Below are 54,402 nucleotides of genomic sequence, written 5' to 3'. Positions count from 1 at the left end.
CCTTCCGTCCACGTCCCCCAGCTTTCCGGTTTCGACCAGCCGCCGGTCAGTTGTCGGTTGCGATAGTTGAAGGTGAGCGTCTGTCCTGGACGAGTGAGGGGCGTGAGCAATATCTGCTGCCCTTCATCAGGCACCTGCAGGCATTCTCTGCAGCGCTTCCAGCCAGGCGCCAGAACCGCTACCCCGTCCACGCGCGTCAACAGATCGGTTTCACTGTTGATGTTTTTTGCAGCTTCGACCAGCGCATCGTCGTCCAGCAGGTACAACGAGTCTGGGTCGTACTGCCCGGATTCGAGCATCGCCTGTGCTTTCTGCTGTGCCAACAGCAGCGCCGAAGTGCTCATACGCCCCAGATACACCGCATCGGTTTTCAGCCCGTGGGTCGCTGCGAAACCGGCGATCAGCTGCCAGCGTTCGCCCTGGTTCTGCGGCATCAGACTGCGCACATTGCTATAACGCGCAGCAGCACTGGCCCAGAAGGGATCAACCATCGGGCTGCTCCACACCGATGATGGCGCCAACATTTTTCCCTGGCTGATAGCCATCCATCCGCCGCGGGTGTCGGCAACCTGGATTAACAACACGACGGCAAGCAGAGCGATGGCGATGCGTGGCCGGTAACCGCGTATCACCAGAAAAATCATGGTCAGGACGCAGGCATACAACACCGGCCAGAACATCCGCCCCGAGGCCCGAAAAATACTGGCCAGGGCAATGACGCCATCCGGCAGCGGGTACTCGAACGTCAACGCGCCAATGCCTATTCGGTTCGACAGCGCGAACAGCCATAAACCGAGCATGGCCAGCAACAGCCATGGACGAGCACGTACTTCATCCTTCAAGGAATGCCGGTTACGCAGCCAGGCCAAAAAAGCCGGCGGCACCAGCAACAGAACGCCCAGGCCGAAGTAGTTGAAACCTTCGTAATCTCCTTCTCCTTTTGGCAGACCAGACAGAATCAGGGACCAGCCGGCCGGATCGACAGGCGACAGCAGATTCATCCGGTACAAACCGAACCCACCGGAGGCCGCGCCATCGGCAATGCTGAAGTACCCGGCCTGCCAGCAACACACGCTCACCAGGGCGAAAAGCATGCCGCCCTCGATCAAACCCTGACGCCGGGCCAGTGACTGATTGAATGTCTTGCCCAGCAAATCCGCCACCCAGATCAGCGCAACCATGGCCAGCAGATAGGCGTGCACCCATGCCGTCACCGCCAGCAAGGTGCCCCAGGCCAAGCGCCGTCGGCGCAGGTTCGGCAGCAGCGCGAGGTATAACGCAGCCAGGATCAGGAAATGGCCGGCCAGTGAAAGATGCCCGCCCATGCGCAAGAACATCGCTGGCGAGAACACCAGCAGCCCGGCACCCAGCAGTCGAATCAAGGGATTGGCCGTCATCAGCCCCATCAGTTTCCAGCCGAACCAGGCTTGCAGGACACAACAGGTCAGCAGCCACAATCCGAAATACTGAAAGGTGTCCGGCAACCAGGCATTGAATGGTTTGAACAGCAGCGCCAGTAGTGGATTGGAGTCGGAAAAAATGATCGCGCTACCCAGTTCCAATCCGTATGACGGATTGAGCCCGAGCGGGAAAGTCCACGGCGAATGTCGGAAAAACGCCCAGCCCAGATAATGCGTGGCCGGATCGCCCTGCTCCAGCCAGGCAATGTTCTGCGGGTTCAGCGCTTGCGGTCCGACCACCAGAAAAAACACCAGAGCACCCAAAAACAATGGCAACAGGGAAAGTGCCGGGTGCTCCTGTGAGTCCTTCATCGATACGTCCAGAAGTTATGCAGTACGAAGGTGAATGCCGGAATCGTCAGCGCCACGGCACCGATTCCGGCGAGATAGTGCAGCCCTGCCATCTGTGCCGCCCAGGCCACGAACATCGCCAACAGGAAACCGCCCGCCGAAACCAGCATGAAACGCAGCAGGGTTTTACCGTGCAGGCGGGCCGAAAAACTCCAGGTGGTGTTGATCACGTAGGACACCAACGTCGCCACAATAAAAGCCACACCGTTGGCCAACGGAGGCAGGGGGCTGACGAAGTTGATGAACAGCACCGCCACCAGCGCGTGCAGCGCCGTGACAAACAGACCGGTCACGGCGAAGCGCAAGCCGCGCTGGATCAAGGCGGATCTTTCGGTGGGTGTCACGGCTTGCGCGCCAGCACGAACACACTCAGACCGCCCGCACGGTTGATACCCATCAACGGCAGCTCAAGACTGCACAGGGTTTTCAGCAGCATATTGACCAACGGATAGTGTTTTTTCAGCTGCGAGCGCGGGGCCGAACCCCGAATGCCACCGGGTATCAGGCGCGACGCCAGCGCAAGCGGGAAGACCGCGCCGAAGTAATAGGCGCCCCGCTCCACCGTCAATCCGGCATCCGCGGTCAGGGCTTCGAATTGTCCCAGGGTGTAGCGACGCTTGTGTTCGAGGAAATCATCGTGCCCGCTCCACATGAACTGGAACGCCGGCACGGTCATCAGAAAGCGACTGCCGGACGGCACTTTGTCGACGTAGGATTTGAGCAGGCCGAGGTCGTCATCAACGTGCTCCAACACATCCATCAGCAGCACCAGATCAGCGTCGACTTTGTCGATCGAGCGACGGTAATGCACCGGTTTGCCGGCGGTGGTGGCGCTCGAATCGGCCGGGTAGCTGATGTCCACGCACCACGCTTCGCGCGCCGCCGTGTGGGTCAACAAATGATGGGAGAAGAATCCTGAACCGGCGCCGACGTCGAGAATTCGTTTGATCGGCGCTTCACCCAGCAAGCGGCGGGTGGCGGCCGCTTTGGAGCAGTAATACCAATGCTCGCCGATGCTGTCGCCGAGGATGTCGGTTTCCTTGAGATCCATGCTTCAGTCCTTGGATTCGTAAATGCGGCGCACCAGGAAAACCGGCCGGCGCTTCGCTTCGATATAAGTGCGGCCCAGGTACTCGCCAAGCACGCCGATGCCGATCAACTGCAAACCGCCGAGAAACGTCACGGCCACCATCAGCGAGGCGTAACCGGGCAAGTCAACGCCATGAATGAGCGTGCGCAGCACAATGAACATCGCAAAGGCGAACGACACCAGAGAGACCAGCGCCCCCAGATACGTCCAGATCCGCAACGGTTCGGTGCTGAAACTGGTGATGCCTTCGAGCGCGAAATTCCACAGTCGCCAGCCATTGAACTTGCTCTGCCCCGCCGCCCGCTCCGGGCGTTCGTACTCGACCTGGGTGGTGCGGAATCCGACCCAGGCGAACAGGCCTTTCATGAAGCGCCGGGACTCGGGCAAGGTCAGCAGCGCATCGACCACACAGCGATCCATCAGCCGGAAATCACCGACGTTTTCCGGCAATGACTGCTCCGCAATCCTGTTATGCAGACGATAAAACCAACTGGCGGAAGTTTGCTTGGCCCAAGTGTCGTTGCGCCGGCTAAGGCGATGGCCGAGCACAACCTCGAATCCTTCACGCCAACGCTCGATCATTTGCAAAATGACCTCGGGCGGATCCTGCAAATCTACATCGATCGGCACCACGATCTGCCCAGTGCAGATCTGCAGACCGGCGGAAAGCGCCGCCTCCTTGCCGAAGTTACGGCTCAGATCGACGATACGGATGCGCGAGTCGCTCTGCTGGCAGTGCAGCAAACGCTCCAGCGTCGCGTCGGTACTGCCGTCGTTGACGAACACCAGCTCCAGTTCGACCAACGCCTCTCGCTCGAATACTTGCCGAATGCGCAGGAGAAAACCGTCGAGGCTGTCCTCTTCGTTGAATACGGGGATCGCCAGCGACAACTTCACGGGGCCCACGTGTTGTGTTCCGTGCGGATGGGTCAATGGAGTGCTCTTTTCTTATAGTGTTGGTGGGTCGCCGAAACGGATTCGACGCCATGAGCCTCGCCGTATTAAGCAGCACCCAACCAGGTCATGCAAGGGCGCCGCGAGGACGTACCTGCCAATCCAAAGGTCGATCCCGACGCTCTGCCCCGCACATGACGGAAACATTCTCCAACGATTGGAAACAAATCCTCGATAGCCAAAAAACCGCGCTCCGCTAGGCTTGCGTCGAAGCGACAGGTTGTCGCACAAACGCATCGCATGGAGCGAATTGAATGTATTTCGAGATTTACAGGCAATCCAAAGGCACCCCGAGCACCGGTAAAGGCCAATGGCGCTGGAGATTAAGGGCGGGGAATCACGAGACGGTCGCCAGTGGCGAATCGTACGTGAACAAGGCGGATTGTCTGCATGTGATCGAGTTGATCAAAGGTGTGAAGGGTGAGACACCGGTCAAGGAGATCTGAGGAAAACCCAAGACGCCGGGCTGCCTGTATTGGCAGCTCCGGCGACTGAACGAATGCGGTTTCAGAACCTCTCGGGAATGTGCCTGAACGGATAATCCGACTCTTTATAACCGCCCGGTTTCTGCCGTTTGGGCAAGGTCACCTTCTCTCGCGGCACCTCTTTATAGGGGATGCGACTGAGCAGGTCAGAGATGATATTGAGCCGCGCCCGACGTTTGTCGTTCGAGTTGGCCACCAGCCATGGAGCGTAATCGGTGTCGGTCGCTTCGATCATGTCGTCCCGCGCCCGGGAGTAGTCATACCAGCGGCTGTAGGACTTGAGGTCCATCGGCGACAGCTTCCAGATCTTGCGACCGTCGACAATGCGCGCCTCCAGGCGCCGGGTCTGTTCTTCCTGACTGACATTCAGCCAGTACTTGAGCAGGATCACCCCCGAACCGACAACTGCGCGCTCCACCAGCGGCACGGTCTTGAGAAACTTGTCGACCTGTTTGTCCGTGCAAAAGCCCATCACCCGCTCGACGCCGGCGCGGTTGTACCAACTGCGATCGAAGATCACCACTTCGCCGGCCGCCGGTAAATGCGGCAGATAGCGCTGCAGGTACATCTGACTCTTCTCGCGATCGGTCGGGGCCGGCAACGCGATGACGCGAAAGACTCGCGGGCTGACCCGCTCGGTCAGCGCCTTGATGGTGCCGCCCTTGCCTGCACCGTCGCGGCCTTCGAAGATGATGCAGATCTTGATGCCTTCGGCCTTCACCCACTCCTGCATTTTCACCAGTTCGACATGCAGGCGGCGCAACTCGGCAAGGTAGTCCTTGTTCGACAGTTTTATATGTTCGTCAGGTTTTTCTCGGGGCGAGTCTTTCTTCTTTCCCTTTGCCATGACCAGACCTCTCGGGTTGGAACGACAGCCAGGCTCGTCGGCAATGCATGACCTGGAACCGGAAAGTTTAGTCATTTATCGCAAAACGCAAGCAAACGGGCGGTAACGCTCAGGCAACGTGCTTATTGCGAAAAAGCCTGTGCAGTTTTTGACGGAACGCCAATCGCCAACCATTCTCCATCACGGCGCAGCTTCCGATGTCGGCCGTTGATGCCTCGCGTGTTGCAAACCTGCCATCTGGATGTGGGGAAGAGGTCATGCACAGTTCGCTCTTGCGTGCCGCGTCGCTCATGCTCGCCTTGAGCGCTGCACCGGTCCTGGTGCAGGCCGCGGATGCGCCTGCGGCCCAAGCGGCGGCTACCGTTCCGGCCAAAGATGCCGTGTTTACCACGGAGCAGCTCGACCAGATGCTCGCGTCGATTGCGCTGTATCCCGATCCACTGCTCGCTCAAGTGCTGATGGCCGCCACCTATCCGGGAGAAGTCGCCGAAGCCGTGACCTGGTCCAAGGCCCATCCGGATGCCAAGGGCGATGACGCGGTCAAGCAAGTGGCCAGTCAGACGTGGGACCCGAGCGTGCAGGCCTTGGTGGCGTTTCCGCAGGTCCTGGCGACACTGGGGCAGGATCCGGTCTGGGTGCAGCGTCTGGGGGATGCCTTCCTGGCCCAGCCTGACGAACTCATGGCCGGCGTTCAGCGCTTGCGGCGTCAGGCCCAGACGGCGGGCAATCTACATAGCAATCAATATCAGAATGTGACGGTGCAGAACATAACGCCGCCCATCTCTTCCGGGTCAACCAAGCCGGCCGACAACACGACCATCATCATTCAGCCCGCCGATCCGCAGGTGGTCTACGTCCCGACCTATAACCCGACCACCACTTACGGCACCTGGCCTTATCCGGCCTCGCCGCCGGTGTATTACCCGCCGCCGCCCGCGTACTACCCGGGTCAGGCACTGGTGGCCGGGCTGGCCTTCGGCACGGGCGTGGCGGTCGTCGCGTCGTTGTGGGGTGACTGCGACTGGGGCAATAACGACATCGACATCGATGTGAACCGTTACAACAATATCAACGGCAATAACCGCATCACCAACAACCAGAACAAGTGGCAGCACAACAACGTGCATCGCGATGGCGTGCCTTATCGTGACAACCGCAGCCGCGCGCAGTATGGCCGGCAGCTGGACGGTGCGGCTCAGCGTGATGCCTATCGCGGGGACAACGCGCAGCGGGCGCAGGCTCGGGAACGGGCGCGCAGTTCGATGGACAGGGCCGGTATCGAGCGCCCTGCCACCAGCAATCGCGAAGCCCGCAATCAAGTCCGCGAAGCGCAATCCGCCAATGTCGGCAATCGCATGCAAGGCGGCGCGGACAGACCCAGAGCCGCCGACCGCGCTCAAGCCAACACGCGGGAGGCGCGCCAGCCGGGCGCCAATCAACGTGACAACCGTGCGTCGCAGGCCCGACCCGCCGCGGGCAGTGCGCGAAACAACGCCTTTGCCGGCGCGCGCTCTCCGTCACAGACCCGAGTCCAGGCCGATCGCGGCCGGGCCAGCCAGATTTCTGCGCAACGTCCCAATACCTCCCGCGCCGCCGGACATCAGATCAGCCGGCCATCCGGCGGGGGCATGCGTCAGAGAGGAGGTGGCCGTCGATGAACATCCATTCTCTGGTCAAAAACTGCCTGACCCTCGCGGCCGGCCTCGCTTTGTCGAGCTTCGCCTCGGCCCAGCAGGTATTTCCAACCCCGGAAAAAGCCGCGGACGCCTTCGTCGAAGCCCTCGGCACGCAACACGCCGACCAAAAACGCCTGACCGAACTGCTGGGCGAGGAATGGCACAGTTTCATCCCCCGTGAAGGCGTGCAGCGCAGTGATGTCGATGCCTTTTTGCAGCAATACCGCGAGCAGCACACCCTGGAAAAGACCGGCGACAACAAGGCCGTACTCTCCGTCGGGCCCGATCACTGGACGCTGCCCATCCCGCTCATCAAAGACAAAACCGGCTGGCGCTTCGACACGAAAGCCGCCCAGGTCGAAATCCGCGCCCGCCGCATCGGCCGTAACGAACTGGCGGCGGTGCAATCGGCGCTGGCCTATCACGACGCGCAAATGGACTACGCCTCGGAAGACCGCGACGGCGACGGCGCCCTCGAATACGCACAGAAAATCTTCAGTTCCCCCGGCAAACACGACGGCCTCTATTGGCCAGAAGACGACAGCGGCCAGATCAGCCCCCTCGGCCCCGCCTTCGGCCAGGCCATCAACGACGAAGACTGGCACGGCTACCACTTCCGCATCCTCGACGCCCAAGGCCCGTCAGCCCCGGGCGGCGCTTACAGCTATCTGATTGGAGACAAGATGAGCCGCGGGTTCGCCTTGATCGCCTGGCCAGCGAAGTATGCCGACACCGGGGTGATGAGCTTCATGATCAGCCATGAAGGACAGGTGTTTCAGAAGGACCTCGGGCCGGATGGGGAGAAGGTGGCGAAGGCGATGAAGCGGTTTGATCCGGATGATAGTTGGGAGGTGGTGGATTTGGGGCAGAAGTAGTTGGGTGTCGAATTGCGCCGGATCAGAAACGAAAAAACCCCGCAGCTTCTCAGCTACGGGGTTTTTCTATGTATGGCGGAGAGATAGGGATTCGAACCCTAGGTACCGGTGAAGGTACAACGGATTTCGAATCCGTCCCATTCGGCCACTCTGGCATCTCTCCAACGGCGCGCATCATAACAACACTTTCGCTGAATGGGAAACCCCCAGACGAAATTTTTTCCGTGCTATCAGATGCTTGCGTCGATTAAAGCGGTACGCCCAGACGGTTGGCGACTTCTTCGTAGGCTTCGATGACGTCACCGAGGCCCTGACGGAAGCGGTCCTTGTCCATCTTCTTCTTGGTGTCCTTGTCCCACAGACGGCAGCCGTCCGGGCTGAACTCGTCGCCCAGGACGATGGAGCCGTCGCTGAACACGCCGAATTCAAGCTTGAAGTCCACCAGCAGCAGGCCTGCGTCGTCGAACAGTTTGCTCAGGACTTCGTTGACCTTGAGCGACAGTTCTTTCATGCGCGCCAGTTGCTCGGCGGTGCCCCATCCGAAGGCCACGACGTGGGATTCGTTGATGAACGGGTCGCCCTTGGCGTCGTCCTTCAGGAACAGTTCGAAGGTGTACGGGTTGAGCTTCATGCCCTCCTCGACGCCCAAACGCTTGACCAGGCTGCCGGCGGCGTAGTTACGCACGACGCACTCGACCGGGATCATGTCGAGTTTTTTCACCAGCACTTCGTTGTCGGCCAGAAGCTTGTCGAACTGGGTCGGAATGCCGGCCGCTTCGAGTTTCTGCATGATGAAGGCGTTGAACTTGTTGTTCACCATGCCTTTGCGGTCGAGCTGCTCGATGCGCTTGCCGTCGAACGCCGAAGTGTCGTTGCGAAACAGCAGGATCAAGCGGTCAGCGTCGTCGGTCTTGTAAACCGATTTGGCTTTGCCGCGGTAGAGTTCTTCACGTTTTTCCATGATGGGCTCCGCTTGCTAAGTAGATGGGCTAGGCGATGTGGCGCCAGTCGAGCCCTGAATCTTGATCGGCCAGTTGCAGCCAGTCCGGGTCGCACCCGAGGGTGTCGACAAAACATTGCCGGGCCAGCTGCGGCAGGTTGTTCTTGCTGCTCAGATGGGCCAGGACCAGGTGTTGCAGGCCTTGCCAGCCCAACTCGGCCACCAGGAATGCCGCCTGATGGTTGTTCAAATGTCCCAGCTCGCCACCCACCCGCTGCTTGAGAAAGTACGGGTAATGACCACGGGCCAGCATGTCGCGACAATGGTTGGACTCGATCATCAACGCATCGAGATCCCGATAACCGTCCAACACCCGCTCGCAGTATGAACCCAGGTCGGTCAGCAGGCCGAAGCGCCGCTGCTCTTGATCGCTGAATACGTACTGGGTCGGTTCCTGTGCATCATGAGCCACGGCAATGACCCCGATGTTCAGAGCACCGATCTGCAACTGCTCGCCACCGGTCACGAAACCGGCAGGTTCAATCGGTTTGCGCATCCCGCGCAGTGTGCCGCGACTGAGGTACACAGGCAGATTGTAGCGCCGAGACAGCAAACCCACGCCATGCACGTGGTCGGCATGTTCGTGGGTTACGAGTATCGCGCTCAGTTGCGCCGGGTTCACACCCAGGCGCAACAGGCGTTTTTCGGTTTCCCGCAGGGAAAAACCACAATCCACCAGCACATACGTATCAGCACTGGCGATCAGCGTGCCGTTCCCTTGGCTACCGCTGCCGAGAACGGCAAAACGCATTGGATCAGCCCAGGTTGTCCTGAATCACGCTCAACACTTTACGGGCCACATCGGCCGGCGCAACGGTGTTGATGTTTTTCTCGACGGTCACCTGAACGTTCTCGCCGACCTTGCTCAGGCGAACCTGATAACGCTCGGCGCGGGCTTCAACTTCTTCCTTGGTCGGCGCGCTGCCGAACAGGCTGCTGAAGAAACCAGGCTTCTCGTCTTTCTTCTCGGCCTTCTCGGACAAGTTGATGTAGTAGAGACCCAGGCTGCGGTTGATGTCTTCAACGCGCCACTCACCCTGCTCCAGCGCACGACCGACGCTCGACCAGGCACGATCCAGGTCGGTACCGACGTTGAGCACCGGGTTGCCGCTGCCGTCTTCGCTCAGGCTGACACGGCTCGGGGTATCGAAATCACGCGAAGCCAGCATCGACACCGAACCACCCTTCTCGGAGGTACGGCTCATGCTCGCGAGCATGTCGTCGACCAGCGCAGCGTCGAGACCGGTGTTGACCGAACGGTTGGTGAAATCGACATTGGCGGTGCTGCCGGCAGGACGCTCGGCGCTGACCACATAGACTTCACTGGTGTTGCGCTGCACGCCCGGTTCGATGCGCACCCGCACGCGGGTTTCGCTGTCGGTGCTGACGCCGGCGGCGCTCAGGCGCTTGGCCATGGCGGCGGACAGTTCGTCGGAATGCTGCCAGGTGGTGGTGAATTCGCCGGTTTGCGGGCGCTGTTCATCCAGACGGAAACCGTTGTCCTGGAAGTACTGCACCGCCACTGGCCAGACTTCGGCCGGTGGGTGCTGGGCCATGACCCAACGCGAATCACCGCTCTTCTGCAGCGAGTAGTCGCTGGCGTCGGCCACGGTCGACAGTGGTTGAGGGCGCGGAACGATGTACTCACCCTTGGCGGTGTCGTCGGCCACGTTGCGCGGGATCGGCAGCAGCGGATCCAGGCGCTTGGAGGTGCTGACGTCCGGTGGCAGTTGCATCGGTGCAGTCTGTTGCGCTTCCAGGTAATCGCTACCACGGTCACGGAAATAACCTTCCGGGCCCCAGATCCATCCGCAGCCACTGGTGCTGGAGATAATCAAGGCAAGTGCGGAAAGTCCGGCCATTCGCTTCATGCGTTGTACTTCCTCAATTAAACCAGGACGTTGCACTGGCGCAGGGCCGAGCGCAGCGTTTCATGACAAGGAGCGCTCAGCCAGGTCAGCGGCAGGCGGATGCCTTGGTGCATCAGGCCCATTTCGACCAAAGCCCATTTCACCGGAATCGGGTTGGCTTCGATGAACAGGTCCTTGTGCAGCGGCATCAGTTTTTCGTTGATGGCCCGTGCGGTCTCGGCGTCGCCCTTGAGCGCGGCCTCGCACAGGTCGGCCATTTCGCGCGGAGCGACGTTGGCGGTAACAGAGATGTTGCCCTTGCCGCCCAGCAGGATCAGCTCAACGGCGGTCGGATCATCGCCGGACAGCACGATGAAGTCCTTGCTCACGCCGTCGATGATCGCCTTGGCGCGTTTCAGGTCGCCGGTCGCTTCCTTGATGCCGATGATGTTCGGCACGGTGGACAGGCGGATCACGGTCTCGGCCTGCATGTCGCAGGAGGTGCGGCCGGGAACGTTGTAGAGGATCTGTGGAATGTCGACCGCTTCGGCGATGTGCTTGAAGTGCTGGTACAGGCCTTCCTGGGTCGGCTTGTTGTAGTACGGAACGACCAGCAGGCAGGCATCGGCACCGGCTTCTTTGGCATTGCGGGTCAGCTCGACCGCTTCTCGGGTCGAGTTGGCGCCGGTACCGGCGATCACCGGAATGCGACCGGCAACCTGTTTGACCACGGCTTTGATGACGGCGATGTGTTCTTCTACATCAAGGGTTGCCGACTCGCCGGTGGTGCCGACCGCGACAATGGCATGGGTGCCGTTCTTGAGATGGAAGTCCACGAGTTTGCTGAGGCTGTCCCAGTCAAGACGCCCTTGTGCATCCATGGGTGTGACCAGTGCCACCATACTGCCCGCAATCATGAAACCGCTCCTGCCGGAAAAAGAGAGCGGTAATGGTACTGGCGCCAAGATGCTTGCACAAGCGAAGTACTGTGCCGCCATTCCCCTTGGCGCCGCTTTTCGCTACCCTTCAGACTTTGATCGGTACTGATCAGCTTGTACGCCGGGTTCCAGTCTCCCGTTTCGGCCTCCCGGGCCCCGTTCCAGTGTCGTTGCCGTACGCTTGCTTGTTCATGGAGCCGTAGCGCCACACGAATCGGGTCTTCCGGACAGGCATTGCCCCGGCAATCAACGCCTTCTCCCTACCGACCGCTCATCGCTTTAGGAATGCTGCATGTCCACCCCCACAGTTCGCGAACAATTCCTTGTCATCAGTGCCCTCGGCGCCAATCCCATGGAGCTGACCAACGTCCTGTGCCGCGCCAGCCATGAAAACCGCTGTGCGGTCGTCACCTCGCGCCTGACCCGTCACGGCGAGTGCAGCGCGCTGGTGCTCGAAGTCTCCGGCAGCTGGGACGCCCTGGCTCGACTTGAAGGCAGCCTGCCGGTGCTGGCCAAGCGTCATGCGTTCACCGTCAACGTAGTGCGCAGCGCCGCTCTGGAAAACCGTCCGCAAGCCCTGCCGTACGTGGCTTACGTGTCTTCGGCTTACCGTCCGGACATCATCAACGAGCTGTGCCAGTTCTTCATGGATCACAACGTCGAGCTGGAAAACCTGACCTGCGATACCTATCAGGCACCGCAGACCGGCGGCACCATGCTCAACGCCACGTTCACCGTGACCCTGCCCGCCGGCACCCAGATCAGCTGGCTGCGCGACCAGTTCCTGGATTTCGCCGACGCCATGAACCTGGATGCACTGATCGAACCGTGGCGCCCACAGAACCCAATGTAAGGAAGCTTTCATGGCCGTTGTCATCGACCAACCGGTTCCGGATTTCGAAGCACCTGCCACCAGCGGGCAGACCGTCAGCCTGTCGGCCCTCAAGGGCAAGCAAGTGGTGATCTACTTCTATCCGAAGGACAGCACCCCGGGCTGCACCACCGAAGGCCAGGGCTTTCGTGATCAATACGCAGCATTCAAGGCTGCCAACACGGAAATCTTCGGCATTTCCCGCGACAGCCTGAAATCCCACGAGAACTTCAAGTGCAAGCAGGAGTTTCCGTTCGAGCTGATCAGCGACAAGGACGAGGCCGTCTGCCAGTTGTTCGACGTGATCAAGCTGAAAAAGCTCTACGGCAAGGAATACCTGGGCGTTGATCGCAGCACCTTCCTGATCGACAAGAACGGCGTACTGCGTCAGGAATGGCGCGGTGTGAAAGTGCCAGGACATGTGGATGCAGTGCTGGCTGCTGCTCAGGCGCTGAACAAGGCCTGATGCTGTCGGCGCCCTTGCGGGCGCCGATTCATTCTCAAAGCAGCGGCGCCACCACCGGCTCCTTGCGCGGCCAGGCATCAAGCACAGCCTTGAACAACGTCGCCAGCGGAATCGCGAAGAACACGCCCCAGAATCCCCACAACCCGCCGAACAACAGCACCGCGCAGATGATTGCCACCGGGTGCAGGTTGACCGCCTCGGAAAACAGCAACGGCACCAGCACGTTGCCGTCCAGGGTCTGGATGATCCCGTAGACCGCCATCAAATAGATGAACTGATCGCTCCAGCCCCACTGGAACAGCGCAATCAGCAGCACCGGCACGGTCACCACCACGGCGCCGACGTACGGCACCACCACCGACACGCCCACCAGTAACGCCAACAGTGCTGCGTAGTTCAATCCGAGGGCGACGAAGGCGATGTAGGTCACGCCGCCACAAATCACGATCTCGATGACCTTGCCGCGAATGTAGTTGGCGATCTGCCGGTTCATTTCCTCGGCGACTCGAGTGATCAGCGCCCGCTCTCGTGGCAAATAGCCGCGCACCCACTCGCCGATCATCGCCCGGTCCTTGAGGAAGAAGAACACCAGGATCGGCACCAGCACCAAATAGATCATGATGTTCACCAGCAGCGGCAGGCTCGACAACGAGAACGTCAACGCCCACTGGCCGAACTTGCCGATCTCGCCTCGCGCCGCTTCGATCGCTTGCAGCACCTGCTCATCGGAGACCAGATGCGGATAGCGCTCGGGCAGCAACAACAGCAGCGATTGCCACTTGGCGAGCATCCCCGGCAATTCATTGAACAGCGTGATCAACTGATGCCAGAGCAGCGGCAGCACCACGACGATGAACACCATCAGCACGCCCATGAACAGTGCAAACACCAGACCGACCGCCGCCCCACCGGGCACGCGCAGACGTTCAAGCGTGAGCACCAGCCCCTGCATCAGATACGCCAGCACCATCCCGGCCAGCACCGGCGCGAGCATTCCGCCAAGCGTCAGTACCGCGGTGAAGGCGAGAAACAGCAGCACCGCCAGCACCACGGCTTCTTCATCGGAGAAGTAGCGCTGAATCCAGTCGCGCAACACTTTGAACATCAATTTTCCTTAGGTCATTTACGCGGTCGGTTTCAGGCTTTTTTCAGCCAGTAACGGTAGACACCCGCCTCGTCCTCTTCACGCAGCAGCGTATGACCGGCCAATTTGGCAAAGGTGCGAAAGTCGCGTTGCGAGCCAGCATCCGTGGCAATCACCTTGAGTACTGCGCCACTGGGCAGCTTGTTCAGCTCCATTTTGGCCTTGAGCAACGGCAACGGACAATTCAGGCCACTGGCGTCCAGTTCACAGTCATGGGCTACAGCGTCGGTCATGCGTCACTCCGGATCAGGTGGTCAGGCTGCCTAGAATATCTGGTCGCAGGCCCGGTGTCCGGCTACAGTAAGGTCTTTGTCGATTAAGGCTTTGTGCATGACATTTCTGCGCCCTACCCTGCTGACGCTCGCTTGCCTGCTCGCCTCACCGGGCTTCGCCGACGACCTGCCGTCACTCGGTGACGCCAGCTCTGCCATCGTCTCGCCACAACAGGAATATCAACTGGGTCGCGCCTGGCTGGCATTGCTGCGCAGCCAGGTTTCGCAGCTCAACGATCCACAACTCAAGGACTACGTCGAGTCCAGTGTCTATAAGCTGGTGGAAACCAGCCAGGTCAATGACCGACGCCTGGAATTCATCCTGATCAACAGCCCGCAGCTGAACGCCTTCGCGGCACCGGGCGGGATTGTCGGGGTCAATGGCGGCTTGTTCCTCAATGCCCAGACCGAGGGCGAATATGCCTCGGTACTGGCTCACGAACTGGCTCACTTGTCCCAACGCCACTTCGCTCGTGGCGTCGAGGCCTCGCAGCGGATGCAGGTGCCGATGATGGCAGCGCTGCTGGCCGGTATCGTGATCGCCGCTGCCGGCGCCGGTGACGCCGGCATTGCAGCGATTGCCGGCACCCAGGCGGCGGCGATCCAGGAACAGCGGCGTTTCTCGCGCCAAAACGAACAGGAAGCCGACCGCATCGGCATCCTCAACCTGGAAAAGGCAGGCTACGATCCGCGCTCGATGCCGACCATGTTCGAGCGTTTGATGCGCCAGTATCGCTTTGATGCCAAACCGCCGGAATTCCTGCTGACTCACCCGGTCACCGAATCGCGGATCGCCGACACCCGCAACCGCGCCGAGCAGGCAAAACCCGGCGGCATCGAAGACAGCAAGCGCTATCAACTGATCCGCGCGCGGGTGCAGTTGACCTACGAAGAAACGCCGGGGCTCGGCGCCAAGCGCTTTCGCGCGCAACTGGACGATAATCCGAACAACGATGTGGCCCGTTACGGATTGGCGATCGCCCAGATCAAGGGCGGTCAGTTGAATGAAGCCCGAGAGAATCTCAAGCAACTGCTGGCCAAATCACCGAACGAGATCATCTACAACCTGGCGCAGGTCGATCTGGACATCACCAACAACAAGCTGGCCGATGCCCAGTCCCGGGTTGACCGGATGCTCGGTCAGTACCCCGGCAATTACCCGCTGAATCAGGTGCGCGTCGATCTGCTGCTGAAACAGAACCGTACCGCCGATGCAGAGAAAGCGCTGGAGGGCTTGTTGAAATCGCGTCCGGACGATCCGGACGTCTGGTATCAGGTCGCAGAAACTCGCGGGCTGTCCGGCAACATCATTGGCCTGCATCAGGCCCGTGCCGAGTATTTCGCGCTGGTCGGCGATTACCGCCAGGCGATCCAGCAATTGGACTTCGCCAAGCGCAAGGCCGGCAGCAACTTCCCGCTGTCCTCACGCATCGATGCCCGCCAGCGCGAACTGATGGAGCAGGAGCGCATGGTGAAGGACATGATGGGTTAAGTTCGCGCCGAGACAAATTCCGGACACAAAAAAACCGCCTCTTTCAAGGCGGTTTTTTTTTACTTCAACAATCGGATCATTCAGCCAGTTTGAAGGTAATGAAGCTGGCACGACCCTGACGCAGAACGCGCATCGACACCGAACGGTTCTTCGGCAGCGCCTTGGCAATCTCGGCAAACTCCTTGGAAGAACCAATGGCCTGATTGTTCAGGTGCGTGATGATGTCGCCCGGTTGCAGACCGATCAGAGCCGCAGGGCCGTCCTGCACCTCCTTGATTACCACACCACCTTTCAGGTCGTAGGTTTTCTTCTGCTCGGCGGTCAGTTCGGCGACCGATACACCCAGGCGATTGCTGTTGGTCTCGGCAGCGGATTTGGGCAGCGCATCCAGCTCCTTGTCTTCGTCCGGGATGGCGCCGACAGTCAGCTCGACATTCTTGCGTTTGCCGTCACGAATCACTTCGAGATTGGCTTTGGCGCCGGCCTTCAACGCACCCACCAGATGTGGTAGGTCAGCGGACATGACGATCGGTTGACCGTTCATGCTCAGGATTACGTCACCCACTTGCAGGCCGCCCTTGGCAGCCGGGCCGTCATCCTGAATCTGTGCAACCAGCGCACCGGCCGGTTTGTCCAGACCGAACGACTCGGCCAGATCCTTGTTCACTTCCTGGATGACAACGCCCAACCAGCCACGGCTGACTTTGCCGCCGCTTTTCAGCTGGTTGGAAACGTCCATGGCCACGTCGATCGGAATGGCGAACGACACGCCCATGAAGCCACCGGAACGGGTGTAGATCTGCGAGTTGATCCCGACCACTTCACCGTTCAGGTTGAACAGCGGGCCACCGGAGTTGCCCGGGTTGATCGGCACGTCGGTCTGGATGAATGGCACATAGTTTTCGTTCGGCAGGCTGCGGCCGACGGCGCTGACAATGCCTTGGGTCACGGTGTGGTCAAAGCCGAATGGCGAACCGATTGCCACGACCCACTGGCCGGCTTTCAGATCCTGAGATTTGCCAAGCTTCAGCACTGGCAGATCCTTGCCTTCGATTTTCAGCAGCGCGACGTCGGAACGTGGGTCGGTGCCGATCAGTTTGGCCTTCATTTCACTGCGATCTGCCAGACGCACTAGGATTTCGTCGGCATCGGCGATCACGTGGTTGTTGGTCAGAATGTAGCCATCCGGCGAAATGATGAAGCCCGAACCCAACGATTGCGCTTCACGCTGGCGATCACCACGCGGAGAACGCTGTTGCGGCGGCATGCCGCGCTCGAAGAACTCGCGCAGCATCGGTGGCAAGCCTTCAAGGTCAGGCATCTGCTGGTTCACTTTGCGATCCGGCAGCTTTTGCGTGGTACTGATATTCACCACCGCAGGCGAGGCCTGTTCGACCAGTTGGGTGAAATCAGGCAGGCTGGCCGGGCTGACCGCTTCAGCCGCCATGGCTGCAGGAACAGCCTGACCGAGCACCAGCACCGTGGCGAAAATGGAGAGATAAGACTTCAAGCTTGGTATCGACATACAGCTCCCGTTACGACGAGCAGGGTTAAGCGATATGGAGCAAGGAACACCGGAAACCACAGGCCGGCATTTTTGTTCCGGGAACAACAAACAAGGCCAGAGCCGAGAGGCTCTGACCTATAAAAAATTTTCGGTTGTTTTGCAAATGAAAATGCTCAGCAAACATTTCACGTCTCGAAGACGAAGGGGAGATAGCTGGAATCAGCTCACTGCTTGCTGGTTGCAGCGCCATCATTGCGCATCGACAGGGCAATCCGTTCGGCGGTCCCGATTGGAATCTCGCCAACTACCGTCACCATCATTTCGCCTTGAGGCGTAGTCAAACGGCGGGATACGGCAACGGTCGGGCCCAACTGAGTCCGGGTATCGGTGACGGTTGCGCCGTTCAGCGGCTCGAGAAACACGGAGAAGCGGGCAAGACCATCGTCATACATCAGGCTGTTGACCTGGGTCTTGGTTTCCGGATCTTTGTGCGAGGAGCTGCTGGTAAGTTCGAAGCCAGGAGGCAACCAGTCGGAACGCCATACCTGAGCGGTCTTGATTGCAGAAGCCTTGTCGCTGTCGAGGGTGACTGTCTTGCAATCGGAATTGGCTTGCAGATCTTTGTCGGATGGAATTTCAGAGGTATCCAGTCGCGTAAACTGGAATCTCTCGAGTAACTGCCCCTTGTCGTTCAACAACAGCGACTTGAGCGGCAGACCCGTTTCCTTGTCCAGATGCAGTTCGAAACCGTAGCGGTGCTGATCACGCGGCGTCAGCGATACGATCACTGCTTCACGCCCGGCCACACGCGACTTGCCAATGACGGCAAGCTCATACCAGTTCTTCAGCTTTTGAGGATCGAGAGGCCGAGCGGCGGAATTGGGAGAATCTCCCAGACCCGCAATCAGGGTGCCGCTGACGCATTGAGTATGTCCATCAATGCGCACGACTTCCTGAGCCGAACCATCGAGCTGAAGCAAACGCTCGCGGACCTGGCCATTCTGGACGCGATGCCAGATGTTGTGGGTAGAAAAACTACCGTTACGCTCGTAAACGAATGTGCCGTGAAAGCTTTGCTGCTGCTCGGCCTGGCCCAGGCGGGTCAACCAGTCCTGAGCCTCGTCGGCGTGGGCTGGAACAATGAACCAGCCGCTGAGCAGAAGCGAAAGTAGAGGTATGGCGCGCATGATCCCCCTTAACGGTTTTCCAGGCTTGCTGCACGTGCATAAGGCAGCGCGCTCTCGGTGCCTTTCAAGGCAGCCTGTTGAGCGTGTTGACGCAGGTAACCTGGCAGACGCTGATCGTGCCAGCCTGGCTGACCTTGCAATACACCATTGGCCATTGGGCCAGTAGCTTCCGAACTCTCACTATAGCCTGCCAATACCGCCGGGCCTTTGACCTGAGGTGTGGCCAACACTGGCTGATTGGATTGCTGAGCGAGTTCGACGCCGGCGATTTCGTCCTGGTTGTACAGGCGAACACCCGCCAGAACGGCAACAGTCACCGAAGCGGCTACGGCCAGACGACCGAGGCTGCGCCATGGGCCACGAGACACTTTGGCCGGGGTGGCTTCATCTTCCAGTGCAGCAGAAACCGCCGCAGCGAGATCCAGACGTGGAAGCAACAGATCCTTGTGCATGGCTGCCCGAGCGATCTGGTAACGAGCCCAGGTTTCACGGGTTTCAACATCGTCCAGTGCATTGAGCACTCGACGCAGTTCCAGTTCGTCCGCTTCGTTATCCATCACTGCGGACAGCGATTCCTGCAGGGCTTCACGACTCATGGCGTTCCTCTCTTGGCTGTCGCCGCTGTCTTTAGTTTTCCTGCAACAACGGCTGCAGGGCTTTATCGATGGCCTCCCGGGCGCGGAAAATCCGGGAGCGCACGGTACCAACCGGACATTGCATGACGCTCGCGATGTCCTCGTAACTCAGACCATCGAATTCGCGCAAAGTTAACGCCGTGCGCAAATCCTCCGGCAGTTGCTGAATGGTTCGATGGACGGTGCCTTCGATCTCATCCCGCAGTAATGCCCGTTCAGGAGACTCGAGATCTTTCAGGCCGTGATCGCCGTCATAGAACTCTGCATCTTCGGAACTTACATCACTATCCGGCGGCCGGCGGCCGCGTGAAACCAGATAGTTCTTCGCCGTGTTAATGGCGATGCGGTACAGCCACGTATAAAACGCACTGTCGCCGCGGAAATTTCCAAGCGCTCGATACGCCTTGATAAAGGCTTCTTGTGCGACGTCCTGGGCTTCATGGGTGTCGTGCACAAAACGCACGATCAACCCGAGAATTTTGTGCTGATACTTCAGCACCAGCAGATCGAAAGCTCGCTTGTCGCCACGCTGAACGCGTTCGACCAGCTGCTGATCCTCTTCCTGGGTTAGCATGAACACTCCTCGATAAACTCGAAGGAGGCTTGCATGACCAAACGACCGGACTTGCAAACATAGACTCGGGCTTTTCGCAAAAGTTCTCCCCCTCCAAGCAAGTTTCCTGCGGGCTCTGATTTGGCACGCACGAAAAACGCAGCGCGGGATGAACCGGCTGCGCGAATAATCTTGTCATCGGCTCGCCGGCAAGAACCCAATCGCAGGTTCCGCATTGAAGCCGACACTGTCCCTTGTTTCGGGCAACTGTCTATTGATCTTGAGCCTCTGGCAAAAGTTCCAAATATTTATAGACGTGCCGCGCCGACATTGTGCAACCGTGAGCGGAAAAAGCGTGTTTCATCTGCGATACAGTCGCTTTTCCCCAAAACCGGTGAAGAAAACTTCCCGACAAAGCGTCCGTATATTTCCGTCACGGTAGTTTCACAATGCCATATCGGCCCGGCTATTGTGCCGCCCAACCCCTCTATATACTAGTGGGCTGTGTGGCTGTCTCGACTCGCCCATTCGCCTGTCCTGCGCCAACCCCGACCCGGGTCGCTTTGAGCGGAATCCTGAAATGAGCCAACAGTTTCAACACGATGTCCTGGTGATTGGCAGCGGCGCTGCCGGTTTGAGTCTCGCGCTGACCCTGCCCGGTCACTTGCGCATCGCCGTACTGAGCAAAGGCGACCTCGCCAACGGCTCGACCTATTGGGCCCAGGGTGGCGTCGCGGCCGTGCTGGACGACACCGACACCGTCGAATCCCATGTCGATGACACCTTGAATGCCGGCGGCGGCCTGTGCCACGAAGACGCGGTGCGTTTCACCGTCGAGCACAGCAAGGAAGCAATCCAGTGGTTGATCGATCAAGGCGTACCCTTCACTCGCGACGATCAGTCCGGCACTGAAGACGGCGGTTTCGAATTTCACCTGACCCGCGAAGGCGGCCACAGCCATCGCCGCATCATCCACGCCGCCGACGCCACCGGCGCCGCGATTTTCACGACCCTGCTGGCTCAGGCCAAAGAACGCCCGAACATCGAGTTGCTCGAACAGCGGGTAGCGGTCGATCTGATTACCGAGCGCCGGCTGGGGCTGGAGGGCGAACGTTGCCTGGGCGCCTACGTGCTCAACCGCAAAACCGGCGAAGTCGATACCTTCGGCGCACGCTTCGTGATCCTGGCGTCCGGCGGCGCCGCCAAAGTCTATCTATATACAAGCAACCCCGACGGAGCCTGCGGTGATGGCATCGCCATGGCCTGGCGTTCGGGTTGCCGGGTGGCGAACCTGGAGTTCAATCAGTTCCACCCCACCTGCCTCTATCATCCGCAAGCCAAGAGTTTCCTGATAACCGAGGCCCTGCGCGGCGAAGGGGCTCATTTGAAGTTGCCGAACGGCGAACGCTTCATGCAGCGCTTCGACTCACGTGCAGAACTGGCGCCACGGGACATCGTCGCCCGCGCCATTGACCATGAGATGAAGCGTCTGGGTGTCGATTGCGTCTACCTCGACATCAGCCACAAACCCGAAGCCTTCATCAAATCGCACTTCCCGACCGTCTACGAGCGCTGCCTCGGATTCGGCATCGACATCACCAAACAACCGATCCCGGTCGTCCCGGCCGCGCATTACACCTGCGGCGGCGTGATGGTCGATCAACAGGGCCGCACCGATGTGCCCGGCCTGTACGCCATCGGCGAAACCAGCTTCACCGGTCTGCACGGTGCCAACCGCATGGCCAGCAACTCGCTGCTCGAATGCTTCGTCTACGCCCGCTCGGCAGCGGCGGACATTCTCGAGCAACTTCCCGATGTGGCGATTCCACACGCCCTGCCGGCCTGGGACGCCAGCCAGGTGACCGACTCCGACGAAGACGTGATCATCGCCCACAACTGGGACGAATTGCGGCGTTTCATGTGGGACTACGTGGGCATCGTGCGCACCAACAAGCGCCTGCAACGGGCACAGCATCGGGTGCGTCTGCTGCTGGACGAAATCGACGAGTTCTACAGCAACTATAAAGTCAGTCGCGATCTGATCGAGCTGCGCAACCTGGCGCAAGTGGCGGAACTGATGATCCGTTCGGCCATGGAACGCAAGGAAAGCCGAGGCCTGCATTACACCCTCGACTACCCGAACCTGCTGCCCGAAGCGCTCGACACTATTCTGGTGCCGCCCACCTACGCCGGCTGAACTTCAGGCGAACCCGCAGGCGCCGGTGCAGATCCGCCGCCTGCGCATCCCGCGGCACGCAGATCGATCTGACTCGCCGCTCACCACGCAATCGAAAGCGCAGCACCACGATCAGCGGCAGCGCCAGGCTGTCCGGGCGCAATTGCACCGTCTGCCAGCCATCGGCCCGGTTCCACAATTGCCAGCCATCGGCGTCCCGGCGCAATCGGCAAAATGCCTTGGGATGACTCAGCAGGATTTGCCGTGGCAACACCCAGGCCGCATGGCCGAGACACGCGAACGCCCCGAGCAAAACGGTCCAGAACGGAATCGACAATAGAAACAGAGAACCCAGCGCGAATGCCTGGGCCAACAGATACGCCGCCAGCAACTGCCGTGAGGCATGCCAGCGGCATTCGAACGTGTTACTTGGGCTGGACACGGTCCAGAATCATGCGAACCATGCGTTGCAGCTCCGGATCTTCCGATTCGCTGCGCTCCATGAACCAGCCGAACATGTCCTGATCCTCGCACTCGAGCAGGCGGACATACAGCGCGCGATCCACCTCGTTCAGATTGGCGTAGACCTCTTTCACGAACGGCACCAGCAACACGTCGAGTTCCAGCATGCCGCGACGGCTGTGCCAAAAGAGGCGATTCAGTTCAACTTGTTCGACCATGGAGCCCTCCTCAAATAGGCCGCAAGTATACAGGCCCGAAGCGGCCCGAACAGTCGGCTTTGGTCGGGCACCATAGATCCTTTATGAACTACCCATTTCAACACCACCCCCTTATGATGTGCCCCAGTCTATTTACCCTGCGATGACCCATGGCCGATTCTGCTTTTTTCTGCACCCTGTCTCATGAAGGCGTTCTCGCGGTTCGCGGCGCGGATGCCGGCAAATTCCTGCAAGGCCAGTTGACCTGCAACATCAATTACCTGAGCGATACCCAAGCCAGCCTCGGCGCCCGCTGCACGCAGAAAGGCCGGATGCAGTCGAGCTTCCGCATCGTGCTGGAAGGCGACGGCGTGCTGCTGGCGATGGCGGGCGAACTGCTGGAGCCGCAACTGGCGGACCTGAAAAAGTACGCGGTGTTCTCCAAATCGAAACTGACCGACGAAAGCGCCTCCTGGGTGCGCTTCGGTCTGGATCATGGCGATGCTGCGCTGAGCAGCCTGGGTCTGGAACTGCCGGCAGAAACCGACAGCGTGGCCCGCCACGAAGGGCTGATCGCAATTCGCGTCTCCCCGAACCGTGCCGAACTCTGGGTGCCCGCCGATCAGGCCGACACCGTCAAAGGCAAACTGTCCGCGCAATTGAGCGAAGGCGAACTGAATCAATGGCTGCTGGGCCAGATTCGCGCCGGGATCGGTCAGGTCATGCCGAGCACCCGCGAGCTGTTCATCCCGCAGATGCTCAATCTGCAGGCCGTCGGCGGCGTGAGCTTCAAGAAAGGCTGCTACACCGGCCAGGAAATCGTCGCGCGCATGCAATACCTGGGCAAACTCAAGCGTCGCCTGTATCGCGTGCAACTGGACGCCGCTGAGTTGCCGGAGCCCGGCACCGCGCTGTTCGCCCCGAGCCACGGCAGTTCCATCGGCGAAGTGGTGCTGGCCGCCCGTACCGAAAAGAATATTGAACTGCTGGCGGTGTTGCAGGCCGAAGCTGCCGAAGCGGGCGACTTGCATCTGGGCTCGGCCGAAGGTCCGGCGCTGCACTTGCTCGACCTGCCATACGAACTGGATCGCGACCGCGAAATCCAGCGTTGATCGCAGCATTTGTTGCAACACCCTAGAGAAACGACATGAGTGAGCTGGCGGATAAGGTCCAACAGGATTTGGTTGAGGCCATCGATAACGATGACCTGGTTCTGCCAACGTTACCGGAAGTGGCCCTGCAGATTCGCAAGGCCGCGGAAGATCCGGACATCAGCGTCAGCGACCTGAGCAAAGTGATCGGCCGTGACACGGCGCTGTCGGCGCGTCTGATCAAAGTGGTCAACAGCCCGCTGCTGCGCGCCACCCAGGAAGTCACCGACCTGCACACCGCCATCACCCGGCTCGGCGTCAACTACAGCAGCAACCTGGCGATCGGTCTGGTGATGGAGCAGATCTTCCACGCCCGCTCCGACGTGGTCGAACAGAAGATGCGCGAAGTCTGGCGCAAGAGCCTGGAGATCGCCGGCGTCAGCTACGCCCTGTGCCGCCGTTACACCCAGCTCAAGCCCGATCAGGCTGCGCTCGGTGGACTGGTTCATCAGATCGGCGTGCTGCCGATCCTGACGTATGCCGAAGACCACTACGAATTGCTGTCCGATCCGGTCAGCCTCAACCATGTGATCGATCACATTCACCCGTTGCTCGGCGACAAATTGCTGCGGGTCTGGGAGTTTCCGGAGCGTCTGGTGGAGCTGCCGGGGCTGTATCAGGACCTCAAGCGCGAATCGCAGCACATCGATTACGTCGACATCGTGCAAGTGGCCAGCCTGTATTGCCACAAGGACACCGACCACCCGCTGGCCCGCATCGATCCGTTCAGCGTGCCGGCGTTCCGCAAGCTTGGTATCGATCCGGAAAACAAGGCGCTGTGCGCCGATCTGGAAGAATCGCGGTCGATGTTCTACTGATCACCGGCGACAAAACTCACCCGTACCTTCAAACCCGCCTGCTCACCATCGTGCAGACTGATCTGCGCCAGATGCGCGCGGCAGATTTCCCCGACAATCGCCAACCCCAGCCCGGAACCGGCCACCTGCTGGTTGCGCCGGTAAAAACGTTCGAACACCCGATCCCGCTCTTCGAGCGGAATGCCCGGCCCATCGTCTTCAACCTCCAGCACCGCCGGCGGCGTAACCCGCAGAATCACGTTGCCGCCCGGCGGCGTGTGGGCCAGCGCGTTGTCCACCAGATTGCTCAGCAACTCGTTGAGCAATGTCGGCTCGCCACGCAGCCATACCGGCTCGTCCGCTTCCAGCGCCAGCGCGACACCCCGCGCATGGGCCAGTGGAGCCATGGCCATGCCCAGTTCTCGCGCCAACTGACTCAGATCGAGCAACTGCGCACCGCCCTCGGCAATCGCCCGGGCGCCGTTTTCCACTCGAGCCAGCGACAGCAATTGATTGGCCAGATGGGTCAGGCGATCCGTGCTTTGTGCCGAGGATTCCAGCGTTTCGCGCCAGGTCTGCGGCTCGTTCGAGCGCAAGCCCAGTTCAAGTCGCGCCTTGAGCGCCGCCAGTGGCGTGCGCAGCTCATGGGCTGCATCGGCGATGAATTGCGCCTGCCGCTCGAACTGGCCACGCAGGCGTTCGGTGAAATGGTTGAGCGCACGCACCAGCGGCGACAACTCATGCTGGACTTCCACCAGCGGCAACGGACGCAAGTCGTCAGGCTGGCGCTCTTCCACTGCCGTGCGCAGACGTTCGATCGGCCGCAACGCAGCGCTCACCGCAAACCACACCAGCAACAACGCGCCAATCGCCAGCATCCCCAGCCGCAGCAAGGTATCTGCCGCCAGACTGCGGGCCATGCTGACGCGCGCCTCATCGGTTTCGGCAACGCGGATTTCAGCCATGCCGTTCATGTTCGGCTCGCTGACCGCTTTGAGCAGGCTGACCACACGCACGTTCTGGCCCTGATATTTCGCGTCGTAAAACCGCGCCAGGGCGGGATAGCTGTCGGTTCTCGGCGTGCCCGGCGGCGGGCCCGGCAGGTTTTCATAACCGGAAATCAACTTCTGGTTGATGTCGTTGACCTGGTAATAGATGCGCCCGGCACTGTCGTAAGCAAAGGTATCGAGCGCCACGTATGGCACGTCGGCACTGAGACTGCCATCGCGCTGCGACAGACCGGCAGCGATGGTCCGCGCCGAGGCCAGCAGCGTGCGGTCGTAGGCGGTGTCGGCGGCTTCGCGACCATTCCAGTACGCACTCAATCCGCTGGCGAGCATCAACACCACCAGCAGCAGCGCGAGGTTCCACAGCAACCGCCAGCGCAGGCTGCTGGGCTTATGCATCGCGGCTTTCCAGCAGATAGCCCAGACCGCGGAAGGTCACGATGGCCACCGAATGGCCGTCGAGTTTCTTGCGCAGGCGGTGCACGTAGATTTCGATGGCGTCGGGGCTGGCCTCTTCGTCGAGACCGAACACCTGCGCAGCCAGTTGTTCCTTGCTCATCACCCGCCCCGGACGGGCAATCAGCGCCTCGAGCACCGCCTGTTCGCGAGAGGTCAGCGTCAGCAATTCATCGTCGAGGGTGAAGCGCCGAGTGTCGAGGTCGTAGGCCAGCACACCGCAACGCTGCTGGCGTTCGCCGCCGAGCACGCTACGGCGCAACAGCGCTTTGACCCGCGCTTCGAGTTCAGTGAGTTCGAACGGCTTGGCGAGATAATCGTCAGCCCCAAGATTGAGCCCATGGACCCGATCCTTGACGTCGCTGCGAGCGGTCAGCATCAGCACCGGCAGGTTCTTGCCCCGGGCGCGCAGGCGCGCCAACACCTCAAAACCGTCCATGCGTGGCAGGCCGACATCAAGGATCGCCACCGCGTATTCCTCGCTGCCCAGGGCCAGGTCGGCAGCCACGCCATCGTGCAAGACGTCCACGGTCAGACCGGTGCTCTTGAGCGCCTGGGCGACGCTTTCGGCCAGCGGCAAATGGTCTTCGACGAGCAGGACACGCATGGATCTCTACCTCATTCAGGGATGGCCGGCGCCATTCTTTGCGGCGGAGTTTACAGCCGCAACCGCCACTGTGAAGCCCGAAAACACGCGAAAGAATACTGAAAGGTTAGCGAAAGGTTGGGCCGTTAGAGTCGCTTCACCGAGGGTCCCGACTGCCGACCTTCGCCGTTTTGTCTGTTCATACACCGTAGCTTCAAAACGTAGCTCTCGAAAAACGCCTCGATGCGTTTTCGCCAATAAGAACAATAACGAGGTACTGCACCATGCTGTCCACACAGCTTCAGGTTGACCCGTTCCATTCTTCCTCTCGAATTTCCCCGTTTTCGCTTGTCAGCGCCATCGTCGGCTGCGCGGCGTTCAACCCGTCCGGGTCTGAGCCTGTTAGCCTGCGCGCGCGAAACCGCCGCACCTGAAACATCCCCAAAAACAACAACTCCCGTGGAGACACTCATGAACCGATCCCTGCGCCGTTTCGCCCTCGCCGCTGGCTGCGTGCTGTTCGCCGGCCAACTGATGGCCGAACCGAAACGTCCGGAATGCATTGCCCCCGCCTCCCCCGGTGGCGGTTTCGACCTGACCTGCAAACTGGCGCAAAGCGCGCTGGTCAATGAAAAACTGCTGACCAAACCGATGCGCGTGACCTACATGCCCGGCGGCGTCGGCGCGGTGGCGTACAACGCCGTTGTGGCGCAGCGTCCCGCCGATGCGGGCACTCTGGTGGCGTGGTCCAGCGGTTCGCTGCTGAACCTGGCCCAGGGCAAGTTCGGTCGGTTCGATGAAACCAACGTGCGCTGGCTGGCGGCGGTCGGCACCAGCTACGGCGCCATCGCGGTGAAAAGCGATTCGCCCTACAAAACCCTCGATGATCTCGTGCAGGCGCTGAAGAAAGATCCGAGTTCCGTGGTCATTGGCTCCGGCGGTACCGTCGGCAGCCAGGACTGGATGCAGACTGCGCTGATCGCCAAAGCCGCCGGGATCAACCCGCGCGACCTGCGCTACGTCGCCCTCGAAGGGGGCGGCGAGATCGCCACCGCCCTGCTCGGCGGTCATATCCAGGTCGGCAGTACCGACATTTCCGACTCCATGCCGCATATCCAGAGCGGCGACATGCGCCTGCTGGCCGTGTTTGCCGAGAAACGCCTGGACGAGCCGGAAATGAAGGACATCCCAACCGCTCGTGAGCAAGGCTACGACATCGTCTGGCCAGTGGTGCGCGGTTTCTACCTCGGGCCAAAAGTCAGCGATGAAGACTACGCCTGGTGGAAAGACTCCTTCGACAAACTCCTCGCCTCCGACGACTTCGCCAAGCTGCGCGATCAGCGTGAGCTCTTCCCGTTCGCCATGACCGGTCCCGAGCTGGACACCTACGTCAAGAAACAAGTGGCGGACTACAAGGTGCTGGCCAAAGAGTTCGGCCTGATTCAGTGATCGTCTCTGTCTAGCGTCCATGGCCCTCTCGCCGGGGCCATGGCAGGAGTTCCCTCATGCTTATTCAACGCATTTTTGCCTCAGTGCTGTTGCTGGCCTGCGCCGGCCTGGCGCTGATGGCGTGGCCGTATCAGGCGGCTTTTTCCTACGAACCGGTGGGCCCTCGGGCGTTTCCATTGCTGATGCTCGGCCTGATGGGCCTAGCGCTGCTGTACATGGTGTTCCGCCCGGCGCCGATCAAACACAGCGAGGACGAACCGCCGCTGGATCGCGAAACCCTGACCAAGATCGCAATCTGCGTCGCCCTGCTGCTGGTGTTCGCCGGTTTGTTCGAACCGCTGGGCTTCATCCTCAGCAGCATTCTGATCGGCATCCCGATGGCGCGCCTGTATGGCGGGCGCTGGGTGCCCAGCGTCATTGTCACGACGCTGATGGCGATTGGTTTGTATGTGTTGTTCGACCGCGTGATGGACGTACCGCTGCCCCTCGGCCTGCTCGACGTTCTGGAGAACTGATATGGATACTCTCGGTTATTTGGGTCAGGGCTTCGGCGTCGCGCTGAGTCCGTACAACCTGGTCACGGCCCTGACCGGCACGTTGATCGGCACCGTGGTCGGGTTGTTGCCGGGCCTTGGCCCGATCAATGGTGTGGCGTTGCTGATCCCGATCGCGTTCGCCCTCGGACTGCCGCCGGAATCTGCCCTGATCCTGCTGGCGGCGGTCTATCTGGGCTGCGAATACGGCGGCCGGATCAGCTCGATCCTGCTGAACATTCCGGGCGAAGCCTCCACCGTGATGACTACCCTCGACGGTTACCCGATGGCCCGCAAAGGCCTGGCCGGCGTGGCATTGTCGTTGTCGGCATGGAGTTCGTTCATCGGCGCCTTCATCGCCACCTGCGGCATGGTGCTGTTCGCCCCGCTGCTCGCGAAATGGGCGATTGCCTTCGGTCCGGCGGAATACTTCGTGTTGATGGTGTTCGCGATTGTCTGTCTCGGCGGCATGGCCGGTGACCGACCGCTGAAGACTTTCATTGCGGCGTTGATCGGCCTGTTCCTGTCCAGCGTCGGCATCGACGCCAACAGCGGCGTTTACCGTTTCACCGGCGACAACATTCACCTGACTGACGGCATTCAGTTCGTGGTGCTGGTACTGGGCCTGTTCTCGGTCAGCGAAATCCTCCTGCTGCTGGAAAAAACCCATCGCGGCCAGGAAGCGGTGAAAGCCACCGGGCGGATGATGTTCAACTTCAAGGAAGCAGCGTCGGTGTTCGTGGTGAACATCCGTTGCGGCCTGCTCGGTTTCATCATGGGCGTGTTGCCGGGTGCCGGCGCGACCCTGGCCAGCGCCGTGGCCTACATGACCGAAAAACGCATCGCCGGCGCCAGCGGCAAGTTTGGTCAGGGCGACGCCCGCGGCCTCGCCGCACCGGAAACCGCCATCGGTGCCTCCGCTTGCGGCGCGCTGGTGCCGATGCTGACCCTCGGCGTTCCGGGTTCGGGCACCACGGCGGTGATGATCGGCGCCCTGTCGCTGTACAACATCACCCCCGGCCCGCTGCTGTTCCAGCAACAGCCGGACATCGTCTGGGGCCTGATCGCTTCGCTGTTCATCGCCAACATCATGCTGGTGATCCTGAACATCCCGATGATCCGCATCTTCACCCGTATCCTCGCCGTGCCGAACTGGGCTCTGGTGCCGGTCATCGCGATCATCACCGGGATCGGTGTGTACGCCGTACACGCGACCACGTTCGACCTGTTCCTGATGGTCGGCATCGGCATCTTCGGCTACATCCTGCGCAAACTGGATTTCCCGCTGTCGCCAGTCCTGCTGGGGTTCATCCTCGGCGGGCTGATGGAGCAGAACCTGCGCCGGGCGCTGTCGATTTCCAACGGTGCGCTGGAAATCCTCTGGTCGAGTCCGATCACCTTCGGCGTCTGGGTGTTGACTGCCATCATGTTGCTGATGCCGCTGCTGCGCATCTGGCGCAAACGCTCGGCCGCGCAACGCGCCGTTGCCGATGTCTGATCGGCTCTCCCTCAAAACCTGGTGGGGAACCCCGCTGGTCGGTCTGCTTGGCGGTTACATCGCCAGCCAGATCGGCTGGCCGCTGCCGTGGATGGTCGGCTCGTTGCTGGCGATCATCCTGGTGCGCTGCCTGACCCCGTGGCAATTGACCGAAATCCCTGGCGGCCGCAAGTGCGGCCAGTGGATCGTCGGAATCGGCATCGGCCTGCACTTCACCCCGCTGGTGATGGAGCAGGTGCTCGGCCACTTCGGCCTGATCTTCTTCGGCGCGCTGGTCACCAGCCTCTCGGCGGTGGTCGGCGTGTGGCTGATGCGCCGCACCGGCGAGGATCGCGCCACGGCATTTTTCTCCAGCATGCCCGGCGGCTCCGGGGAGATGGTCAATCTCGGCGCCCGCAACGGCGCGCTGCTCAGCCATGTCGCGGCCGGGCAGAGTCTGCGGGTGTTGGTGGTGGTGTTGTGTGTTCCGGCGGCGTTCAAGTATCTGCTGGGTGACGGCACCCCGATTTCACACGCCGGCAGCGTCGATTGGCGCTGGCTGGCGATTCTTTTTCCGGCGGGCGGCCTGCTCGCCTGGCTCTGGCAACGTCTGCGTCAACCCAACCCTTGGCTGTTCGGTCCGCTGTTGGTCAGCGCGGCGGTGAGCATCGGCTGGGACCTGCACATCGGCCTGCCCAATGGCGGGAGCCAGATCGGCCAGTGGTTGATCGGCAGTGGGCTGGGTTGTCACTTCAACCGCCAGTTCTTCCGCCGCGCCCCGTCGTTCATGGGGCGCACATTGATCGGCACGGCGCTGACCATGTTGATCGCGACACTGGCGGCGTTGGGATTGAGTGCGCTGACCCATCTGGACCTGCGCTCGCTGACGTTGGGCATGATGCCCGGCGGCATTGCAGAGATGAGCCTGACGGCAGAGACCCTGCAACTGTCGGTGCCGCTGGTGACGGCAATGCAGGTGATGCGGCTGCTGTTCGTGTTGTTTCTGGCGGAACCGTTGTTCAAATACTGGAACCGCCAGCCCTGAGCATCAGACCACCGACGGCAAGCGCCACTCGATCGGCGCTTCGCCATTCTGCTCCAGGAATTTATTGGTGCGGCTGAAATGCCCGCAACCGAGGAAGCCGCGATAGGCTGACAGCGGCGACGGGTGCACCGAGGTCAGCACCAGATGTTTGGTGGCATCGATCAGCTTCTGCTTGCTCTGCGCATGGGCGCCCCAGAGCATGAACACCAGATGCGGTTGTTTCTGGCTGACCACTTCAATGATCCGATCCGTGAAGAACTGCCAGCCCTTGTCCTTGTGCGCATTGGCGTTGGCGCGCTCGACGGTCATGGTGGTGTTGAGCATCAGCACACCCTGATCGGCCCAGCTCTGCAGATAGCCGTGATTGGGGATGTCGATGTTCAGGTCGCGCTTCAACTCTTTATAGATGTTGACCAACGATGGCGGCGCCGGCACGCCCGGTTGCACCGAAAAGCACAAGCCATGAGCCTGGCCCGGGCCGTGGTACGGATCCTGGCCGAGAATGACCACTTTCACCTTGTCCAGCGGCGTCGAGTTCAACGCGTTGAAGATCATCGGGCCCGGCGGATAGATTTCCTTGCCGGCCGCCCGCTCCTGCTGCAGAAAAGTGCGCAACTCTGCCATGTAGGGCTGGTCGAATTCGGCACGCAGTGCCTCCTTCCAGCTCGGTTCGAGTTTGATACGGTCGTCAGCAGTCATGGTCATACCCGGCAAAAACAATGGGGCGAACCCTAGGAAAGCCGACCACGCTTGTCAATTGATCTGACGCAGATCCGGCACTTTCCCACACAGCGATCATACTGATCGTTCAAATTCCCGATCGAGGTCACGATGAATCTGCACTTCGAAGAACTCACCGGCACCGACGGCGCGCGCATCGGCGTGGCAACGCTGGATGCCGAAAAGTCGCTCAATGCGCTGTCCCTGCCGATGATCCACGCCTTGAGCGACAAACTGAACGCCTGGGCCAAGGATCCACAAATCGTCTGCGTGCTGCTGCGCGGCAACGGCGCCAAGGCGTTCTGCGCCGGCGGCGAAGTCCGCAGCCTGGTGGAAGCCTGCCGGGCCCATCCCGGTGAGGTGCCGCCGCTGGCCGCCCAGTTTTTCAACGCTGAATACCACCTGGACTACAGCCTGCACACCTATCCGAAACCGTTGATCTGCTGGGGACACGGATATGTGCTGGGCGGTGGCATGGGCCTCTTGCAAGGCGCGAGCATCCGGATCGTCACGCCGAGCAGTCGTCTGGCGATGCCGGAAATCAGCATCGGCCTGTACCCGGATGTCGGCGCCAGTTGGTTCCTCTCGCGGCTGCCGGGCAAGCTCGGTTTGTTCCTTGGCTTGACCGGCGCGCACATGAACGGTCGCGATGCGATCGATCTGGATCTGGCCGACCGTTTCCTGCTCGACGAACAGCTGCAGGAACTGATCGACGGTTTGTTGCAGCTGAATTGGCAGGAACAGACCGCGATGCAGCTCAACAGCCTGCTCAAGGCGTTACAGCAGGAAGCCGTGGCGCAGATGCCTGAGGCGCAATGGCTGCCGCGTCGACAGCAGATCGATGAATGGCTGGATGTCAGCGACGTGGTCTGCGCCTGGAAAGCCATCAGCCTGCATCGCGACAGCAGCGACCCGTTGATTGCCCGTGCCGCGAAAACCATGAGCGAAGGTTCGCCACTGACCGCGCATCTGGTCTGGGAACAGATCATCCGCGCCCGCCACATGTCGCTGGCCGAAGTCTTTCAGATGGAATACACCCTGAGCCTCAATTGCTGCCGGCATCCGGAGTTCAGCGAAGGGGTCCGGGCGCGGCTGATCGACAAGGATCAAAAACCGCACTGGCACTGGCCGGACATCGCCCGGGTGCCGGACGCGGTGGTCGAGGCGCACTTTCACAAGGTGTGGGAGGGGCGGCATCCGCTGGCGGATCTCTCCAGTTACTGAAATCCAGGCACAAAAAAAGCGGCGCTCAATGCGCCGCTTTTTTGCGGGGGGTTACCAGCGGTTGCCGTGTCGGTTGTAGTCGCCGCGTCCACTGTGACGGTCGTAGTTGCCACGACCCCGGCGGTCATCCCAGCCACCGCGACGGTGGTCGTCCCAGCGTCCGCGATCATGACCGTGCCAGCGACGGTTCTCGTAGTAGCGCGGGGCCGGTTGGTAGTAACGAGGCGCCGAGTAATAGCGTGGAGCCGGTTGGTAATAGCGTGGCGCTGGCTGGTAGTAGCGCGGCGCCGAATAATACGTGCTGCCGCCGGTGTAATAGGTGCCACCGCTGTAATACGAAGGTGCCTGCGATGTGTAGACCTCTGAGCTGTAGTAGCCATCTCCGTAGGAATAAGGGACGCATCCGCCAAGGGAAAAGAGCATCACGGTAAACAGAAGAATTCGGCGATACATGGCGGCCTCCTGGACCGCGGGTAGCCACACCAGCGACGCTGGCAGGCGTCAGTCTTTCATTCGGCGACTGACGAAATATCTGACAGCGATTTCGGCATCCGGTGCGTTTCTGCAACAACTTGAAACAAGTGATTGATGAAACCTTGTTCATGCAGAAACGCCGTCATTCAGCCGCTGATTAGTGGTGCCCACCGTGGTATCCGCCGCCGTGATAACCCCGTCCGTAACCGCCGCGATAGCCATGGCCGCCGTAGTAATAGCGGGCGCCACCGTAGTAACGCGGGCCGTAATAACCACCGTAGTAATAGGGCGAGTAATAGCCGGGATAGTAATAGGGCGTGGAGTAAACATCGTAGCCGCCGGCGTAGTAGTAACAGCCGGACAGCCCTAGACCGAGCACTGCTCCCAGCAGCACCCGACGCAGCAATTTTGAAATACGCATGGCGGCCTCCTGAAAGACCTGTGACAGCAGTCGGCACAGACCGGCTGACATCAGATTTGACTGGCTGACCGCTACCGAGTGCCCAACCCTCAGGGGCATCGGATCAGCGGCAGCGGACGCTGCATGACGGTGCAACTGCGCACCAACACAAAGCGCTCACAGGCGTTAGCCATCCGCCGCAACGTCACGAAAGCCCGTAACAGAGCGTCCGACCCGACTTGGCACGCCTCTCGCTTTAGCAAACCCGTGCAGGAGTCATCACGGTTCGCGGCACCACAATTTGCAATGGCTGACTAGGGTTCCGGCTCGCATCTGCGAGTGGCTGGTCCGAGAGTTGGCGACCTCCAGTTGAGGTTACACGGCGGGACAAAAGCCCGGGAGACAAGCCACCGTTCGCGGTGCCGCGTTGCCTTCCTGTCCGCCCTCGATCAACTGGAGAAGCCACCATGTCCCGACTACGTTTGCCCGCCCTGCTCGCCGCCGCGTTCGCCGCGCTCATCAGCACTCAATCCCCCGCCGCGCAGAAAGACCACTTCAGCGTCTGCTGGACGATCTACGCCGGCTGGATGCCATGGGAATACGCCGGCAGCCAGGGCATCGTCGATAAATGGGCGAAGAAATACGGGATCAAGATCGACGTGGTCCAGCTCAACGACTACGTCGAATCAATCAATCAATACACCGCCGGTCAGTTCGATGGCTGCACCATGACCAACATGGATGCCCTCACCATTCCGGCCGCTGGCGGCGTCGACAGCACCGCGCTGATCGTCAGCGATTTCTCCAACGGCAACGACGGCATCGTCCTCAAGGGCGAAGGCAAGAAAGTCGCCGACCTCAAGGGCATGGACGTCAACCTGGTCGAACTGTCGGTCTCGCATTACCTGCTGGCCCGCGCACTGGACTCGGTCGATCTGACCGAAAAAGACCTGAAAGTGGTCAACACCTCCGACGCCGACATTTCCGCCGCCTTCAACACCGAACAGGTCAACGCCGTCACCACCTGGAACCCGATGCTTTCGGACATCAAGGCCAAACCCGGGGTGACCGAAGTCTTCAACTCCAGCCAGATCCCCGGCGAAATCATGGACATGATGGTGGTCAACAGCGCCACCCTCAAAGACAACCCGGCCCTGGGCAAGGCACTGACCGGCGCGTGGTTCGAAGTGGTCGAGTTGATGAACGCGAAAAACGCGGCGAGCAAAGCCGCGCTGGAGCACATGGCCAAAGCCTCGGGCACCGACCTGGCCGGATTCCAGGCGCAACTGGACACCACCAAACTCTTCGCCACACCGAAAGAAGCCCTGGCGTTCGCCACCAGCAAGCAACTGCCGGAAACCATGCGCAGGGTTGCCGAGTTCTCGTTCCAGCACGGTTTGCTCGGTGAAGGCGCGAAAGACACCAGCGCGGTCGGCATGGCATTCGCCAACGGCGTGACCAGCGGCGACACCGGCAACCTCAAGCTGCGTTTCGATCCGACCTACGTGCAGATGGCCGCTGACGCCAAGCTGTAAGACACGGAGGATTTGGCCATGCGCCTGATCAATCGCCACCCGGATCGCCCGAGTCGCCTGTTGCTGGTGATCCTGCCGTTCGCCCTGGTGCTGTTCGCCTATTTCATGGGCTCGGCCGAGCGCCTGGCGGACAATCCCAACGACAAACTGCTGCCCAGCGCGGTGCAGATGACCGACGCGGTGAAACGCCTGGCCTTCAACGCCGACAGCCGCACCGGTGAATACCTGCTCTGGCAAGACACCGCGTCGAGCCTGCGACGCCTGGCCATCGGCCTCGGCATCGCGGCACTGGCCGGGTTATGCCTGGGCATGGCCGCCGGCACCCTGCCGCTGTTCGGCGCACCGTTGTCGCCGATGTTGACGGTGCTGTCGATGGTGCCGCCGCTGGCAATCCTGCCGATCCTGTTTATCGTCTTCGGCCTCGGCGAGCTGTCGAAAGTGATGCTGATCGTGATCGGTATCACCCCGGCCCTCGCCCGTGATCTGGAACAGCGCGCCCGGGACATCCCCGTCGAACTGCTGATCAAGGCGCAGACCCTCGGCGCCTCGACCTGGACATTGATGCTGCGTGTGGTGCTGCCGCAACTGTTGCCGCGTCTGCTGATCTCGCTGCGGCTGATGCTCGGTTCGGCGTGGCTGTTCCTGATCGCCGCCGAAGCCATCGCCTCCACCGACGGTCTGGGCTACCGGATTTTCCTCGTGCGCCGTTACCTGGCGATGGACGTGATCCTGCCGTACGTGGTCTGGATCACCCTGCTCGCCTGGCTGATGGATTGGGGCCTCAAATACCTGACCCGTCGGGCATTCCCCTGGTATGAGGGGGCCGCCAAATGAGCTTCATCACGGTGAAAAACGTCTGGCAGCAATACGCCGACCAAGTGGTGCTCGAAGGCTTGAACCTCAACGTCAACGAGGGCGAGTTCTGCACGCTGGTCGGTGCTTCGGGCTGCGGCAAGTCGACCTTCCTGCGCCTGCTGCTGGGGCAGGAAACCGCCAGTCGCGGCGAGATTCTGCTCGACGGCCAGCCGCTGGCCCGAGAGCCGGATGCCAGCCGTGGCGTGGTGTTCCAGCGCTACTCGGTGTTCCCGCACCTGAGCGTACTGGACAACGTCGCCCTCGGCCTCGAACTGCCCCGGGCGCCACTGCTCGGGCGCTTGTTCGGCAGCGCGAAAAAAGACGCCCGCGAACAGGCTTCGGCGCTGCTGCAAAAAGTCGGCCTCGGCCATGCGCTGGACAAGTACCCCGCGCAGCTCTCGGGCGGCATGCAACAGCGGCTGGCGATCGCCCAGGCGCTGATCATGAAACCGCGGGTTTTGCTGCTCGACGAACCGTTCGGCGCGCTCGATCCGGGCATTCGCAAGGACATGCACGCGCTGCTGCTGGAGCTGTGGCGCGAAACGCAACTGACCGTGTTCATGGTCACCCACGACCTGTCCGAAGGCTTCAGCCTCGGCACTCGCCTGCTGGTGTTCGACAAGGTCCGCCTCGACCCGCACGCCCCCGGCGCCTATGGCGCCCGCATCACCTACGACATCCCTTTGAACAGCGACCGCCGCGCCGAACGCGCCGCCGTCGACGCCCTGCCCGCCGCGTTGGCCGGCACGCTTCGTATTGCCTGAGAGGACTGCTCCCATGACTGATTCGACCCAACTGTTTCCACCCTTCGCCGAAGAAACCCTGCCCGGTGGCGGTCACCGTTCCTTCGTCCTTAAACGCGGCCAGTTGCTGCGCCTGACCGACCTGCGCGGCGGTGCCAACGTCAGCCTGACCCTGCTCAACGCCAACGAGAAAACCGAGCGCCTGAACCTGCCCGACAGCCTCAAGTGCCAACACACCGCCAAGCTCACCACCGGCCATTGCCTGTACTCGGACATGGGTCGGGTGCTGGCGGCAATCACCGCCGACACCTGCGGCTGGAGCGACAGCCTCGGCGGTGTGCTGTGCGCTGAAGAGGTCGCGGAAAAATACGGCCAGGGCCGCTATCAGGAACTGCGCAACGGCTTCTTTCGCAACGGCACCGACAACCTGCTGGTAGAACTGGGCAAGTGGGGCCTGGGCCTGTCCGACCTGCTGATGACCCTCAACCTGTTCAGCCGGGTCAACGTCGATGAAGCCGGGCGCTTCCATTTCGTCGAAGGCCATTCGAAGGCCGGCGACTACATCGAGCTGTACGCGCCGATGGACACCCTCGTCGTCCTCACTGCCCTGCAACACCCGATGGATCCGTCGCCCGACTACGCGCCAAAACCACTGAAGCTGAGCTGGATGAACGCCGACGCCAGCGTCGCCGAACACTGCCGTACCTCGCGCCCGGAGAACGAGCGCGGCTTTATCAACACCGACCGCTTGTTCGCCTGAGGATCGTCGCCATGTCAGTTGCAATCGCCACTTCGCAAAAACAACCCGACACTGCGGTGTACCGCGCCACCATTCCCGCTGGCGAACCCTGGCTGATGGAGGTCAAGGCCGGCCAGACTCTGCGTATCCTCGATCTTGAGGGCAATCAGGCAGTCGATACGCTGTTCTACAGCCTCGCCAATCCCCGTGAACGCTACGACGTGCAACGCACATTGCGCCGACAAAACAACGTCTACCTGAGCACCGGCAGCGTGCTGTATTCCAACCTTGGCAAACCTATGCTGACCATCATCGCCGACACCTGCGGCCGCCACGACACCCTCGGCGGCGCCTGCGCGCAAGAGAGCAACACCGTGCGCTACGCCCTGGAAAAACGCTACATGCACAGCTGCCGCGATAACTACCTGCGTGCCTGCGCCCACGACGGGCGCCTGGGCAAAGGTGACATCGGGCCGAACATCAATTTCTTCATGAACGTGCCCGTGACCGCCGACGGCGGCCTGACCTTCGAGGACGGCATTTCCGCGCCGGGCAAGTATGTCGACCTGCGCGCCGAGATGGACGTGATCGTGCTGATCTCCAACTGCCCGCAACTGAACAACCCGTGCAACGCCTACAACCCGACACCTGCGGAGCTACTGGTATGGAACTGACATTCGCCCGTCTGCGCCGTTGGCTTTTCGCCCTGTGCCAGGCCCGTTCCGGCCAGTGTCTGAAATCCCCAAAACACCCCTAAACCCTGTGGGAGCTGGCTTGCCAGCGATGGCGTCGGCACAGCCAACATTGATGATGACTGACACATCGCCATCGCGGGCAAGCCCGCTCCCACAAGGTCAATGGTGACTTTCGAAATTGTGATTTTGCCGTCGGGGACGACCCCGGCGCTCATCGAAAAACTGCGGGACGGCCCGCATCCCCTTCAGGGGTTTTGCCATGTTCGAAAAAGTCCTGATTGCCAACCGTGGCGCGATTGCCTGCCGCATTCTGCGCACCTTGCGTGAACTGCACGTCGAAGGCGTCGCGGTGTACTCCGAAGCCGATGCCGCCAGCCTGCACATCCTGCAAGCGGACGAAGCCCACAGCCTCGGTGAAGGCGCAGCGGCCGGCACTTATCTGGCCGTCGAAAAGATCCTCGCCATCGCCAAAGCCACTGGCGCCACAGCGATCCATCCCGGCTACGGCTTCCTCTCGGAAAACGCCGCATTCGCCGAAGCCTGCGCAAACCACGGCGTTGCCTTCATTGGCCCGACTCCGGAACAGCTGCGGGTGTTTGGCCTCAAGCACACCGCCCGCGCCTTGGCCAAACAGCACGGCGTGCCGATGCTCGAAGGCACCGAACTGCTCGACAGCCTCGACGCCGCGCTGATTGCCGGCGCGCACGTCGGTTATCCGGTGATGCTCAAAAGCACCGCTGGCGGTGGCGGCATCGGCATGCGCGTGTGCCGTAACGCCAGCGAACTGAGCGAGTCGTTCGAGGCGGTGAAGCGCCTCGGGCAGAACAACTTCAGCGACGCCGGGGTCTTCATCGAGAAGTACATCCAGCGTGCGCGGCATCTGGAAGTGCAAGTATTCGGCGATGGCCATGGCGAAGTGATCGCCCTCGGTGTGCGCGACTGCTCGGTGCAGCGGCGCAATCAGAAAGTCCTCGAGGAAACCCCGGCGCCGAACCTGCCCGAAGGCATGGCGGATGCGCTGTGCGCGGCGGCGATCAAACTGGCCAAAGCAGTGAATTACCGCAGCGCCGGCACCGTCGAATTCGTTTTCGACAGCGATGCGCAGCGCTTCTATTTTCTGGAAGTGAACACCCGGCTGCAGGTCGAACACGGCGTCACCGAACAGGTGTGGGGCGTTGATCTGGTGCGCTGGATGGTCGAGTTGGCGGCGGGAGATCTGCCGCCGCTGAGCGAGTTGTTTGAAAGCCTGAAACCGCAAGGCCACGCGATTCAGGCACGGCTGTATGCGGAGGATCCGGGGCGAGATTTCCAGCCGAGTCCGGGGCTGTTGACCGCTGTGGAGTTTCCTGCGGCCAACGGCATTCAACTGCGCATCGACACCTGGGTCGAGGCCGGTTGCGAGATCCCGCCCTACTTCGATCCGATGATCGCCAAAGTCATCAGCTGGGCGCCGACCCGCGAACAGGCCCGCGCCGAACTGCACCAGGCCCTCGGCGACAGCCTGCTGTACGGCGTGGAAACCAATCGCGACTACCTGCGGCAGATTCTGCTCGATGCGCCGTTTGCCAGCGGCGAGCCGTGGACCCGTTGCCTGGAAGGCCTGGTGTACCGGGCCAACACCTTCGAAGTGCTGAGCGCCGGCACCCAGACCAGCGTCCAGGACTACCCCGGTCGCCTCGGCTACTGGGCGGTCGGCGTGCCACCTTCGGGGCCGATGGACAGCCGCGCGTTGCGTCTGGGCAATCGCTTGCTGGGCAATGCCGAAGGCGCGGCGGCACTGGAAATCACCATGAACGGGCCCCTGCTGCGCTTCAATTGCGACGCGGTGGTGGCGGTGACGGGGGCGCCGTTGACGCTGACACTCGACGGCGAAGCGGTGCCGATGAACACCGTGCTGTTGATCGAAGCAGGCAGCCAGTTACATCTCGGCGGTTTGCTCGACGCTGGCGCCCGCAGCTACCTGTGCCTGCGCGGCGGCCTGCAGGTGCCGGATTATCTGGGCAGCAAAAGCACCTTCACCCTTGGTCAGTTCGGCGGGCATGGCGGGCGGGCCTTGCGCGCCGGTGACGTGCTGCATCTGGCTGCCCTGAATGAGCGCAGCGCCGGGCAGACATTAGCCCCCCATCACGTCAGCGAATTACCTGCCGTGCGCCGGATCCGCGTCATCTACGGCCCCCATGGCGCGCCTGAATATTTCACTGAAAACTACATCGGCACCTTTTTCGCCACGCACTGGGAAGTGCACTTCAACTCCAGCCGTACCGGCGTGCGCCTGATCGGGCCGAAACCAGAGTGGGTGCGCGCCGACGGCGGCGAGGCCGGGCTGCATCCGTCGAACATTCACGACAACCCCTACGCCATCGGCGCCGTGGACTTCACCGGCGACATGCCGGTAATCCTCGGCCCGGATGGCCCGAGCCTCGGTGGTTTCGTGTGCCCGGTGACGGTGATCGAGGCGGATCTCTGGCAGCTCGGGCAACTGAAGGCCGGGGACAAGGTGCAGTTTGAACCGGTCGATCTCAAGACTGCCCGCAACCTCGCCCTCAATTGGGATACCTGTGGGAGCCGGCTTGCCAGCGATGGGGCCCGAGCAGACACCGCGTCAACTTCATCGCTGGCAGGCCAGCTCCCACAGGGTCTGGTTTCGCCTGTGGTTCTGGAGTTGGGTCAGGACGACAAGCGGCTGGTCGGGCGTGTGTCCGGCGATACCCATCTGCTGCTGGAAATCGGCGCGCCGGAACTGGATCTGGTCCTGCGCTTTCGCGCCCATGCCCTGATGCAGGCGCTGGAAGGCAAAAACCTGCACGGCGTGATCGACCTGACACCGGGCATTCGTTCGTTGCAGATCCACTACCAGCCCGAACAATTGCCGCTGGCCGATCTGCTCGGCATCGTCGCCGGTGAATGGGATGCGGTGTGCGCCGCCCAGGACTTGCAAGTACCGTCGCGCATCGTCCATCTGCCGCTGTCCTGGGACGATCCGGCCTGCCAGTTGGCGATCGAGAAATACATGACCACCGTACGCAAGGACGCGCCGTGGTGCCCGAGCAACCTGGAGTTCATCCGCCGCATCAACGACCTGCCGAACCTCGACGAGGTGCAACGCACGGTGTTCGACGCGAGCTATCTGGTGATGGGCCTCGGTGATGTCTACCTTGGTGCGCCGGTCGCCACCCCGCTCGACCCGCGCCATCGGCTGGTGACCACCAAGTACAACCCGGCACGCACCTGGACCGCCGAGAACTCGGTGGGCATCGGCGGCGCCTACATGTGCGTGTACGGCATGGAAGGCCCCGGCGGTTACCAGTTTGTCGGGCGCACCTTGCAGATGTGGAACCGCTATCGCGAAGTCGCCGCGTTCGACGGCAAACCGTGGCTGCTGCGGTTTTTCGACCAGATCCGTTTCTACCCGGTCAGCGCCGAAGAACTGCTGCGCATCCGCCGCGACTTTCCCCTCGGCCGCTTCGAGCTGAACATCGAACACAGCCAGCTCAACCTCGCCGACTACCAGGCTTTTCTGCAACGCGAAGCCGAGAGCATCGACGCTTTCCGGACGCAGCAACAGGGTGCCTTCCAGGCGGAGCGCGAACGCTGGATCGCCAGTGGTCAGGCGCACTTCGACAGCGAAGAAGCCGTGCCGGACAGCAGCGAAGACACACCGCTGACCAGCGGCCAGCAGAGTATCGACAGCCACATTGCCGGCAACCTCTGGCAGGTGCAGGTCGAGGTCGGCAGTCGCGTGGCGGCCGGTGATGTGCTGGTGATTCTGGAGTCGATGAAGATGGAAATCCCCGTCCTCGCGCCCATGGCCGGGGTGGTACAGGACATTCGCGTGCAGCCGGGATCGGCGGTGCGTGCCGGACAACGGGTCGTGGTGCTGGAACTCGACTGAAACCATTTGCCAAAGGATCAACCCATGAATCTGCAACTCGATGCCCTGCGCCAGGCCTACCGCAATGGCGACACCACTCCGCGGCAATTGCTGCTGGCGCTGCGGGACAAAGCGGCGGCGCTGAACCCGGACTATCACCTGTTCATCCACTTGCTCAGCGTCGAAGAACTGGAACCGTATCTGGCCGCCCTCGACGGTCGCGACCTCGACAGCCTGCCGTTGTATGGCGTGCCGTTCGCGATCAAGGACAACATCGACCTCGCCGGCATTCCCACCACCGCCGCGTGCCCGGCGTTCGCCTATGTGCCGGAGCGTTCGGCGACCATCGTCGAGCAACTGCTGGCGCTGGGGGCGATCCCGCTGGGCAAGACCAACCTCGACCAGTTCGCCACCGGCCTAAACGGCAGCCGTTCGCCTTACGGCGCCTGCCCGAACAGCGTGTTGCCGGAATATCCGTCGGGCGGCTCCAGCGCCGGTTCGTCACTGGCCGTGGCGCTCGGTGTAGCCAGTTTCGCGTTGGGCACCGACACCGCCGGCTCCGGCCGGGTGCCGGCGGCGCTGAACAACCTGGTGGGTCTGAAAGCCAGCAAAGGCCTGATCTCCACCGCCGGCGTGCTGCCGGCCTGTCGCACGCTGGACTGCGTCACCACGTTCACCGCAACGGCCCGGGAAGCCAGCCAACTGCTGGCACTGACCGCGCGCCTCGATCCACGGGACGAATACAGCCGCAGCAATCCGTCATGGAACGACGGCACCGCGTTCGGTGTGCCACGGCCGTTTCGCTTCGGTGTACCGCGTGCGCAAGACCTGGAATTTTTCGGCTGTGAGGAAGGCCCGCTGCTGTTCGGCGACGCCATCGACCGGCTCAAGGCTGTGGGGGGTGAGGCTGTCGAGCTGGATTTGTCGCCGTTCCTCGAAGCGGCGCGGTTGCTCTATGAAGGGCCGTGGGTGGCCGAGCGCTACAGCGTGGCCGGCGAGTTGATGGAAGAAAATCCCGAAGCAGTGCTGCCGGTGATCCGCGCGGTGCTGGCCAAAGCCCCGGCCGTCAGCGGCGTGCAGACATTCCGTGCGCAATACCGCCTGCAAGCGCTGAAAGCCGTTTGCGATAAAGCACTGGAAGGACTCGACTGCGTGCTCACGCCCACCATCGGCCGCCCGGTGACGCTGGCGGAACTCGACGCCGAACCGGTGCTGCGCAATTCCGAACTGGGCTACTACACCAACTTCATGAACCTGCTCGACTACGCCGCCGTCGCCGTGCCCAGCGGTTTCATGGACAACGGGCTGCCGTGGGGTGTGACGCTGTTTGGCCGGGCGTTTACCGATCAGTATCTGCTGGGAGTGGCCGATGCCTTGCAGCGCCAGCAGGATCCCGGGCTGCCGACGCCAAACAACCCGGCGCGCCATGACCGTGCACGACTGGTGGTCTGCGGTGCGCACCTGGACGGGCTGGCCCTGAACTGGCAACTGCGTCAGTGCGACGCACGCCTGATCGAGGCCACCTACAGCTCGAAGGACTACAAACTCTATGCCCTGGCCGGCGGCCCACCGTTGCGTCCGGGGATGCTGCGCGTGGCCGAAGGTGGCGTGGCCATCGAGGTGGAAGTCTGGGAATTGCCGAGCCGTGAGCTGGGCTCGTTCCTGACCGGCATCCCGGCGCCGCTGGGTCTGGGCAAGGTACAACTGGCGGACGGCCGCTGGGAGAGCGGTTTCATCTGCGAACCCTACGGCCTGGAAGGTGCAATCGATATCAGCCATTTGGGTGGGTGGCGAGCGTATCTGCAAACCGGAAACTGAGCCGAAAACCAGCCCCTTCTCCTTCCGGGAGGGGGCTGGATGAGCAAGCCATTCTCCAGACACCCCTGCCCGGCTGATCCCCCCGCATTTCAGGCACAAATCCCGCAGTCTTTTCCCCGCCGTGCCACTAGAATGCTGCCCATCGGGTCACTGTCAACGGAATTGCCAATGCCGCTCAGATCTGCGTTTCACTCCCAACGTTCGCTGGTCCTGACCCTGGTCGCCCTGCTCGGCGCAGGTTTCCTCGCCACCTCGCTGCTCAGCTACTACGCCTCGCGAGCGTCGATCCGCGACAACATCGTCAACACCGAACTGCCGCTGACCTCCGACACGGTGTACTCGGAAATCCAGAAAGACCTCGTCAGACCGATCCTGATTTCCTCGATGATGTCCCGCGACACCTTCATGCGCGACTGGGTGGTGAACGGCGAGAAGGACAGCGACCAGATGACCCGCTACCTCGACGAGGTCATGACCCACTACGGCGCCTACACCGCGTTTTTCGTCTCCAACAGCACCCACACTTACTACCACGCCAAGGGCGTGCTCAAGCAGGTGAAAATCGACGAGCCGCGCGACGCCTGGTACTTCCGCGTGCGCGACATGAAGGATCCGTACGAGATCAACGTCGACCCGGACCTGGCCAACAAAGACAACATGACCTTCTTCATCAACTACAAGGTCTACGACTACAACGATCGCTTCATTGGCGCCGCTGGCGTAGGACTGACGGTGGACGCAGTGATCAAGCTGATCGACAAATACCAGCAGCGCTATCAACGCAGTGTGTACTTCGTCGACACCTTCGGCCGACTGGTGCTGACCGGCGCCGAGGGCGGGCCGGAAGGTGCGCGGGTCGGGAAAAGCCTGACCGATCTCGACAGCATGAAAAGCCTGGTCAGCCAATTGCCCAAACCCCACAGCGGCAGCTATGAATATTCCACCCACGGCCAAGGGCATTTCCTCAACGTGCGGTTTATTCCGGAGCTGAACTGGTACCTGTTTGTCGACAAACGCGAAGACGGCGCGCTGAGCGAAATCCGCCAGTCGTTGTATCTCAACCTGCTGATCTGCCTGCTGGTGACGTTGATCGTGCTGGCCCTGGTCAACCGCTTGATCCGCCGCTATCAGGAAAAGATCCACGCCCAGGCCACCCTCGACAGCCTCACCGAACTGCCCAACCGCCGCGGCTTCGACCTGCTGGCCGCGCAAGCTTTAACTGAGGCCCATCGCGAACCGAAACCGCTGACCGCGTTGCTGCTGGATCTGGATCACTTCAAGGCCTTGAACGACACCTACGGGCACATGGCAGGCGATCAGGTGCTGATCGGTTTCGCCCGGGACCTGCAAAGTTGTCTGCGGCATTCCGATATCGTCTGCCGTTGGGGCGGTGAGGAATTTATCGTGCTGCTGAAGGACACCGATGGCGAGACCGGTCAGAAGATTGCCGAGAAGATCCGCCAGCACGTCGAACAGCATGAATATGCCTACAACGGTCACACCCTGAATCTGACCGTCAGCATCGGCGCCACCACCCTGCAACCGGATGACACCTTGCACAGTCTGCTGTCCCGGGCCGATCATGCAATGTACCGGGCCAAACAGACCGGCCGTAACCGCACCTGCGTGGAAATGCCTCACTCGACCTATGCCTGACGCCAAGAACACACCTGACCTCTGCCCGGCCTGCGGCGCCCGCAACGACTGCACCCTGGCCGACCCGCGCACCGCCGACCGCGCCTGCTGGTGCTACGGCGTTTCCATCGATCCGGCAGTGCTCGAAGCCCTGCCGGCGGAACTGCGCGACAAGTCCTGCCTGTGCCCGCGCTGCGCCCAGGTCGAGGCGCAACTGCAAGCGGCCAGGCCGTCGATCCCGTAAGATGCGCGCCCCGCTTCCTGCCGATTGCTGATCATGCGTGTCGACCGTTTCCTGAGTAACCTGCCCCGCTACAACCGCAAGCAGGTTCGCCTGTTGCTGGTGGAAAAGCGCGTGCGCATTGACGGAAAAGTCGTCAGCGATCCCCACAGCGATGTGCTGGAGTTCAGCCGCGTCGAGGTCGACGACGAAGTGCTGCAAAGCGGTAAACCGGCGCGCTACTTCATGCTGTACAAACCACAGGGCTGCGTCAGCGCCACCCGCGATCCCGAGCATCCGACCGTGCTCGACCTGATCCACGAGCCGGACAAAGACGACCTGCACATCGCCGGGCGGCTGGATTTCAACACCACCGGGCTGATGTTGATCACCAATGACGGCAGCTGGTCGCGGCGCCTGACCCAGCCGCAGACCAAACTGCCGAAGGTCTATTACGTCGAGACCGAACAGGAGATCGGCCCGGAATATGCGATCAAGTTCGCTGAAGGGATCTACTTCGCCTTTGAGGACCTGACCACCCAACCGGCGCAGCTGCAAGTGCTCGGCCCGCGAACTGCGCGGTTGAGCATCGTCGAAGGTCGTTACCATCAGGTGAAGCGCATGTTCGGCCACTTCAACAACAAAGTGCTGCGCCTGCACCGCGAATCCATGGGCCCGCTGGCGCTGGATAACGCGCTAAAACCGGGCGAGTACCGCGCTTTGCGCACCGAAGAGATTCATTTGTTCTAAGCAGCCGACCGCTCAGCAGAAGTTGTCGAACAATTTACCAACGGCACTTGCGCGATCCGGATCCCCCTGCTTGAATCAGGTCGTCGGCCAAATTGTGACCGATGAGTCACACATAACATCCAAGAAACTTTTTGTCGGTAGACAGCCCATCAGGGCTGCGCCTCAGCCGGCAGACTGCCCGCCAATAACAACACCCGTCGACCTGCCGTACCGGATCGACATGGGCTCCAAAATTCCAGGCGTATGCCTACCTGTCACAAAGCTCGTGCAATCTCATTTGCGCGCATACCCGCTTGCTTGCCAGGAGTCTTATGACATGAGGCCAGAAATCGCTGTGCTGGATATACAGGGTCAGTATCGGGTTTACACGGAGTTCTATCGCGCAGACGCCGCAGAAAAGACCATCATCCTGGTCAACGGCTCGATGGCCACGACTGCGTCGTTTGCACAAACCGTGAAAAATCTGCACCCGCAATTCAACGTGGTCTGCTACGACCAGCCCTACGCGGGCAAGTCGAAAGTCCACAACCGCCACGAGAAACATCTGACAAAAGAAGTCGAAGGTCTGATCCTGCTGGAGCTGATCGATCACTTCGCGGCCGAACACGTGCTGTCGTTCTCCTGGGGTGGCGCCGCGACCATGGTCGCCCTCGCGCATCAGCCTCGGCGCATCGAAAAAGCCGTGATCAGCTCGTTCTCCCCGGTGATCAACGCGCACATGCTCGATTACCTCGAACGCGGCGTCGAATGCCTCGGCCAACGCGACGGCGACCGGGTCGGGCACCTCGTCAACGACACCATCGGCAAACACCTGCCGTCGCTGTTCAAGCGCTTCAACTATCGCCACGTCAGCAGCCTGGCCGAGCACGAATACGGGCAGATGCATTTCCACATCAACGACGTGCTGCACAGCGACCGTCAGTGCTATTTGAACGCGGCGAAGAAAATCAACGTACCGGTGCTGTTCCTGAACGGCGAATGGGACGAATACACCGCCGCCGAAGATGCGCGCCTGTTTGGCAGCCACGTGGCGCAGAGCACCTTCACCACCCTTCAGGCCACCGGGCACTTCCTCGACATGGAACACAAATCCGCCTGCCGGGACAGCCAGAACGCCCTGCTCGGTTTCCTGAAACCGGCGCAACAGGCCAGCCGAACGCGTTACCAGTTTGTCCAGGATCACCATGCATTGGCCATTTGAAACAGTGTCGTCGCGAGCAAGCCTGCAGGCCTGAGATTCAGCCGTCCTCCAGCCCGCAGCGCTTGCCCGCGATTGACCGACTTCGGCCCTGTTTCAGGACTTTCCGTAGTTCGCGTGCAAAGAAAACTTCAAATCCGTGGCCGAGTCTGGTACAAAGTCAGCCGCTCTGAGCGGGTGTCGTATAATGGCATTACTCCAGCTTCCCAAGCTGATAACGAGGGTTCGATTCCCTTCACCCGCTCCAATCGAATTTATGTCCTGCGTCGTGGTTTGACGGGGGATGCGGAAACAGAAAAACCGGCCTTGATGGCCGGTTTTTTTGTGTCTGCGTTTTGAGGTCAACTGCTTGTTCGGCAAAGAACAATTCAGAAACACACCGTTGATTGCAGTTACGCTATTCCTCCTTATGTTTAGCCGCCAGATAAGCATACGAGGTATGACCTAATGGTTATGCTTGGGATAAATCACGGAGCAACCCCATGTCTTCCATGAAACCCGGCCCCCAAAAGGAGTACACGAGTCCATTCGCAGACTTCATTCGTAATGCAAATCGGAAGAAAAGAAGCGCGTTTACAGTGAAGTGCTGACTGAAGCCACCAAAAAACAGAATGAAGTGATGCTGGCTGCACGTGAAAAGCAAGACTGATCACGTTAGTGGATTCAAAAATTGCCCGGCCAAGTGCCGGGCTTTTTCATTCTGACGTTGGCGTGGTTCTCAACTTTTTCACGAAAAGAATACGAGAGTCTCGCGCGGATCATTACAGGGGAGAAATTCAGTAGACCGGCGTAGATGGCCGTTTTTTGAGGCCTGTTGTCTAATGACACGCAAGCTAGTTTTGAACCATTCAGAAACAACACGTTGATTGAGTTCCCCCCGGCTGCGCTTACGCTCCTGACAATCAGGCACTCATGTCGTGAGCGCTCTTATACCGAAGCGTTAGGCCTCAAGGGAAATAATCCGCATGCTTTATCCAATCGCAATATCTCCCAGCGACGGCGACTCAACATGGGGGGTTGAAGTACCAGATCTCCCCGGTTGCTTCTCCGCCGGAAACGATCAGAACCATGCGCTGGAAATGGCCAAAGAGGCGATAGAAACCCACATCGCGATTCTCGCTGAGAGCGGTGCCGTGATACCTGCCGCCAGCAAGGTCAGTAACCATGTTTCCGATCCGAGGTTTGAAAACTGCGTATGGGCGTTGGTGGATGTGGACATCAGTCAGTGCCTGGGGAATACGCAAAAGGTCAACATCACACTCCCAGGCTACTTGTTGAGCCGCATAGACCTTCACGTCAGCCAGCATCCGGAGGAAAAGAGTCGTTCCGCATTTTTGGCTTCGGCTGCGTTGCGTATGTTGAGTTCGTGAGTAATCTCTCGCCGCACACAAAAATGGCGTGATGCTCGCCATGTTTTCAGACGTTTCCCAGCGATCAGTTCTTGAGATTCCGCTAGCATTCGCACGCCCAAGAGGACGCTTGGGGTTAACGGACGTACTCAACAAGGACGACTCATGCTTTCTTCCGCACGCTTGGGCGATAAACACGTTTTTTCATTGCCAGGACATGGGGAGATGTAGTCCGTGTCCACGAATGCAAGTAAGCGACGCCCGCTCTATCTCGTTATGCGGTTACTTATTCTTGTGGTGTTGACGTATCTGGTTTGGTACGTCGCAGTGCCACGCGTCGAGATTGATTTCTCGAAAGAAGGCACAGGTGATTTGAGGTATGTGCTGAATACGCAAAATGAGATCTTTCGCGGAAATCTTGCCCCCGGAGAGTCTACGGGCGGACCAGGGAGTCTGTTTCCCGATGATGACTTTTTTATGGAGTTTGATTGGCGTAATTCCGGGCAAAATCATTGCATCAGGATCACCCCGAAATGGCCCACGACTAAAATTCATATCGGGAACAATGGCGAGGTTGACCGTGGCGCTGGCAGTGGCACCGATGTCGATCAGCTGGAGCCTTGCACACCTTGAAGGAGACAACCTTCGTAAAGAAAAACCGGCTCAATGAGCCGGTTTTTTTATGCCTGCTAAAACATTGCATCAACGCAGTTAACTCTTCACCTCAACATGATCCAGCGCCTGATTCACCGCCAATTCCCCCAGCATCACCAACTGCGCAATGCCTATCGCGGTTCTGCGGTGGGTGGGGTCAAGGGTGGCGGCGAAGTTGTTGAGCATTTCGCTGGCCGAGCCAAGGGATTCGCTGGCGTTAGCGAGCAAGGATTCGGTGTCGTAGGCCGGGTTGGCGAAGTACATCGGTTCGGGTTGGTTGGTCGTGCCCATGACATGGGCGCCGGGGCAGAGGTAATGATCGAGGGCGCGGTTGGCGGCGTCGTGGAGTTTTCTGCAGTCGATCGAGACGTACGGGGATGTTGGGTCGGTTTCGACTTCGGGGGGATTCGGGGTTGGCTTCTTCATAATGGCTTCTTTCTGGTCGATAGGTGGAGCTGACCTACTCGGTTCCAATCGAAGAGGTGGCAGCTGTACGCGAGTTGGAACCCGGGCGAAAAAAGCCAAAAGCCCGACAGACTCGAAGTCTCTCGCGCACAGCCGCCATAACAGAGTGCACACCATGAAGGCGGGCAAGCATACGTCATGAAAGCTGCTTTTGCTTTTTTGGGAAGTCGCCGGGGTTCCAATCCCGATCGCCGATTCATCAGCGACCCTCACAGGCTAGAGCCCGCACTTCCGACGGACAACCTGAAAACCTTGTGGGAAGGTTCAGTAAACAGGGCCAACTCTTTAAACATCCTGAATCGAAAAACCACGTTTACAGATCCCCAACACTCCCCCGGTTCTCACACTCGCCACGACCCGCTAGCATTTCCCCATCACCCACCACCCTCCCCCTGCGCGGCCATCGACGAATACGCGCCATCACGTTTCGAGGGATTCAAAACCGTGGCCTGCGAGCCACCCAAATCAAATTCAAAAGAGCAGCAATCCATGACCCAGAACATCTACGACGACCCCGAATTTTTCCACGGCTACAGCCAGATGAACCGCTCCATCGGCGGCCTCGATGCTGCGCCGGAATGGCCGGCGCTGAAAGCCTTGTTGCCCTCCCTGCACGGTTTGCAGGTGGTGGATCTGGGCTGCGGCTACGGCTGGTTCTGCCGCTGGGCCAGCGAACACGGCGCTGCCCAAGTGTTGGGTCTGGATGTCTCGGAGAAAATGCTCGAGCGGGCGAAGGAAACTACTTCGGCCGCAAACATCCGCTACGAACGCGCCGACCTGGAACACCTCGACTTGCCTGCGTGCACTTACGATCTGGCCTACAGCTCACTGGCACTGCACTACATCAAGGATCTTTCGGGGCTGTTTACCAAGCTGCATGCGGCGCTTAAACCCGGTGCGCATTTTGTGTTTTCCATCGAGCACCCGATCTTCATGGCCCCGCGCCATCCGGGCTGGCTGGTCGACAGCGAAGGCAACAAGCGCTGGCCGCTGGACAGTTATCAGATGGAAGGCGAGCGGGTGACCAACTGGCTGGCCGACGGGGTGATCAAGCAGCACCGCACGGTCGGCACGCTGCTCAACGCGTTGATCGACGCCGGGTTCACGATTCAACACGTCAATGAATGGGGCCCGAGCGATGAGGAAGTGGCTGCGCAACCCGCCCTCGCTGAAGAGCGCGAGCGGCCGATGATGATGCTGGTCGCTGTACAGCGCTGACCGTAAAGAAAGGGCCGATCAAATCGGCCCTATTTCGTATCAACGTGTGGCGACAATGAACAACCGCGGAAACGGCAACAACACCGAACCGTCCGCCAGCGCCGGATACGCCTTCGCGACCTCCGCCAGATACTGCGCCAGATAATCCGCTCGCTCCGCTTCCGTCAGCGGACTGAGGAACGGAATCAGACCGCTGCCCTTGAACCACTCGACAACGCCGGAAGCCCCGCCTGCCAACTGATGGTGATAGGTGGTGCGCCACACGTCGACCCGCGCGCAATACGGCCGCAACATCGAGAAATAGTCACGGGCATCCGCCATCTCGGTCCGCTGCCCCGCCGCGCCCGCCAGTTTGCTGGCCCACGGCCCGTTGGCAGCGACCTCCCGCATCAACCGATGGGACGGCTCGTTGAGGTTGTCCGGCATCTGGATCGCCAGGCTGCCGCCCTGCGCCAACTTGCCCGCCAGCGCCGGCAACAACGTCGCGTGATCCGGCACCCACTGCAAAACGGCGTTGGCAAAGATCACATCGAATGGCCCCGCATCCGCCCATTTATCGATGTCCGCCACCGCGAACTGCAACTGCGGCAGACGCTTGCGCGCGGCATCGATCATGTCAGGCGAACTGTCGAGCCCCTGCACTTTCGCCCCCGGAAAACGCTCCACCAGCAACTCGGTCGAGTTGCCCGGACCACACCCGATATCCACCACGGAACGCGCCTCGGGCGTGGGAATTGCCGCCAGCAAGTCGCGAGCCGGGCGGGTGCGTTCATCTTCGAAAGTGACGTATTGCTTGGCGGACCAGGTCATTGCGTTCTCCTGTCTTGGACGTTTTGGCGAAACGTAGAAAAGCGGCTGCCGTCACGATACAGCGATCGCGTTTATCTGCCCTCCCCTACGTATGTCCGATATCGCCGGGACCGCTGTCTTCGCCGTGCCCACAGGCACTCAGAAAACTGTAAGTAGAATTTTCCGCCCCCCTCCGATGTCTGAATTTCAAGCTCCCCCCACAAGGAAAACGGCCATGAAATTCGCAAAAATCTCCCAGAAGCTCGCCCTCTGGGCCGGCAGCCCCAAAACGTTCATGGGGGCGTTGATTCTGATCGGGCTCTGGGGGTTGAGCGGGCCGATTTTCGATTACAACGACACCTGGCAACTGATCATCAACACCTCGACCACGATCATCACGTTCCTGATGGTGTTCCTGATCCAGAACACCCAAAACCGCGACACCGACATCCTGCATTTGAAACTCGATGAACTGCTGCGGGTGAACAAGGAGGCGCAGAACGCGATGCTCGGGCTGGAGTCGCTGGATCTCAAGCAGCTGGAGGCGCTGCGTCGGCATTACCGGGCGATGGGTGAGAATGAGGTGTTTGACCTGGAAGGTCTGGGAGACAAGAGCAAGCCGAAGCAGGATCTGAATGAATGCTGACAGGCAAAAAAAAACGGCGCTAAAAAAGCGCCGTTTTCATTGCTGCGGATTCAGCGACTGGCCTGAAGGGCTCGGGCCATTTCCAGATGACTCTGCAGTTTTGGCAGGGTCTCGTCGGCAAACGCCTTGATCTCCGGCACGTCGGTGGTCTGAGCCTCCTGCTGGATCTGCTGAATGGCCTCTTCCGTGGCTTTGACCTGGCTGGCAGCGTAGGCCTGATCGAAGCTGGCGCCTTCTTTGACTTCGGGCATCAGCGCTTTGGCCTTGTCGGCAACTTCTTCGCGGGGCGCCACCGGCAGGTCCAGTTTCTTGGCGATTTTCGCCAGATGCTGGTTGGCGGTTGTGCGGTCGTTGATGACGACGATGGTGTAATCCTTGACCTCTTTGGACTCGGCCTTGCTGTGCGCCAGACGACTGGCCTCAATGTCGGCCATGCCTTTGGCCGAGGCCTCATTGATGAAGTCGGCAGGCGACTGGGCAAACGCGCTGCTGGCGAACAACCCCAGCAGGCTGACAAAACTGATGTGGCGTACTCGGGTGGCCATCCGGCTCATGGTCGCGCCCTCCTTCTTTGCAGATTCAAGCGGGAGCTTGCGCCCCCGCCTCTCAATCAAAACAACCTTCACCGACTACTTCGACTTTTGAGCAGGCTTGCGGCCCATCTCGGTTTTAGGCTCTTTGTCGACCGTCGTGGTGGTGGTTTTCCCACCTTTGCGACCGGCTTCAGACGCCTTGGTCTTATCGTTGGCGAAGTTTCCCGAGTTCGAGTTTCTTGAATTAGGCATGATTCTCTACCCCTTGGTATTTGATCGCGGCGAGCAGGTGCCCGCCTAGATTGAGAATTTCCTGACTGCCAAAGGTTTAGAAAAGTTGCCGTCGCCGCGACGAACGGTGAGCTGCCAGTCAGTGGTCCAGCGCCCGATGATTCAAGCGTTTGGCGGCGTACATGGCTTGGTCGGCGTGGCGGAACAGTTGCTGTTCCTCGTCGCCATGCTCGGGATATCGGGCCACGCCAATGCTCGGTTCGATGTGCAGGTTGTGCCCGTCCAGGCGCAGGGGTTGCACCAATACCTGTCGGATTTTTTCCGCCACGCTGTCGGCATCGTCGGCGGCGTGGACGCTGTGCAGCAGCACCACGAATTCGTCGCCGCCGATTCGCGCCACGGTGTCGGTCTCGCGCACGCAGCCCTTGAGCCGGTTGGCCACCGCCTGCAAGAGCATGTCGCCCACCGCATGGCCAAAGGTGTCGTTGACCTGTTTGAAGCGATCCAGATCGACGTACAGCAGCGCCATGTGCCCGGACTGTTCCCGCGCATGGCTCAGCGCAGCCTTGAGGCGCTCGCGCAGCAGCTCACGGTTGGGTAATTGGGTCAATTGATCGTATTGCGCCATGCGCCGCAGGCGGGCGTGCAGTT

Annotated in this window: 56 protein-coding genes, 2 tRNA genes and 1 riboswitch (2 of these 59 running past the window's edge); of the genes, 30 read left to right on the top strand and 28 right to left on the bottom strand. The window is 60.7% G+C overall.

Translation table 11 applies throughout. From position 1 onward, the window contains the following. The 4 genes in view from ACKUG4_RS23080 to ACKUG4_RS23065 are tightly spaced (at most 3 nt apart) and all read right to left on the bottom strand, a layout consistent with a single transcriptional unit that may run on beyond the window. Positions 1-1,772: the 5' portion of a DUF6311 domain-containing protein gene (locus ACKUG4_RS23080; protein ID WP_445434905.1), read on the bottom strand. Its footprint begins 325 nt before the window's first position; only the first 1,772 of its 2,097 coding nucleotides appear in the window; its start codon is at positions 1,770-1,772; its stop codon lies off the left edge, out of view. Continuing rightward, the gene (locus ACKUG4_RS23075; RefSeq protein WP_064594141.1) at positions 1,769-2,155 is read right to left on the bottom strand and encodes a GtrA family protein; all 387 of its coding nucleotides are present in this window, start codon (positions 2,153-2,155) and stop codon (positions 1,769-1,771) included. The genes ACKUG4_RS23080 and ACKUG4_RS23075 overlap by 4 nt, the downstream gene beginning before the upstream one ends. Next, entirely contained in the window at positions 2,152-2,862 is a 711-nt protein-coding gene (locus ACKUG4_RS23070) for a class I SAM-dependent methyltransferase (RefSeq protein WP_445434904.1), read from the bottom strand. Before ACKUG4_RS23070 ends, ACKUG4_RS23075 begins: the two co-directional genes overlap by 4 nt. A gap of 3 nt (positions 2,863-2,865) precedes the next feature. Further along, complete coding sequence (locus ACKUG4_RS23065) at positions 2,866-3,834, bottom strand: glycosyltransferase family 2 protein (RefSeq protein ID WP_445434903.1); 969 nt, start codon at positions 3,832-3,834, stop codon at positions 2,866-2,868. Between the two features lie 275 nt (positions 3,835-4,109). Between ACKUG4_RS23065 and ACKUG4_RS23060 the strand changes: the two genes are divergently transcribed. Further along, a complete protein-coding gene (locus ACKUG4_RS23060) occupies positions 4,110-4,301 on the top strand; it encodes a YegP family protein (RefSeq protein ID WP_039772660.1) in 192 nt (63 codons plus the stop codon). Positions 4,302-4,362: 61 nt separating this feature from the next. On the opposite strand, the gene ppk2 is transcribed toward ACKUG4_RS23060, so the two are convergent. Continuing rightward, the gene (gene ppk2, locus ACKUG4_RS23055) at positions 4,363-5,187 is read right to left on the bottom strand and encodes a polyphosphate kinase 2 (protein WP_445434902.1); all 825 of its coding nucleotides are present in this window, start codon (positions 5,185-5,187) and stop codon (positions 4,363-4,365) included. A gap of 257 nt (positions 5,188-5,444) precedes the next feature. On the opposite strand from ppk2, the gene ACKUG4_RS23050 reads away from it, so the two are divergent. Continuing rightward, positions 5,445-6,845, top strand: coding sequence for a DUF3300 domain-containing protein (locus tag ACKUG4_RS23050; RefSeq protein ID WP_445434901.1), 1,401 nt, complete (start codon positions 5,445-5,447; stop codon positions 6,843-6,845). Then, on the top strand, positions 6,842-7,738 hold the full coding sequence (locus ACKUG4_RS23045; protein ID WP_445434900.1) for a DUF2950 domain-containing protein: 897 nt from the start codon (positions 6,842-6,844) through the stop codon (positions 7,736-7,738). Before ACKUG4_RS23050 ends, ACKUG4_RS23045 begins: the two co-directional genes overlap by 4 nt. A 73-nt stretch (positions 7,739-7,811) precedes the next feature. Here the strand turns inward: ACKUG4_RS23045 and ACKUG4_RS23040 are convergent. From ACKUG4_RS23040 to dapA, 5 genes are all read right to left on the bottom strand, one after another. Continuing rightward, positions 7,812-7,901 (bottom strand) — tRNA-Ser (locus tag ACKUG4_RS23040). Between the two features lie 84 nt (positions 7,902-7,985). After that, a complete protein-coding gene (purC, locus tag ACKUG4_RS23035) occupies positions 7,986-8,699 on the bottom strand; it encodes a phosphoribosylaminoimidazolesuccinocarboxamide synthase (RefSeq protein ID WP_007958019.1) in 714 nt (237 codons plus the stop codon). Positions 8,700-8,727: 28 nt separating this feature from the next. Next, a complete protein-coding gene (locus ACKUG4_RS23030; protein ID WP_011332911.1) occupies positions 8,728-9,489 on the bottom strand; it encodes an MBL fold metallo-hydrolase in 762 nt (253 codons plus the stop codon). A gap of 4 nt (positions 9,490-9,493) precedes the next feature. Further along, positions 9,494-10,609 carry an NlpB/DapX family lipoprotein gene (gene bamC, locus ACKUG4_RS23025; RefSeq protein ID WP_011332910.1) on the bottom strand — a complete coding sequence of 372 codons (1,116 nt, stop codon included), beginning with the start codon at positions 10,607-10,609 and terminating at the stop codon, positions 9,494-9,496. A gap of 17 nt (positions 10,610-10,626) precedes the next feature. Next, on the bottom strand, positions 10,627-11,505 hold the full coding sequence (gene dapA / locus ACKUG4_RS23020) for a 4-hydroxy-tetrahydrodipicolinate synthase (RefSeq protein WP_007958015.1): 879 nt from the start codon (positions 11,503-11,505) through the stop codon (positions 10,627-10,629). A gap of 313 nt (positions 11,506-11,818) precedes the next feature. On the opposite strand from dapA, the gene ACKUG4_RS23015 reads away from it, so the two are divergent. After that, entirely contained in the window at positions 11,819-12,379 is a 561-nt protein-coding gene (locus tag ACKUG4_RS23015; protein ID WP_007958014.1) for a glycine cleavage system transcriptional repressor, read from the top strand. 10 nt (positions 12,380-12,389) lie between these two features. Next, entirely contained in the window at positions 12,390-12,863 is a 474-nt protein-coding gene (locus ACKUG4_RS23010; RefSeq protein WP_039772668.1) for a peroxiredoxin, read from the top strand. 34 nt (positions 12,864-12,897) lie between these two features. Here the strand turns inward: ACKUG4_RS23010 and ACKUG4_RS23005 are convergent, their stop codons facing one another. Continuing rightward, complete coding sequence (locus ACKUG4_RS23005; protein WP_039772670.1) at positions 12,898-13,968, bottom strand: AI-2E family transporter; 1,071 nt, start codon at positions 13,966-13,968, stop codon at positions 12,898-12,900. A gap of 32 nt (positions 13,969-14,000) precedes the next feature. Then, a complete protein-coding gene (locus tag ACKUG4_RS23000; RefSeq protein WP_007958011.1) occupies positions 14,001-14,240 on the bottom strand; it encodes a sulfurtransferase TusA family protein in 240 nt (79 codons plus the stop codon). A 97-nt stretch (positions 14,241-14,337) separates the two neighbouring features. Between ACKUG4_RS23000 and ACKUG4_RS22995 the strand changes: the two genes are divergently transcribed. Further along, positions 14,338-15,771, top strand: a complete 1,434-nt coding sequence (locus tag ACKUG4_RS22995; RefSeq protein WP_085611612.1) for a M48 family metalloprotease — start codon at positions 14,338-14,340, stop codon at positions 15,769-15,771. Positions 15,772-15,847: 76 nt separating this feature from the next. Here the strand turns inward: ACKUG4_RS22995 and ACKUG4_RS22990 are convergent, their stop codons facing one another. The 4 genes from ACKUG4_RS22990 to rpoE all read right to left on the bottom strand — a co-directional run bounded on the left by ACKUG4_RS22990 (position 15,848) and on the right by rpoE (position 19,674). Then, positions 15,848-17,218: a DegQ family serine endoprotease gene (locus ACKUG4_RS22990; protein ID WP_445434911.1), complete on the bottom strand. Its 1,371-nt coding sequence runs from the start codon at positions 17,216-17,218 to the stop codon at positions 15,848-15,850. 284 nt (positions 17,219-17,502) lie between these two features. After that, entirely contained in the window at positions 17,503-18,465 is a 963-nt protein-coding gene (locus tag ACKUG4_RS22985) for a MucB/RseB family sigma factor regulatory protein (RefSeq protein WP_085648605.1), read from the bottom strand. Between the two features lie 8 nt (positions 18,466-18,473). Continuing rightward, entirely contained in the window at positions 18,474-19,061 is a 588-nt protein-coding gene (locus ACKUG4_RS22980; protein WP_039772679.1) for a sigma-E factor negative regulatory protein, read from the bottom strand. 31 nt (positions 19,062-19,092) lie between these two features. Further along, positions 19,093-19,674 (bottom strand): RNA polymerase sigma factor RpoE/AlgU, encoded by a 582-nt coding sequence (gene rpoE, locus ACKUG4_RS22975; RefSeq protein ID WP_003172477.1) that lies wholly within the window; start codon positions 19,672-19,674, stop codon positions 19,093-19,095. Positions 19,675-20,233: 559 nt separating this feature from the next. Between rpoE and nadB the strand changes: the two genes are divergently transcribed. Then, the gene (nadB, locus tag ACKUG4_RS22970) at positions 20,234-21,850 is read left to right on the top strand and encodes an L-aspartate oxidase (protein ID WP_085648606.1); all 1,617 of its coding nucleotides are present in this window, start codon (positions 20,234-20,236) and stop codon (positions 21,848-21,850) included. Here nadB and ACKUG4_RS22965 read toward each other — a convergent pair. Next, positions 21,819-22,271, bottom strand: a complete 453-nt coding sequence (locus ACKUG4_RS22965) for a protein YgfX (protein WP_445434899.1) — start codon at positions 22,269-22,271, stop codon at positions 21,819-21,821. The two genes, nadB and ACKUG4_RS22965, sit on opposite strands and share 32 nt — an antisense overlap. After that, positions 22,255-22,509, bottom strand: coding sequence for an FAD assembly factor SdhE (locus ACKUG4_RS22960; protein WP_007957989.1), 255 nt, complete (start codon positions 22,507-22,509; stop codon positions 22,255-22,257). The genes ACKUG4_RS22965 and ACKUG4_RS22960 overlap by 17 nt, the downstream gene beginning before the upstream one ends. A 149-nt stretch (positions 22,510-22,658) precedes the next feature. Here ACKUG4_RS22960 and ygfZ point away from each other — a divergent pair, with 149 nt between their 5' ends. Together ygfZ and ACKUG4_RS22950 are read left to right on the top strand one after the other, a co-directional pair. Then, positions 22,659-23,600, top strand: a complete 942-nt coding sequence (gene ygfZ / locus ACKUG4_RS22955) for a CAF17-like 4Fe-4S cluster assembly/insertion protein YgfZ (protein WP_445434898.1) — start codon at positions 22,659-22,661, stop codon at positions 23,598-23,600. Positions 23,601-23,635: 35 nt separating this feature from the next. Beyond that, the gene (locus tag ACKUG4_RS22950; RefSeq protein WP_085611615.1) at positions 23,636-24,457 is read left to right on the top strand and encodes an HDOD domain-containing protein; all 822 of its coding nucleotides are present in this window, start codon (positions 23,636-23,638) and stop codon (positions 24,455-24,457) included. Here the strand turns inward: ACKUG4_RS22950 and tctE are convergent. Then, positions 24,451-25,842 (bottom strand): two-component system sensor histidine kinase TctE, encoded by a 1,392-nt coding sequence (gene tctE / locus ACKUG4_RS22945; RefSeq protein ID WP_445434897.1) that lies wholly within the window; start codon positions 25,840-25,842, stop codon positions 24,451-24,453. The genes ACKUG4_RS22950 and tctE overlap by 7 nt on opposite strands. After that, complete coding sequence (gene tctD, locus ACKUG4_RS22940; protein WP_230735997.1) at positions 25,835-26,506, bottom strand: two-component system response regulator TctD; 672 nt, start codon at positions 26,504-26,506, stop codon at positions 25,835-25,837. The genes tctE and tctD overlap by 8 nt, the downstream gene beginning before the upstream one ends. Positions 26,507-26,956: 450 nt before the next feature. On the opposite strand from tctD, the gene ACKUG4_RS22935 reads away from it, so the two are divergent. The 4 genes from ACKUG4_RS22935 to ACKUG4_RS22920 are packed head-to-tail and all read left to right on the top strand — an operon-like array spanning position 26,957 to position 30,989. Beyond that, positions 26,957-27,934 carry a Bug family tripartite tricarboxylate transporter substrate binding protein gene (locus tag ACKUG4_RS22935; RefSeq protein ID WP_039772690.1) on the top strand — a complete coding sequence of 326 codons (978 nt, stop codon included), beginning with the start codon at positions 26,957-26,959 and terminating at the stop codon, positions 27,932-27,934. A 56-nt stretch (positions 27,935-27,990) separates the two neighbouring features. Continuing rightward, positions 27,991-28,449 carry a tripartite tricarboxylate transporter TctB family protein gene (locus tag ACKUG4_RS22930; RefSeq protein WP_039772692.1) on the top strand — a complete coding sequence of 153 codons (459 nt, stop codon included), beginning with the start codon at positions 27,991-27,993 and terminating at the stop codon, positions 28,447-28,449. A 1-nt stretch (position 28,450) separates the two neighbouring features. Continuing rightward, positions 28,451-29,965: a tripartite tricarboxylate transporter permease gene (locus ACKUG4_RS22925; RefSeq protein ID WP_039772694.1), complete on the top strand. Its 1,515-nt coding sequence runs from the start codon at positions 28,451-28,453 to the stop codon at positions 29,963-29,965. Beyond that, complete coding sequence (locus ACKUG4_RS22920) at positions 29,958-30,989, top strand: AbrB family protein (protein WP_085648608.1); 1,032 nt, start codon at positions 29,958-29,960, stop codon at positions 30,987-30,989. The genes ACKUG4_RS22925 and ACKUG4_RS22920 overlap by 8 nt, the downstream gene beginning before the upstream one ends. Before the next feature lie 3 nt (positions 30,990-30,992). Here ACKUG4_RS22920 and ung read toward each other — a convergent pair whose 3' ends face one another. Next, on the bottom strand, positions 30,993-31,688 hold the full coding sequence (gene ung, locus ACKUG4_RS22915; RefSeq protein WP_064384152.1) for a uracil-DNA glycosylase: 696 nt from the start codon (positions 31,686-31,688) through the stop codon (positions 30,993-30,995). A gap of 132 nt (positions 31,689-31,820) precedes the next feature. On the opposite strand from ung, the gene dspII reads away from it, so the two are divergent. Further along, positions 31,821-32,933 (top strand): enoyl-CoA hydratase/isomerase DspII, encoded by a 1,113-nt coding sequence (dspII, locus tag ACKUG4_RS22910; RefSeq protein ID WP_445434896.1) that lies wholly within the window; start codon positions 31,821-31,823, stop codon positions 32,931-32,933. A gap of 51 nt (positions 32,934-32,984) precedes the next feature. On the opposite strand, the gene ACKUG4_RS22905 is transcribed toward dspII, so the two are convergent. Both ACKUG4_RS22905 and ACKUG4_RS22900 read right to left on the bottom strand, forming a co-directional pair. Next, on the bottom strand, positions 32,985-33,386 hold the full coding sequence (locus ACKUG4_RS22905) for a hypothetical protein (protein ID WP_064594097.1): 402 nt from the start codon (positions 33,384-33,386) through the stop codon (positions 32,985-32,987). Between the two features lie 178 nt (positions 33,387-33,564). Further along, on the bottom strand, positions 33,565-33,828 hold the full coding sequence (locus tag ACKUG4_RS22900; protein WP_064383076.1) for a hypothetical protein: 264 nt from the start codon (positions 33,826-33,828) through the stop codon (positions 33,565-33,567). Between the two features lie 282 nt (positions 33,829-34,110). Then, positions 34,111-34,211, top strand: a riboswitch (guanidine-I (ykkC/yxkD leader). A 63-nt stretch (positions 34,212-34,274) separates the two neighbouring features. Here ACKUG4_RS22900 and ACKUG4_RS22895 point away from each other — a divergent pair. From ACKUG4_RS22895 to ACKUG4_RS22830, 14 genes are all read left to right on the top strand, one after another. Further along, a complete protein-coding gene (locus ACKUG4_RS22895; RefSeq protein ID WP_282474941.1) occupies positions 34,275-35,342 on the top strand; it encodes a putative urea ABC transporter substrate-binding protein in 1,068 nt (355 codons plus the stop codon). Positions 35,343-35,360: 18 nt separating this feature from the next. Further along, complete coding sequence (locus ACKUG4_RS22890; protein WP_085611623.1) at positions 35,361-36,176, top strand: ABC transporter permease; 816 nt, start codon at positions 35,361-35,363, stop codon at positions 36,174-36,176. Then, positions 36,173-36,961, top strand: coding sequence for an ABC transporter ATP-binding protein (locus ACKUG4_RS22885; RefSeq protein WP_445434895.1), 789 nt, complete (start codon positions 36,173-36,175; stop codon positions 36,959-36,961). Before ACKUG4_RS22890 ends, ACKUG4_RS22885 begins: the two co-directional genes overlap by 4 nt. A gap of 13 nt (positions 36,962-36,974) precedes the next feature. After that, positions 36,975-37,700 (top strand): urea amidolyase associated protein UAAP1, encoded by a 726-nt coding sequence (locus ACKUG4_RS22880; RefSeq protein WP_074691078.1) that lies wholly within the window; start codon positions 36,975-36,977, stop codon positions 37,698-37,700. 11 nt (positions 37,701-37,711) lie between these two features. After that, complete coding sequence (locus ACKUG4_RS22875; RefSeq protein ID WP_445434894.1) at positions 37,712-38,353, top strand: urea amidolyase associated protein UAAP2; 642 nt, start codon at positions 37,712-37,714, stop codon at positions 38,351-38,353. A 280-nt stretch (positions 38,354-38,633) separates the two neighbouring features. After that, positions 38,634-42,266, top strand: a complete 3,633-nt coding sequence (gene uca, locus ACKUG4_RS22870; RefSeq protein WP_445434893.1) for an urea carboxylase — start codon at positions 38,634-38,636, stop codon at positions 42,264-42,266. Between the two features lie 24 nt (positions 42,267-42,290). After that, the gene (gene atzF / locus ACKUG4_RS22865) at positions 42,291-44,063 is read left to right on the top strand and encodes an allophanate hydrolase (RefSeq protein WP_445434892.1); all 1,773 of its coding nucleotides are present in this window, start codon (positions 42,291-42,293) and stop codon (positions 44,061-44,063) included. Positions 44,064-44,231: 168 nt separating this feature from the next. Further along, a complete protein-coding gene (locus ACKUG4_RS22860; RefSeq protein ID WP_445434891.1) occupies positions 44,232-45,719 on the top strand; it encodes a sensor domain-containing diguanylate cyclase in 1,488 nt (495 codons plus the stop codon). Next, complete coding sequence (locus tag ACKUG4_RS22855; RefSeq protein WP_039772720.1) at positions 45,712-45,942, top strand: cysteine-rich CWC family protein; 231 nt, start codon at positions 45,712-45,714, stop codon at positions 45,940-45,942. The genes ACKUG4_RS22860 and ACKUG4_RS22855 overlap by 8 nt, the downstream gene beginning before the upstream one ends. A gap of 33 nt (positions 45,943-45,975) precedes the next feature. Beyond that, positions 45,976-46,668, top strand: a complete 693-nt coding sequence (locus ACKUG4_RS22850) for a pseudouridine synthase (RefSeq protein ID WP_445434890.1) — start codon at positions 45,976-45,978, stop codon at positions 46,666-46,668. Positions 46,669-46,984: 316 nt separating this feature from the next. Next, on the top strand, positions 46,985-47,869 hold the full coding sequence (locus ACKUG4_RS22845) for an alpha/beta fold hydrolase (protein WP_445434889.1): 885 nt from the start codon (positions 46,985-46,987) through the stop codon (positions 47,867-47,869). Positions 47,870-48,039: 170 nt separating this feature from the next. Beyond that, positions 48,040-48,113: transfer RNA gene (locus tag ACKUG4_RS22840), tRNA-Gly, on the top strand. Positions 48,114-48,831: 718 nt separating this feature from the next. After that, complete coding sequence (locus ACKUG4_RS22835) at positions 48,832-49,236, top strand: type II toxin-antitoxin system HicB family antitoxin (protein WP_085648619.1); 405 nt, start codon at positions 48,832-48,834, stop codon at positions 49,234-49,236. A 213-nt stretch (positions 49,237-49,449) separates the two neighbouring features. After that, the gene (locus tag ACKUG4_RS22830) at positions 49,450-49,848 is read left to right on the top strand and encodes a hypothetical protein (RefSeq protein ID WP_445434888.1); all 399 of its coding nucleotides are present in this window, start codon (positions 49,450-49,452) and stop codon (positions 49,846-49,848) included. A gap of 78 nt (positions 49,849-49,926) precedes the next feature. Here the strand turns inward: ACKUG4_RS22830 and ACKUG4_RS22825 are convergent, their stop codons facing one another. Then, positions 49,927-50,295: a DUF6124 family protein gene (locus tag ACKUG4_RS22825; protein ID WP_445434887.1), complete on the bottom strand. Its 369-nt coding sequence runs from the start codon at positions 50,293-50,295 to the stop codon at positions 49,927-49,929. 528 nt (positions 50,296-50,823) lie between these two features. Here ACKUG4_RS22825 and ACKUG4_RS22820 point away from each other — a divergent pair. Next, positions 50,824-51,552, top strand: a complete 729-nt coding sequence (locus ACKUG4_RS22820) for a class I SAM-dependent methyltransferase (protein WP_445434886.1) — start codon at positions 50,824-50,826, stop codon at positions 51,550-51,552. 39 nt (positions 51,553-51,591) lie between these two features. On the opposite strand, the gene tam is transcribed toward ACKUG4_RS22820, so the two are convergent. Then, the gene (tam, locus tag ACKUG4_RS22815; RefSeq protein ID WP_445434885.1) at positions 51,592-52,362 is read right to left on the bottom strand and encodes a trans-aconitate 2-methyltransferase; all 771 of its coding nucleotides are present in this window, start codon (positions 52,360-52,362) and stop codon (positions 51,592-51,594) included. Between the two features lie 214 nt (positions 52,363-52,576). On the opposite strand from tam, the gene ACKUG4_RS22810 reads away from it, so the two are divergent. After that, complete coding sequence (locus ACKUG4_RS22810; RefSeq protein WP_039772727.1) at positions 52,577-52,987, top strand: low affinity iron permease family protein; 411 nt, start codon at positions 52,577-52,579, stop codon at positions 52,985-52,987. A 50-nt stretch (positions 52,988-53,037) separates the two neighbouring features. Here the strand turns inward: ACKUG4_RS22810 and ACKUG4_RS22805 are convergent, their stop codons facing one another. The 3 genes from ACKUG4_RS22805 to ACKUG4_RS22795 all read right to left on the bottom strand — a co-directional run. Continuing rightward, the gene (locus ACKUG4_RS22805) at positions 53,038-53,541 is read right to left on the bottom strand and encodes a DUF4142 domain-containing protein (RefSeq protein ID WP_064594055.1); all 504 of its coding nucleotides are present in this window, start codon (positions 53,539-53,541) and stop codon (positions 53,038-53,040) included. Positions 53,542-53,616: 75 nt separating this feature from the next. Next, a complete protein-coding gene (locus tag ACKUG4_RS22800; RefSeq protein ID WP_074691067.1) occupies positions 53,617-53,772 on the bottom strand; it encodes a KGG domain-containing protein in 156 nt (51 codons plus the stop codon). Between the two features lie 118 nt (positions 53,773-53,890). Beyond that, a protein-coding gene (locus ACKUG4_RS22795; RefSeq protein ID WP_445434884.1) for a sensor domain-containing protein crosses the window boundary here: on the bottom strand, positions 53,891-54,402 show its end. Its footprint extends 838 nt past the window's final position; 512 of the gene's 1,350 nt are visible here — the last part of the coding sequence; the start codon falls outside the window, past its right edge; the stop codon is at positions 53,891-53,893.

Source organism: Candidatus Pseudomonas auctus, from assembly GCF_048654275.1.
GTDB classification, from domain to species: Bacteria; Pseudomonadota; Gammaproteobacteria; order Pseudomonadales; family Pseudomonadaceae; genus Aquipseudomonas; species Aquipseudomonas pharyngis.
The sequence above is the reverse complement of the archived record's forward strand: the minus strand, read 5'-3'. Positions and strand labels throughout refer to the sequence as shown.

Excerpts from the sequence above, each read along its gene's own strand:
- ACKUG4_RS23010 (WP_039772668.1), top strand. The coding sequence starts at position 12,390 with ATGGCCGTTGTCATCGACCAACCGGTTCCGGATTTCGAAGCACCTGCC.
- tctD (WP_230735997.1), bottom strand. The coding sequence starts at position 26,506 with ATGCGTGTCCTGCTCGTCGAAGACCATTTGCCGCTGGCCGAAAGCGTC.
- ACKUG4_RS22885 (WP_445434895.1), top strand. The coding sequence starts at position 36,173 with ATGAGCTTCATCACGGTGAAAAACGTCTGGCAGCAATACGCCGACCAA.
- ACKUG4_RS22875 (WP_445434894.1), top strand. The coding sequence starts at position 37,712 with ATGTCAGTTGCAATCGCCACTTCGCAAAAACAACCCGACACTGCGGTG.
- ACKUG4_RS23045 (WP_445434900.1), top strand. The coding sequence starts at position 6,842 with ATGAACATCCATTCTCTGGTCAAAAACTGCCTGACCCTCGCGGCCGGC.
- ppk2 (WP_445434902.1), bottom strand. The coding sequence starts at position 5,187 with ATGGCAAAGGGAAAGAAGAAAGACTCGCCCCGAGAAAAACCTGACGAA.
- ACKUG4_RS22880 (WP_074691078.1), top strand. The coding sequence starts at position 36,975 with ATGACTGATTCGACCCAACTGTTTCCACCCTTCGCCGAAGAAACCCTG.
- ACKUG4_RS22925 (WP_039772694.1), top strand. The coding sequence starts at position 28,451 with ATGGATACTCTCGGTTATTTGGGTCAGGGCTTCGGCGTCGCGCTGAGT.
- tam (WP_445434885.1), bottom strand. The coding sequence starts at position 52,362 with ATGACCTGGTCCGCCAAGCAATACGTCACTTTCGAAGATGAACGCACC.
- ACKUG4_RS22810 (WP_039772727.1), top strand. The coding sequence starts at position 52,577 with ATGAAATTCGCAAAAATCTCCCAGAAGCTCGCCCTCTGGGCCGGCAGC.
- uca (WP_445434893.1), top strand. The coding sequence starts at position 38,634 with ATGTTCGAAAAAGTCCTGATTGCCAACCGTGGCGCGATTGCCTGCCGC.
- ACKUG4_RS23060 (WP_039772660.1), top strand. The coding sequence starts at position 4,110 with ATGTATTTCGAGATTTACAGGCAATCCAAAGGCACCCCGAGCACCGGT.
- ACKUG4_RS23050 (WP_445434901.1), top strand. The coding sequence starts at position 5,445 with ATGCACAGTTCGCTCTTGCGTGCCGCGTCGCTCATGCTCGCCTTGAGC.
- ygfZ (WP_445434898.1), top strand. The coding sequence starts at position 22,659 with ATGGCCGATTCTGCTTTTTTCTGCACCCTGTCTCATGAAGGCGTTCTC.
- ACKUG4_RS22855 (WP_039772720.1), top strand. The coding sequence starts at position 45,712 with ATGCCTGACGCCAAGAACACACCTGACCTCTGCCCGGCCTGCGGCGCC.
- atzF (WP_445434892.1), top strand. The coding sequence starts at position 42,291 with ATGAATCTGCAACTCGATGCCCTGCGCCAGGCCTACCGCAATGGCGAC.
- ACKUG4_RS22845 (WP_445434889.1), top strand. The coding sequence starts at position 46,985 with ATGAGGCCAGAAATCGCTGTGCTGGATATACAGGGTCAGTATCGGGTT.
- ACKUG4_RS22920 (WP_085648608.1), top strand. The coding sequence starts at position 29,958 with ATGTCTGATCGGCTCTCCCTCAAAACCTGGTGGGGAACCCCGCTGGTC.
- ACKUG4_RS22820 (WP_445434886.1), top strand. The coding sequence starts at position 50,824 with ATGACCCAGAACATCTACGACGACCCCGAATTTTTCCACGGCTACAGC.
- nadB (WP_085648606.1), top strand. The coding sequence starts at position 20,234 with ATGAGCCAACAGTTTCAACACGATGTCCTGGTGATTGGCAGCGGCGCT.
- ACKUG4_RS22805 (WP_064594055.1), bottom strand. The coding sequence starts at position 53,541 with ATGAGCCGGATGGCCACCCGAGTACGCCACATCAGTTTTGTCAGCCTG.
- ACKUG4_RS22980 (WP_039772679.1), bottom strand. The coding sequence starts at position 19,061 with ATGAGTCGTGAAGCCCTGCAGGAATCGCTGTCCGCAGTGATGGATAAC.
- tctE (WP_445434897.1), bottom strand. The coding sequence starts at position 25,842 with ATGCATAAGCCCAGCAGCCTGCGCTGGCGGTTGCTGTGGAACCTCGCG.
- dspII (WP_445434896.1), top strand. The coding sequence starts at position 31,821 with ATGAATCTGCACTTCGAAGAACTCACCGGCACCGACGGCGCGCGCATC.
- ACKUG4_RS22895 (WP_282474941.1), top strand. The coding sequence starts at position 34,275 with ATGTCCCGACTACGTTTGCCCGCCCTGCTCGCCGCCGCGTTCGCCGCG.
- dapA (WP_007958015.1), bottom strand. The coding sequence starts at position 11,505 with ATGATTGCGGGCAGTATGGTGGCACTGGTCACACCCATGGATGCACAA.
- ACKUG4_RS23070 (WP_445434904.1), bottom strand. The coding sequence starts at position 2,862 with ATGGATCTCAAGGAAACCGACATCCTCGGCGACAGCATCGGCGAGCAT.
- ACKUG4_RS22860 (WP_445434891.1), top strand. The coding sequence starts at position 44,232 with ATGCCGCTCAGATCTGCGTTTCACTCCCAACGTTCGCTGGTCCTGACC.
- rpoE (WP_003172477.1), bottom strand. The coding sequence starts at position 19,674 with ATGCTAACCCAGGAAGAGGATCAGCAGCTGGTCGAACGCGTTCAGCGT.
- ACKUG4_RS22935 (WP_039772690.1), top strand. The coding sequence starts at position 26,957 with ATGAACCGATCCCTGCGCCGTTTCGCCCTCGCCGCTGGCTGCGTGCTG.
- ACKUG4_RS22930 (WP_039772692.1), top strand. The coding sequence starts at position 27,991 with ATGCTTATTCAACGCATTTTTGCCTCAGTGCTGTTGCTGGCCTGCGCC.
- ACKUG4_RS22800 (WP_074691067.1), bottom strand. The coding sequence starts at position 53,772 with ATGCCTAATTCAAGAAACTCGAACTCGGGAAACTTCGCCAACGATAAG.
- ACKUG4_RS23015 (WP_007958014.1), top strand. The coding sequence starts at position 11,819 with ATGTCCACCCCCACAGTTCGCGAACAATTCCTTGTCATCAGTGCCCTC.
- ACKUG4_RS22890 (WP_085611623.1), top strand. The coding sequence starts at position 35,361 with ATGCGCCTGATCAATCGCCACCCGGATCGCCCGAGTCGCCTGTTGCTG.
- ACKUG4_RS22905 (WP_064594097.1), bottom strand. The coding sequence starts at position 33,386 with ATGTATCGCCGAATTCTTCTGTTTACCGTGATGCTCTTTTCCCTTGGC.
- ACKUG4_RS22985 (WP_085648605.1), bottom strand. The coding sequence starts at position 18,465 with ATGCGCGCCATACCTCTACTTTCGCTTCTGCTCAGCGGCTGGTTCATT.
- purC (WP_007958019.1), bottom strand. The coding sequence starts at position 8,699 with ATGGAAAAACGTGAAGAACTCTACCGCGGCAAAGCCAAATCGGTTTAC.
- ACKUG4_RS23005 (WP_039772670.1), bottom strand. The coding sequence starts at position 13,968 with ATGTTCAAAGTGTTGCGCGACTGGATTCAGCGCTACTTCTCCGATGAA.
- ACKUG4_RS22995 (WP_085611612.1), top strand. The coding sequence starts at position 14,338 with ATGACATTTCTGCGCCCTACCCTGCTGACGCTCGCTTGCCTGCTCGCC.
- ACKUG4_RS22950 (WP_085611615.1), top strand. The coding sequence starts at position 23,636 with ATGAGTGAGCTGGCGGATAAGGTCCAACAGGATTTGGTTGAGGCCATC.
- ACKUG4_RS22835 (WP_085648619.1), top strand. The coding sequence starts at position 48,832 with ATGCTTTATCCAATCGCAATATCTCCCAGCGACGGCGACTCAACATGG.
- ACKUG4_RS22990 (WP_445434911.1), bottom strand. The coding sequence starts at position 17,218 with ATGGCGGCTGAAGCGGTCAGCCCGGCCAGCCTGCCTGATTTCACCCAA.
- ung (WP_064384152.1), bottom strand. The coding sequence starts at position 31,688 with ATGACTGCTGACGACCGTATCAAACTCGAACCGAGCTGGAAGGAGGCA.
- ACKUG4_RS22825 (WP_445434887.1), bottom strand. The coding sequence starts at position 50,295 with ATGAAGAAGCCAACCCCGAATCCCCCCGAAGTCGAAACCGACCCAACA.
- bamC (WP_011332910.1), bottom strand. The coding sequence starts at position 10,609 with ATGAAGCGAATGGCCGGACTTTCCGCACTTGCCTTGATTATCTCCAGC.
- ACKUG4_RS22960 (WP_007957989.1), bottom strand. The coding sequence starts at position 22,509 with ATGGTCGAACAAGTTGAACTGAATCGCCTCTTTTGGCACAGCCGTCGC.
- ACKUG4_RS22900 (WP_064383076.1), bottom strand. The coding sequence starts at position 33,828 with ATGCGTATTTCAAAATTGCTGCGTCGGGTGCTGCTGGGAGCAGTGCTC.
- ACKUG4_RS23000 (WP_007958011.1), bottom strand. The coding sequence starts at position 14,240 with ATGACCGACGCTGTAGCCCATGACTGTGAACTGGACGCCAGTGGCCTG.
- ACKUG4_RS22850 (WP_445434890.1), top strand. The coding sequence starts at position 45,976 with ATGCGTGTCGACCGTTTCCTGAGTAACCTGCCCCGCTACAACCGCAAG.
- ACKUG4_RS23030 (WP_011332911.1), bottom strand. The coding sequence starts at position 9,489 with ATGCGTTTTGCCGTTCTCGGCAGCGGTAGCCAAGGGAACGGCACGCTG.